The organism is Isoptericola sp. NPDC019482, assembly GCF_040632295.1.
GTDB lineage: Bacteria > Actinomycetota > Actinomycetes > Actinomycetales > Cellulomonadaceae > Isoptericola.
Genome location: NZ_JBEYBQ010000001.1, coordinates 339,018 through 396,097 on the forward strand (window position 1 = coordinate 339,018; position 57,080 = coordinate 396,097).

At 73.9% G+C, this 57,080-nt stretch carries 51 protein-coding genes (2 of these 51 cut by a window edge); 36 read left to right on the forward strand and 15 right to left on the reverse strand.

What is annotated here, in order from left to right:
• Positions 1-142, reverse strand: the beginning of a protein-coding gene (locus tag ABZ493_RS01500) for a helix-turn-helix domain-containing protein (RefSeq protein ID WP_430580403.1). It extends 1,049 nt beyond the left edge of the window; 142 of the gene's 1,191 nt are visible here — the first part of the coding sequence; its start codon is at positions 140-142; the stop codon falls past the left edge of the window.
• Positions 143-276: 134 nt separating this feature from the next.
• On the opposite strand from ABZ493_RS01500, the gene ABZ493_RS01505 reads away from it, so the two are divergent.
• The 8 genes from ABZ493_RS01505 (at position 277) to ABZ493_RS01540 (ending at position 11,727) form a co-directional block, all read left to right on the forward strand.
• The gene (locus ABZ493_RS01505; RefSeq protein WP_430580404.1) at positions 277-2,064 is read left to right on the forward strand and encodes an aldehyde dehydrogenase family protein; all 1,788 of its coding nucleotides are present in this window, start codon (positions 277-279) and stop codon (positions 2,062-2,064) included.
• 47 nt (positions 2,065-2,111) lie between these two features.
• A complete protein-coding gene (locus ABZ493_RS01510; RefSeq protein WP_430580405.1) occupies positions 2,112-3,698 on the forward strand; it encodes an AMP-binding protein in 1,587 nt (528 codons plus the stop codon).
• A complete protein-coding gene (locus ABZ493_RS01515; protein WP_430580406.1) occupies positions 3,695-5,341 on the forward strand; it encodes a GMC family oxidoreductase N-terminal domain-containing protein in 1,647 nt (548 codons plus the stop codon). Before ABZ493_RS01510 ends, ABZ493_RS01515 begins: the two co-directional genes overlap by 4 nt.
• A gap of 52 nt (positions 5,342-5,393) precedes the next feature.
• Positions 5,394-6,152, forward strand: coding sequence for a GH25 family lysozyme (locus tag ABZ493_RS01520; protein ID WP_430580407.1), 759 nt, complete (start codon positions 5,394-5,396; stop codon positions 6,150-6,152).
• A gap of 122 nt (positions 6,153-6,274) precedes the next feature.
• The gene (locus ABZ493_RS01525; protein ID WP_430580408.1) at positions 6,275-6,871 is read left to right on the forward strand and encodes a PadR family transcriptional regulator; all 597 of its coding nucleotides are present in this window, start codon (positions 6,275-6,277) and stop codon (positions 6,869-6,871) included.
• Positions 6,872-6,931: 60 nt separating this feature from the next.
• Entirely contained in the window at positions 6,932-8,713 is a 1,782-nt protein-coding gene (locus ABZ493_RS01530) for a sulfatase (RefSeq protein ID WP_430580409.1), read from the forward strand.
• A 45-nt stretch (positions 8,714-8,758) separates the two neighbouring features.
• Complete coding sequence (locus ABZ493_RS01535) at positions 8,759-10,105, forward strand: MFS transporter (RefSeq protein WP_430580410.1); 1,347 nt, start codon at positions 8,759-8,761, stop codon at positions 10,103-10,105.
• Between the two features lie 143 nt (positions 10,106-10,248).
• Positions 10,249-11,727: a mannitol dehydrogenase family protein gene (locus ABZ493_RS01540; protein ID WP_430580411.1), complete on the forward strand. Its 1,479-nt coding sequence runs from the start codon at positions 10,249-10,251 to the stop codon at positions 11,725-11,727.
• Positions 11,728-11,731: 4 nt separating this feature from the next.
• Here ABZ493_RS01540 and ABZ493_RS01545 read toward each other — a convergent pair whose 3' ends face one another.
• Both ABZ493_RS01545 and ABZ493_RS01550 read right to left on the reverse strand, forming a co-directional pair.
• Complete coding sequence (locus tag ABZ493_RS01545; RefSeq protein ID WP_430580412.1) at positions 11,732-12,805, reverse strand: YihY/virulence factor BrkB family protein; 1,074 nt, start codon at positions 12,803-12,805, stop codon at positions 11,732-11,734.
• A 93-nt stretch (positions 12,806-12,898) separates the two neighbouring features.
• A complete protein-coding gene (locus ABZ493_RS01550; RefSeq protein WP_430580413.1) occupies positions 12,899-13,846 on the reverse strand; it encodes a sugar-binding domain-containing protein in 948 nt (315 codons plus the stop codon).
• Between the two features lie 187 nt (positions 13,847-14,033).
• Between ABZ493_RS01550 and ABZ493_RS01555 the strand changes: the two genes are divergently transcribed.
• The 5 genes from ABZ493_RS01555 to ABZ493_RS01575 are packed head-to-tail and all read left to right on the forward strand — an operon-like array spanning position 14,034 to position 18,314.
• Positions 14,034-15,401 carry a sugar ABC transporter substrate-binding protein gene (locus tag ABZ493_RS01555; protein WP_430580414.1) on the forward strand — a complete coding sequence of 456 codons (1,368 nt, stop codon included), beginning with the start codon at positions 14,034-14,036 and terminating at the stop codon, positions 15,399-15,401.
• Positions 15,398-16,351 carry a sugar ABC transporter permease gene (locus ABZ493_RS01560; RefSeq protein ID WP_430580415.1) on the forward strand — a complete coding sequence of 318 codons (954 nt, stop codon included), beginning with the start codon at positions 15,398-15,400 and terminating at the stop codon, positions 16,349-16,351. Before ABZ493_RS01555 ends, ABZ493_RS01560 begins: the two co-directional genes overlap by 4 nt.
• Positions 16,352-16,353: 2 nt before the next feature.
• Positions 16,354-17,229, forward strand: coding sequence for a carbohydrate ABC transporter permease (locus ABZ493_RS01565; RefSeq protein ID WP_430580416.1), 876 nt, complete (start codon positions 16,354-16,356; stop codon positions 17,227-17,229).
• A 20-nt stretch (positions 17,230-17,249) separates the two neighbouring features.
• On the forward strand, positions 17,250-17,765 hold the full coding sequence (locus ABZ493_RS01570; RefSeq protein WP_430580417.1) for an LURP-one-related family protein: 516 nt from the start codon (positions 17,250-17,252) through the stop codon (positions 17,763-17,765).
• Between the two features lie 54 nt (positions 17,766-17,819).
• Positions 17,820-18,314 (forward strand): pyridoxamine 5'-phosphate oxidase family protein, encoded by a 495-nt coding sequence (locus tag ABZ493_RS01575; RefSeq protein ID WP_430580418.1) that lies wholly within the window; start codon positions 17,820-17,822, stop codon positions 18,312-18,314.
• Between the two features lie 7 nt (positions 18,315-18,321).
• Here the strand turns inward: ABZ493_RS01575 and ABZ493_RS01580 are convergent, their stop codons facing one another.
• On the reverse strand, positions 18,322-19,458 hold the full coding sequence (locus ABZ493_RS01580; RefSeq protein WP_430580419.1) for a PEP/pyruvate-binding domain-containing protein: 1,137 nt from the start codon (positions 19,456-19,458) through the stop codon (positions 18,322-18,324).
• A gap of 122 nt (positions 19,459-19,580) precedes the next feature.
• On the opposite strand from ABZ493_RS01580, the gene ABZ493_RS01585 reads away from it, so the two are divergent.
• A complete protein-coding gene (locus ABZ493_RS01585; protein ID WP_430580420.1) occupies positions 19,581-19,991 on the forward strand; it encodes a DNA-binding protein in 411 nt (136 codons plus the stop codon).
• Positions 19,988-20,620, forward strand: coding sequence for a transcriptional regulator (locus tag ABZ493_RS01590; RefSeq protein ID WP_430580421.1), 633 nt, complete (start codon positions 19,988-19,990; stop codon positions 20,618-20,620). Before ABZ493_RS01585 ends, ABZ493_RS01590 begins: the two co-directional genes overlap by 4 nt.
• Here the strand turns inward: ABZ493_RS01590 and ABZ493_RS01595 are convergent.
• A complete protein-coding gene (locus ABZ493_RS01595; RefSeq protein ID WP_430580422.1) occupies positions 20,617-21,063 on the reverse strand; it encodes a MarR family transcriptional regulator in 447 nt (148 codons plus the stop codon). The genes ABZ493_RS01590 and ABZ493_RS01595 overlap by 4 nt on opposite strands.
• A 178-nt stretch (positions 21,064-21,241) precedes the next feature.
• Here ABZ493_RS01595 and ABZ493_RS01600 point away from each other — a divergent pair, with 178 nt between their 5' ends.
• The 13 genes from ABZ493_RS01600 to ABZ493_RS01660 all read left to right on the forward strand — a co-directional run bounded on the left by ABZ493_RS01600 (position 21,242) and on the right by ABZ493_RS01660 (position 36,290).
• Positions 21,242-22,441, forward strand: a complete 1,200-nt coding sequence (locus tag ABZ493_RS01600; RefSeq protein WP_430580423.1) for an MFS transporter — start codon at positions 21,242-21,244, stop codon at positions 22,439-22,441.
• Positions 22,442-22,485: 44 nt separating this feature from the next.
• Positions 22,486-23,316, forward strand: a complete 831-nt coding sequence (locus tag ABZ493_RS01605; protein ID WP_430580424.1) for an aldo/keto reductase — start codon at positions 22,486-22,488, stop codon at positions 23,314-23,316.
• 200 nt (positions 23,317-23,516) lie between these two features.
• Positions 23,517-24,464, forward strand: a complete 948-nt coding sequence (locus ABZ493_RS01610; RefSeq protein WP_430580425.1) for an ABC transporter permease — start codon at positions 23,517-23,519, stop codon at positions 24,462-24,464.
• Position 24,465: 1 nt separating this feature from the next.
• Complete coding sequence (locus ABZ493_RS01615) at positions 24,466-25,425, forward strand: ABC transporter permease (RefSeq protein WP_430580426.1); 960 nt, start codon at positions 24,466-24,468, stop codon at positions 25,423-25,425.
• Positions 25,422-26,990 (forward strand): ABC transporter substrate-binding protein, encoded by a 1,569-nt coding sequence (locus ABZ493_RS01620; RefSeq protein WP_430580427.1) that lies wholly within the window; start codon positions 25,422-25,424, stop codon positions 26,988-26,990. Before ABZ493_RS01615 ends, ABZ493_RS01620 begins: the two co-directional genes overlap by 4 nt.
• Complete coding sequence (locus ABZ493_RS01625; RefSeq protein WP_430580428.1) at positions 26,987-28,015, forward strand: ABC transporter ATP-binding protein; 1,029 nt, start codon at positions 26,987-26,989, stop codon at positions 28,013-28,015. Before ABZ493_RS01620 ends, ABZ493_RS01625 begins: the two co-directional genes overlap by 4 nt.
• Positions 28,012-29,043 carry an oligopeptide/dipeptide ABC transporter ATP-binding protein gene (locus ABZ493_RS01630; protein WP_430580429.1) on the forward strand — a complete coding sequence of 344 codons (1,032 nt, stop codon included), beginning with the start codon at positions 28,012-28,014 and terminating at the stop codon, positions 29,041-29,043. The genes ABZ493_RS01625 and ABZ493_RS01630 overlap by 4 nt, the downstream gene beginning before the upstream one ends.
• Before the next feature lie 11 nt (positions 29,044-29,054).
• Complete coding sequence (locus tag ABZ493_RS01635; protein ID WP_430580430.1) at positions 29,055-30,779, forward strand: amidohydrolase; 1,725 nt, start codon at positions 29,055-29,057, stop codon at positions 30,777-30,779.
• A gap of 1 nt (position 30,780) precedes the next feature.
• The gene (locus ABZ493_RS01640; RefSeq protein WP_430580431.1) at positions 30,781-31,752 is read left to right on the forward strand and encodes a GTP-binding protein; all 972 of its coding nucleotides are present in this window, start codon (positions 30,781-30,783) and stop codon (positions 31,750-31,752) included.
• Between the two features lie 140 nt (positions 31,753-31,892).
• Positions 31,893-33,248 (forward strand): aspartate aminotransferase family protein, encoded by a 1,356-nt coding sequence (locus ABZ493_RS01645; protein WP_430580432.1) that lies wholly within the window; start codon positions 31,893-31,895, stop codon positions 33,246-33,248.
• 26 nt (positions 33,249-33,274) lie between these two features.
• A complete protein-coding gene (locus ABZ493_RS01650; protein ID WP_430580433.1) occupies positions 33,275-34,030 on the forward strand; it encodes an SDR family NAD(P)-dependent oxidoreductase in 756 nt (251 codons plus the stop codon).
• An 8-nt stretch (positions 34,031-34,038) separates the two neighbouring features.
• A complete protein-coding gene (locus ABZ493_RS01655) occupies positions 34,039-35,568 on the forward strand; it encodes a PLP-dependent aminotransferase family protein (protein ID WP_430580434.1) in 1,530 nt (509 codons plus the stop codon).
• Entirely contained in the window at positions 35,565-36,290 is a 726-nt protein-coding gene (locus tag ABZ493_RS01660; protein WP_430580435.1) for a sulfite exporter TauE/SafE family protein, read from the forward strand. Before ABZ493_RS01655 ends, ABZ493_RS01660 begins: the two co-directional genes overlap by 4 nt.
• Positions 36,291-36,300: 10 nt before the next feature.
• Here the strand turns inward: ABZ493_RS01660 and ABZ493_RS01665 are convergent, their stop codons facing one another.
• The gene (locus tag ABZ493_RS01665; RefSeq protein ID WP_430580436.1) at positions 36,301-36,684 is read right to left on the reverse strand and encodes a multidrug efflux SMR transporter; all 384 of its coding nucleotides are present in this window, start codon (positions 36,682-36,684) and stop codon (positions 36,301-36,303) included.
• Between the two features lies 1 nt (position 36,685).
• Positions 36,686-37,000 carry a multidrug efflux SMR transporter gene (locus ABZ493_RS01670; RefSeq protein WP_430580437.1) on the reverse strand — a complete coding sequence of 105 codons (315 nt, stop codon included), beginning with the start codon at positions 36,998-37,000 and terminating at the stop codon, positions 36,686-36,688.
• 110 nt (positions 37,001-37,110) lie between these two features.
• On the opposite strand from ABZ493_RS01670, the gene ABZ493_RS01675 reads away from it, so the two are divergent.
• On the forward strand, positions 37,111-37,677 hold the full coding sequence (locus ABZ493_RS01675) for a TetR family transcriptional regulator C-terminal domain-containing protein (protein ID WP_430580438.1): 567 nt from the start codon (positions 37,111-37,113) through the stop codon (positions 37,675-37,677).
• Positions 37,678-37,681: 4 nt separating this feature from the next.
• Here ABZ493_RS01675 and ABZ493_RS01680 read toward each other — a convergent pair whose 3' ends face one another.
• Positions 37,682-38,653, reverse strand: a complete 972-nt coding sequence (locus tag ABZ493_RS01680; RefSeq protein ID WP_430580439.1) for a DUF5937 family protein — start codon at positions 38,651-38,653, stop codon at positions 37,682-37,684.
• An 87-nt stretch (positions 38,654-38,740) separates the two neighbouring features.
• Between ABZ493_RS01680 and ABZ493_RS01685 the strand changes: the two genes are divergently transcribed.
• From ABZ493_RS01685 to ABZ493_RS01705, 5 genes are all read left to right on the forward strand, one after another.
• Complete coding sequence (locus ABZ493_RS01685; RefSeq protein WP_430580440.1) at positions 38,741-40,015, forward strand: MFS transporter; 1,275 nt, start codon at positions 38,741-38,743, stop codon at positions 40,013-40,015.
• A 129-nt stretch (positions 40,016-40,144) separates the two neighbouring features.
• Positions 40,145-41,116, forward strand: a complete 972-nt coding sequence (locus ABZ493_RS01690; RefSeq protein WP_430580441.1) for a CorA family divalent cation transporter — start codon at positions 40,145-40,147, stop codon at positions 41,114-41,116.
• A 60-nt stretch (positions 41,117-41,176) separates the two neighbouring features.
• On the forward strand, positions 41,177-41,923 hold the full coding sequence (locus ABZ493_RS01695) for a response regulator transcription factor (protein ID WP_430580442.1): 747 nt from the start codon (positions 41,177-41,179) through the stop codon (positions 41,921-41,923).
• Positions 41,924-41,929: 6 nt separating this feature from the next.
• The gene (locus tag ABZ493_RS01700) at positions 41,930-43,324 is read left to right on the forward strand and encodes a HAMP domain-containing sensor histidine kinase (RefSeq protein ID WP_430580443.1); all 1,395 of its coding nucleotides are present in this window, start codon (positions 41,930-41,932) and stop codon (positions 43,322-43,324) included.
• Positions 43,321-44,295 carry a TAXI family TRAP transporter solute-binding subunit gene (locus ABZ493_RS01705; protein ID WP_430580444.1) on the forward strand — a complete coding sequence of 325 codons (975 nt, stop codon included), beginning with the start codon at positions 43,321-43,323 and terminating at the stop codon, positions 44,293-44,295. Before ABZ493_RS01700 ends, ABZ493_RS01705 begins: the two co-directional genes overlap by 4 nt.
• Here ABZ493_RS01705 and ABZ493_RS01710 read toward each other — a convergent pair.
• Positions 44,234-44,734, reverse strand: a complete 501-nt coding sequence (locus tag ABZ493_RS01710; RefSeq protein ID WP_430580445.1) for a MarR family transcriptional regulator — start codon at positions 44,732-44,734, stop codon at positions 44,234-44,236. The genes ABZ493_RS01705 and ABZ493_RS01710 overlap by 62 nt on opposite strands.
• A 105-nt stretch (positions 44,735-44,839) precedes the next feature.
• On the opposite strand from ABZ493_RS01710, the gene ABZ493_RS01715 reads away from it, so the two are divergent.
• Entirely contained in the window at positions 44,840-45,772 is a 933-nt protein-coding gene (locus tag ABZ493_RS01715; protein WP_430580446.1) for an LLM class flavin-dependent oxidoreductase, read from the forward strand.
• 9 nt (positions 45,773-45,781) lie between these two features.
• Here the strand turns inward: ABZ493_RS01715 and galE are convergent, their stop codons facing one another.
• The 3 genes from galE to ABZ493_RS01730 form a co-directional block, all read right to left on the reverse strand.
• A complete protein-coding gene (gene galE, locus ABZ493_RS01720; protein ID WP_430580447.1) occupies positions 45,782-46,885 on the reverse strand; it encodes a UDP-glucose 4-epimerase GalE in 1,104 nt (367 codons plus the stop codon).
• 90 nt (positions 46,886-46,975) lie between these two features.
• Positions 46,976-49,174, reverse strand: coding sequence for a UvrD-helicase domain-containing protein (locus ABZ493_RS01725; RefSeq protein ID WP_430580448.1), 2,199 nt, complete (start codon positions 49,172-49,174; stop codon positions 46,976-46,978).
• Between the two features lie 171 nt (positions 49,175-49,345).
• Positions 49,346-50,341, reverse strand: coding sequence for an arabinan endo-1,5-alpha-L-arabinosidase (locus ABZ493_RS01730; protein ID WP_430580449.1), 996 nt, complete (start codon positions 50,339-50,341; stop codon positions 49,346-49,348).
• Positions 50,342-50,719: 378 nt separating this feature from the next.
• Between ABZ493_RS01730 and ABZ493_RS01735 the strand changes: the two genes are divergently transcribed.
• On the forward strand, positions 50,720-52,771 hold the full coding sequence (locus ABZ493_RS01735) for a heavy metal translocating P-type ATPase (protein WP_430580494.1): 2,052 nt from the start codon (positions 50,720-50,722) through the stop codon (positions 52,769-52,771).
• A 71-nt stretch (positions 52,772-52,842) separates the two neighbouring features.
• On the opposite strand, the gene ABZ493_RS01740 is transcribed toward ABZ493_RS01735, so the two are convergent.
• The 3 genes from ABZ493_RS01740 to ABZ493_RS01750 all read right to left on the reverse strand — a co-directional run.
• Entirely contained in the window at positions 52,843-55,467 is a 2,625-nt protein-coding gene (locus ABZ493_RS01740) for a polysaccharide lyase family protein (RefSeq protein ID WP_430580450.1), read from the reverse strand.
• 67 nt (positions 55,468-55,534) lie between these two features.
• Positions 55,535-55,945, reverse strand: coding sequence for a RidA family protein (locus tag ABZ493_RS01745; RefSeq protein WP_430580451.1), 411 nt, complete (start codon positions 55,943-55,945; stop codon positions 55,535-55,537).
• On the reverse strand, positions 55,942-57,080 hold the 3' portion of the coding sequence (locus ABZ493_RS01750; protein WP_430580452.1) for an MFS transporter. The gene runs 133 nt beyond the window's last position; only the last 1,139 of its 1,272 coding nucleotides appear in the window; the start codon falls outside the window, past its right edge — the gene reads right to left on this strand; its stop codon occupies positions 55,942-55,944. Before ABZ493_RS01750 ends, ABZ493_RS01745 begins: the two co-directional genes overlap by 4 nt.

Genomic DNA, 57,080 nt, shown 5'->3' on the forward strand with positions numbered 1-57,080 from the left:
ACTCCGCGTAGGCGTGCTCGCCCGCCAGGATCTGCGCGACGACGCGGTCGGTGACCGTCGGCACCGACCCCAACAGCTCGCGGAACAGGTCGCCGGCGGGCGGGAGCGGCGCGGTCCCGGCCACGCCCTCGTGGATCGTCATGCGGACCAGGCTACCGGCCGCGGCCGGGCGTTTCTTGTGCCGCTGCACAAACTTCCCCAGCCAACAGGGGGCAGCCGCCCATGGAGTCCACACCGGTGCCGAGGTCACACTCGAGGCACGATCGAAGGAGATCCATGACCACCACCGAGAGCGCATCGCCGTCGGCCGCCGCCGACCGCACCACCCTGGACGACACGGAGCGCGCCGCCCTCGACGCGGCGATCGACGAGCTCGCGGCCGGCGAGCGCCGCTGGGCCGACACCTCCCTCGCGGCACGCGCCGCCCTCCTCGCCCGCACGCACGCGACGATCGCCGCGAACGCTGAACGCTGGGCCACGACCGCCGGCCGCATCAAGGGGCTGGCCCCCGACTCGCCCCTCATGGGCGAGGAGTGGATCTCCGGCCCCTACCCGGCGCTGACCGGCTTCGCTCAGCTCTCCCGCTCGCTCCAGGCGCTGGCCGAGCGGCGCAGCCCGCTCGCAGGGGCCCGGTTCGGCACGGCGCCCGGCGGCCGCACCACGGTGCGCGTGCTGCCGCACAGCGCCCACGAGGCGATCCTGCTGCACGGGTTCCGCGCGGAGGTCTGGCTGCGGCCGGGCGTCGCGGCGTCCACCGCGCGGTCGCACGCCGGGCTCGCGCAGCACCACCCGAGCCGCACCGGGGGTGTGGGCCTCGTGCTCGGCGCGGGCAACATCACCTCGATCGCGCCGCTCGACGTCGCGTCCGAGCTGGTCGCGCACAACCGGGTCGCGCTGCTCAAGCTCAACCCCACGCTCGACGACCTCGAGCCGGTGCTCCGCGCCGCCCTGGCGCCCCTGGTCGAGGCCGGTGTGCTGCGTATCGTGCGCGGCGGAGCCGACGCGGGCGCCTACCTGACCGGGCACCCGGGCATCGCGCACGTCCACATCACCGGCAGCTCCGTCACGCACGACGCCATCGTGTGGGGTCCCGGCGACGAGGGCCGCGCGCGCAAGGCGGCGGGAACGCCGGTCCTCGACAAGGACATCACCAGCGAGCTCGGCGGCGTGGCGCCGGTCGTCGTCGTCCCCGGCGACTGGTCCGCCGACGACCTGCGCTACCAGGCCGAGCACGTCGCGACCATGCGGCTGCACAACGGCGGCTACAACTGCATCGCCGGGCAGGTCGTCATCGTCAGCCGGGACTGGCCGCTCAAGGATGCGTTCCTCGCCGCGCTGCGGGACGCGCTCGACCGGGCCCCCGCCCGCCCGGCCTGGTACCCGGGCAGCGCCGCGCGCCTCGCGTCCGCCGCGGCGTCCTACCCGGGCGCGACCCGCCTCGGCCCGGACGGCGGTCGCCTGCTCGTCGACCTCACCGGGAACGCCGGCGGCCACGGCCCTGACGCGGCAGCCCCGGAGCGCGCGGCGGTGGAGCGGACCGAGTACTTCGCCCCCGTGCTCGGCGTCGTCGAGCTGCCCGGCACGGGGCAGCGGTTCCTCGACGCCGCCGTCGCGCACGCCAACGACGAGCTCGCCGGGACGCTCGGCGCCAACGTCGTCGTCGCGCCGAACGACCGCAGGGCCCTCGGGGCCGGCTTCGACCGGGCGATCGCCGACCTGCGCTACGGCACGATCGGCGTCAACGCGTGGACCGGCGTCGGCTACCTCACGGCGACCGCGCCCTGGGGTGCGTACCCCGGGCACACGCTCGCGGACATCCAGAGCGGCCGCGGCGTCGTCCACAACGCCCTGCTCCTCGACGCCACGGAACGCACCGTCGTCACCGGCCCGTTCCGGCCGTTCCCGCGCTCCGTCGCCCGGGGCGAGCTCGCGCTCTTCCCCAAGCCGCCGTGGTTCGTGACGGCGCGCAGCGCAGCCACGACCGGCCGTCGGCTCACCGCCTTCGCGGCTCGGCCCGGCTGGCTCGCGATGCCGTCCGTCTTCGCCGCCGCGTTCCGCGCCTGACCCCGCCCCTCCCCGCACTCCCTCCCTGGCCCGTCAAAGGAGACGCCATGCCCTTCCGCAGCCCGCTGCCCGACGTCGACATCCCCGACGTCACCCTGTACGACCTGCTGTTCGCCGACCTCGCCGACGCCGACCTCGAGCGCCCGGCGATCATCGACGGCCCGTCCGGGGCCATCACCACCTACGGCGCGTTGCGCGACCAGGTCGACGCCGTCGCCGGGGCGCTCGCCGCCCGGGGGATCCGGCCGGGCGACGTCGTCGCGCTGCTGTCGCCCAACGTGCCCGCGTTCGTGCCGGTGTTCCACGGCGCGCTGCGCGCCGGCGCCACGGTCACGACGATCAACGCGCTCGCGACCGGCGGCGACGTCGCCTCCCAGCTCACCGACTCGGGCGCGACGCTGCTGCTCACGGTGTCCCCGCTGCTGCCCGCCGCGGCCGTCGGCGCCGAGCGCGCCGGACTCCCCGCGGGCCGCGTCGTCGTGCTCGACGGCGCGGACGGGCACGAGTCGCTGGCCGACCTGCTCGCCGAGGCCCGGCCCGCGCCCGACGTCGCCGTCGACCCGGCCACGCACCTCGCGGTGCTGCCGTACTCGTCGGGCACCACCGGGCGGCCCAAGGGCGTCATGCTCACGCACCGCAACCTCGTGGCCAACGTGCTCCAGACCGCCGCCATGATCGACGTGACCCCCGCCGACCGCGTGCTCGCGGTGCTGCCGTTCTTCCACATCTACGGCATGACCGTGCTGCTCAACCTCGCGATGCGTGCCCGGGCGTCGCTCGTCACGATGCCCCGCTTCGACCTGCCGGAGTTCCTGCGCATCACGCAGGAGGAGCGCTGCTCGTTCCTGTTCGTCGCGCCGCCCGTCGCCGTCGCGCTCGCGAAGCACCCGCTCGTCGACCGGTACGACCTGTCGGTCGTGCGTGAGGTCATCTCCGGCGCCGCGCCGCTCGACGGGGAGCTCGGCGGCGCCGTCGCCCGCCGCCTCGGGTGCGTGGTGCGGCAGGGCTACGGGATGACGGAGACGAGCCCGGTGGCGCTGCTCCTGCCCGCCGCCGGCGACCTGCCGCTGTCGAGCATCGGCATCCCCGTCCCCAACGTGGAGTGCCGGATCGTGGACCCTGCGACGGGGGAGGAGATCCCGCTCCCGACGTCGGGCGTCAGCGCGCCCGGCGAGCTGCAGGTGCGGGGTCCGAACATCATGGTCGGCTACCTCGGCAACCCGCAGGCCACCGCCGACACTCTCGACGCCGACGGCTGGCTGCACACCGGCGACGTCGTCACCGCGACGCCCGACGGCGTCGTCACCGTCGTCGACCGCCTCAAGGAGCTCATCAAGTACAAGGGGTACCAGGTGGCTCCCGCGGAGCTCGAGGCGCTGCTCCTCACCCACCCGGGCATCGCGGACGCGGCCGTCGTCGCCGCGCGCGACGCCGAGGGCGAGGAGGTGCCGAAGGCGTTCGTCGTGCTCCAGGACGGCGCGGACCTCTCCGCCGATGACGTCACGGCCTTCGTCGCCGAGCGTGTCGCCCCGTACAAGAAGGTGCGCGAGGTCGTGTTCATCGACGTCGTCCCCAAGTCGGCGTCCGGCAAGATCCTGCGCAAGGACCTGCGCGCGTCGGAGGTGACCGCATGAGCCGGGACCAGCGGGCCACGCCGCCCCACGACTACGTCGTCGTCGGCGCCGGCTCCGCCGGGGCGGCGCTCGCGGGCCGGCTCAGCGCCGACCCCGCGGTGAGCGTCCTCCTGCTGGAGGCCGGCCCGAAGGACACCAAGACGGAGATCCACATCCCGGCCGCGTTCTCCAAGCTGTTCCGCTCCGAGGTCGACTGGGACTACGACACCGAACCGCAGGAGCACCTCGGCGGACGGCGCGTCTTCTGGCCGCGCGGCAAGGTTCTCGGCGGGTGCTCGTCGATCAACGCGATGATGTGGGTCCGCGGGTTCCCCGAGGACTACGACGCGTGGGGCGAGGCGGCCGGCCCCGGCTGGTCGTGGAAGGGCCTGCGGCCCTACTTCGACCGGGTCGAGCGCGTGGCCCCCGGCGTCGAGCGCGACAACGACGACGAGACCGGCCGCGCCGGGGCCGTGCACGTGGAGGACCAGCGCAGCCCCAGCGCGCACACGAGCGCCTACCTGCGGGCCGCCGAGCAGGCCGGGCTGCGCGTCGTGCCGGGGAACGGCCGCGACCAGCGGGGGGTGAGCCGCACCCAGGTCAGCCAGCACCGCGGGTCCCGGTTCAGCACCGCCGACGCGTACCTCAGGCCCGCCCGCAAGAGGCCCAACCTCACCGTCGTGACGGACGCGCAGGCCACCCGCGTCGTCTTCGACGGCACGCGGGCCGTGGGCGTCGAGTACGTGCAGGGCGGGGCGACCCGGGTGGCGCAGGCGCGCCGCGAGGTCGTGCTGTCCGGCGGCGCGGTCAACACGCCGCAGCTGCTCATGCTGTCGGGGGTCGGCGACCGGGACGAGCTCGCCGCCCTCGGGATCCCCGTCGTCGCGCACAGCCCGGAGGTGGGCAAGAACCTGCGCGACCACCTCATGGCGGTGCTGGCGGTCGAGGCGCGCGAGGACACGCTGTTCCTCGCGGAGAAGCCGCGGGAGCTCGTGCAGTACCTGGCGCGCCGACGCGGGATGCTGACGTCGAACGTCGGCGAGGCGTACGGGTTCGTGTCGACCGACCCGGCGGACGAGCTGCCCGACGTCGAGCTGATCTTCGCCCCGGTGGGGTTCGTCGGCGAAGGGCTGGTCGCCTGCGACAGGCATGCCGTGACGCTCGGCGCGATCCTCGTGCAGCCGGAGAGCACCGGCACGATCTCCCTGGCGAGCAGCGACCCGTTCGAGAAGCCGCTCATCGACCCGGGGTACCTCAGCGACCCGGAGGGCCGGGACCGCCGGGCGCTCCTGGCCGGTCTCGGCCTGTGCGAGGAGCTGCTCGTCACGCCCGCCCTGCGCGACGTCACGACCGGTGCGTTCGTGCAGCCGGCGGGCGGGGAGGAGCTGACGCGCGCGGAGCGGGACGAGGTCGCGCTCGCCGACCACGCGCACACGCTGTACCACCCCGTCGGGACGGCGCGCATGGGGTCCGACGACGGCGCGGTGGTCGACGAGGAGCTGCGGGTGCGCGGCGTCACCGGGCTGCGCGTGGCCGACGCGTCGATCATGCCGACGATCATCCGCGGCCACACGAACGCCCCGGCGATCGTCATCGGGGAGAAGGCCGCGGACCTGCTGCTCGGCGTCGAGGCCGCTGCCCGTCGCGTCGTGGCCCAGCGGTAACGGGACCGGCGGCGGCTGGCCTCCGGTCGCCGCCGTCGGGCAGGATCGACGGGTGAGCGAGAGCCGGCCCGGACGACGTCGGACCTGGCGGGTCCTCGGGATCACCGCCGGGGCCGTCGTCGTGCTGCTGGCCGTGCTGGCCCTGCTCGTGTGGAACGGGGTGCTCTGGCCCAACCGTCTGGCCGCCGACAGGTACGCCGTGCGCGGCGTCGACGTGTCCGCCTATCAGGGCGAGATCGACTGGCCGGTCCTCGCGGCGCAGGACCTGGACTTCGCGTTCATCAAGGCGACGGAGGGCTCCTCGCACGTGGACGAGCGGTTCGCGGCGAACTGGGCGGGCGCCGGTGACACCGACCTGCTCGTCGGCGCCTACCACTTCCTCAGCTTCGAGAGCCCCGGCGCGGACCAGGCGGCGCACATGATCGACGTCGTGCCCGCCGAGAGCGGCACGCTGCCGCCCGTCGTCGACGTCGAGTACTACGGCGAGTTCGCCGCCGACCCGCCGACGGTCGACGAGCTGCGCGGCATCCTCGACCCGATGCTCGACGCGCTCGAGGAGCACTACGGCGTGCCGCCGATCCTCTACACGACCCAGCAGATCCGGGCGGACTACCTGGGCGACGACTACGACCGCTACCCGCTGTGGATCCGGTCCGTCGCCTCCACCCCCGACCTGCCGCGCCGCGACTGGGAGTTCTGGCAGTACTCCGACCGCGACACCCTCCCCGGCTACGAGGGCGCGGAGGACCACATCGACATGAACGTGTTCGACGGGACGCTCGAGCACCTGCGCGCGCTGACGCAGCCGTAGGCGGACGACCCCTTCGCGGCGTCCTGTTGACAGGCTATTCCACTCGTGGAATGGTCTCGACCATTCCACTTGTCGCATGGTCGGACGGGGCGTCACATCGCGGTGGCGCGAAGGGAACGGCGATGAAGCTCGAGAACATCCTCCTCGGGGTCCTGCTGCGCAGGCCGTCGACGGGCTACGACCTGAAGAAGTTCATGGACACCTCCGGGCGCTTCATGCGGTCGAACACCCAGATGAGCCAGGTCTACCGCTGCCTGGGGTCGATGGAGGACCGCGGCTGGGTGCGGCACGACGTCGAGGAGCGGCCCGGCGCCCGGGACGCCAAGACGTACCGGGTGACCGCCGAGGGGGAGACGGTCTTCCTCGACTGGCTCACCGGCCCGTACCTGCCGCCGTCGCGCCACGACGACCCGGACCTCGGGGTCCGGCTCACGTTCGCCGGCTTCATGGGCAGGGACGACCTGCTCCGGCTGCTCGACACCGAGATCGAGGCGCGGCAGGCGCAGGTCGCTCGGTACCGGAACCGGGACCGCAGCACCGTCGTCGAGACCTCGCTCCCGTACGACGCCGCGCTCGCGGCGACCGTGGCGGAGTGGTCGCACGTGAAGGGCGCGTCGACCGTCGACGCGCACATCGAGGCCTGCATCGCGCTGCGGGCCAGGCTCGCCGCCGGGGACGTCGAGCCGGCGGAGCCCGCCCCTCCCGCCCGCCTGGGCTGATCCCCGGGGCGGGCGCGACCCGACGCCTGACCGCACCCCAACCACCTCGCAGGAGACTCCGTGCGCGCCATCATCGTCATGTTCGACAGCCTCAACCGGCACATGCTCGGCCCCTACGCCGACACGTTCGTGGACGCCCCGAACTTCGCGCGCCTGGCGCGGAAGGCGGTCACGTTCGACAACTTCTACGCGGGCTCGATGCCGTGCATGCCGGCACGTCGGGAGATGCACACGGGCCGGTACAACTTCCTGCACCGGTCGTGGGGGCCGCTCGAGCCGTTCGACGACTCGATGCCGCAGATGCTCCGGGACTCCGGAGTCCACACGCACCTCACGTCTGACCACCCCCACTACTGGGAGGACGGCGGGGCGACCTACCACACCCGGTACACCACGTGGGAGTTCTTCCGCGGGCAGGAGGGCGACCCGTGGAAGGGCGTGGTCGACGGCAGCGGCCGCACGGCGCCCGAGTCGCGGATGCGGAGCCAGGACGAGGTGAACCGCGGCTACATGCCCACCGAGGCCGAGCACTCGCAGACCCGCACCTTCGACGCCGGCCTGCACTTCCTCGAGACCAACGCCGACGCCGACCGGTGGCTGCTGCAGATCGAGACGTTCGACCCGCACGAGCCGTTCTTCACGCACCAGAAGTACAAGGACCTGTACCCGCACCGCTACGAGGGCCCGCGCTTCGACTGGCCGGAGTACAAGAAGGTCACGGAGCCGGCAGGTCAGGTGGACCACGCGCGCCGCGAGTACGCGGCCCTGGTGTCGATGTGCGACCGCTCCCTGGGCCGGGTCCTCGACGCGATGGACGCGCACGAGCTGTGGGACGACACCATGCTCGTCGTCAACACGGACCACGGTTTCCTGCTCGGCGAGCACGGGTGGTGGGCCAAGTCGGAGCAGCCGTGGTTCAACGAGCTGGTGCACCTGCCGATGTACCTGTGGGACCCGCGCACCGGTGGCCGGGACACGCGCCGCGGCGCGCTCGCGCAGACCATCGACATCGCGCCGACGGTGCTGCGCTACTTCGGCGTCGAGCCGACGGCCGACATGCAGGGCAGCGACCTGTCGGTGGTCCTCGAGGACGACCGCGAGGTCCGTGACGCCGCCCTCTTCGGCATCCACGGGCGGCACGTCAACGTGACCGATGGCCGCTACGTCTACATGCGGGCCGCGGAGACCGAGGCCAACGCGCCGCTCGAGGACTACACCCTCATGCCCACCCACATGCGCTCGCGGTTCTCCGTGGACGAGCTGACCGGCTGGGAGCAGGCGCCGCCGTTCTCGTTCACCAAGGGCCTGTCGACGATGCGCGTACCCGTGGCCGGTCGCGGCCTGCGGCCGTTCGCGCACGGCACGCTGCTGTTCGACCTGGAGGCGGACCCGGCCCAGGAGCACCTGCTGGTCGACGACGACGTCGAGCTGCGCATGGCGCGGCTGCTCGTGGACCGCATGCGGGCGAGTGACGCGCCGGCGAGCCAGTACGCACGCCTCGGCCTGCCGGCCGCCGGAGCGGTCGGGCCCGAGCATCTGCACGTGCGCCTCCACGCCGACCGTGCGCGCGCCCTGGCCGAGCCCCTGCCGTCCGTGGACGAGCTCGCGCGCCCCGACCTGCTCGGCCGGCCGCTGCCGGAGCTGCTCCAGTCGCCGACCCTCCGTGCCGCCGTCGAACGGCACGCGCCGGAGCTGACCACCACGGAGACGATCGCGCTCCCCGCCTCGACGAGCCTGCTCGACCTCGCCGCGCACGCCCGGATGCCGGCGGCGACGCTGCGCGCCCTCGACGCCGAGCTCGCGCGCGCGACGCACGACGCCACGGCGGCCTCGCGCGACTGACCCAGGGCCGCCCCCCGCGGCGGCCCGCGACCCCCAGGACGGACGATGACGACCTCCTCGAGCACGGTGAGCTCCGGCACGGACTCCCAGCCCGCCCCGCCGACGCGGGTACCCCACCGATGGCGCAACCTCTTCACCCTGACCGGGGCGACCGTGGTCGACTCCACCGAGGGCGGGATGCTCAGCACGTTGTTCCCGAGCATCGCCGCGTCCCTCGCCCTGGACAGCAGCCACCTCGGCCGGCTGTCCGCCGTCGCCAAGCTCGCGTCCGCGCCGGCCGGCCCGGCGTGGGCCTGGCTGGCGGGACGGACGTCGCGCAAGTTCGTGCTCGTGACGACGTCGGTCCTGGGAGGGGTCTTCGGCATCGCCGCGGGGTTCGCCGACGGCTACCTGCAGCTGCTCGTCCTGAACACGCTCATGAGCGCGTCGATCATCGGCGGCGCCCCCATCGCCAACGCCGTGATCATGGACAGCTTCGAGGACCGCCGGCGCGCGCAGGCGACGGCGTTCTTCTACGGGATCGTCAACGCCACGGGCAACCTGCTGGGTCCCGTGCTGGCGCTGTACACCCGCAGCCCCGACGGCTGGCGCTACGGGCTGGTCACGATGGGCGCGATCTGCATCGTCGCCGGCGTCGCGCAGGCCGTCTTCTTCAAGGACCCGGGCGTGGGAGCGTCCGACAGCACGCCGGCGGAGCCCACGGGCGGCCGCGTGCGCCGGGCGCAGAACCTCCGGGCCTCGCTGGCCCTGTTCCGGATCCGCAGCTACACGATCATGATGATCTCCCGGCTCATGTCCGGGCACCTGCTCTTCATGGTCTTCGGGGTCCAGTTCCTCGTGACCGACCGCGGCTTCGACAACGCCACCTCGGCCATCGTGCTCGTCCCGGCGGGCGTCGGGTACCTCGTGGGGATCTTCGGATCCGGGTGGGCGCTCCCGATCATCGACGACCGGTTCCCTGCCGTCGGCCGCGTCGCCTTCCTGCAGGCCGCCCAGGTGGTCTTCGCCGTCGTGGCGTTCTTCGGCACCCAGTTCGGCTACACCAGCATCGTGGTGTACGGCGTCTTCTGGTTCCTCATGTCCGTCGCGCAGGGGATGAACGCGCCGGTCAACCGCCCGATCATCGCGTCGGTGGTGCTGCCGGAGTCGCGGGGCCAGGCGTTCGCGATCTTCATCACGGTGTTCGAGACGCTGGGCTGGGCGTTCTTCACCTTCGTCGGCGGGGAGCTGGCGGTCGCCATCGGGATGCAGGGCGCCTTCCTGTGGTTCCTCGTGGTGCTCATGCTGGTCAACGCGGCGTTCCTGTCGCTGCTCTACCGCACCTACCCGCGGGACGCGCGCCACGTGCACGAGATCCTGGCAGCCCGGCGCGCGGTGGCGCTGAAGGGCTGACCCCGCGAAAGGGGCGGAGCCACGAGCTCTCCGCCCTCCGCTCGGACCGCCGGGGCACCACCTGCGCTGTTGCTCGTTTGTGACGGAACGTGTGCTCATTTGCTACGTTGGTGACTCCCGCACCCGAGGAGCAAGGACGCACCATGACCGCACTCAGCGCCGAGACCGTGGCGTCGCTCGCGGGCGACGACCTGGCTGTCCCGCAGTACGACCGCAGCCGCCTGCGCGCCGGGATCGTGCACCTCGGTGTGGGCGGGTTCCACCGCGCGCACCAGGCGATGTACCTGGACCGGCTGATGAACGCCGGCGAGGCGCTCGACTGGGCGATCTGCGGCGTCGGCGTGCTGCCCCACGACGCCCGCATGCGCGACGCGCTCACCGCGCAGGACGGCCTGTACACGCTGGTGCTCAAGCACCCCGACGGCACGCTCGAGGGCCGGGTCATCGGCTCGATCGTGGAGTTCCTGCTCGCGCCGGACGACCCGGAGGCGGTGCTGGAGAAGATGGCCTCCCCGGAGATCCGCATCGTGTCGCTGACCGTCACGGAGGGCGGCTACAACGTCCACCCGGTGACGGGCGAGTTCGACGCCGACGACCCGGCCGTGCGCGCCGACCTGGAGCCCGGCGCCGTGTCCGCCACGACGTTCGGCCTGGTCACCGAGGCGCTGCGCCGCCGCCGGGACCGCGGCGTCCCGCCGTTCACGGTGCAGAGCTGCGACAACATCCAGGGCAACGGCGACGTCGCGCACCGGATGTTCGCCGCGTTCGCCCGCCTCAAGGACCCGGAGCTGGCGGCCTGGATCGAGGAGCACGTGCCGTTCCCCAACTCGATGGTCGACCGCATCACGCCCGTCACCACGGATGACGACCGCGCCATGGTGGCCGAGCGGTTCGGGGTCGACGACGCGTGGCCGGTCGTCGCCGAGCCGTTCACGCAGTGGGTGGTGGAGGACCGGTTCGCCGCGGGCCGCCCGGCGTGGGAGAAGGTCGGCGCGCAGCTCGTCGACGACGTCGAGCCGTACGAGCTGATGAAGCTGCGCCTCCTCAACGCCAGCCACCAGGCCCTGTGCTACCTCGGCTACCTGGCCGGGTACCGGTACGCGCACGAGGTCTGCGCGGACGAGACGTTCGTGCGCTTCCTGCGCGACTACATGGCCCGCGAGGGCGCCCCGACGCTGCTGCCCGTGCCGGGCGTGCACCTCGAGGAGTACGAGGCCACGCTGATCGAACGCTTCGCCAACCCGCACGTGCGCGACACCCTCGCCCGCCTGTGCGCCGAGTCGTCCGACCGCATCCCGAAGTGGCTCGTCCCGGTGATCCGGGCGAACCTCGCCTCCGGCGGCGACGTGCACCGGTCCGCGGCCGTCGTCGCCGCCTGGGCGCGGTACGACGAGGCCGTCGACGAGCAGGGCGAGCCCATCGAGATCGTGGACCGTCTCGCCGACCGGCTCAAGGCCGCGGCGGTGCGGAACCGCGAGGACCCGCTCGTGTTCGTCCGCGACGAGGAGCTGTTCGGCGATCTGGCGTCGGAGCCGCGGTTCGTGGAGGCGTACGTCGCCGCTCTGGACTCGCTGCACACGCTGGGCGCGAGGGCGACCGTGGAGTCGCTGGTCGCCGACTGAGCCCTCACGCGTCGTCGCGGGCCGCGGCCTCCCGGACCTTGCGGGCTTCCGCGACGGCGTCGCGCCGCTTGCCGGCCTTCTTGTCGCTGGCCCTGGTGTCGCGGGGCGGGAGCTGGATGTCCTCCTCGGCGGCGATGCCGTCGTTGAGCTCGCGGCTGCGCTCCACCTCGGCGTCGAGCTCGGCGCCGAACAGCAGCACGAGGTTGACGATCCACAGCCACAGCAGCAGCACGATGACCGTGGCGAGGATCCCGTAGGAGCCGTAGTTCGAGAAGCTGCTGCCGACGTACCACCCGAACGCGGCGGAGGCGATGCCCGTCGCCACGATGGCGACGACGGCGCCCACGCTGAGCCAGCGGAAGCGCGGCCGCTTCACGTTGGGGGTGAAGTGGTACAGCATCGCCACGGCGACGACGACGAGCAGCAGCGCCACGGGCCACTTCGCGATGCCCCACACGGTGAGGGCGACGTCGCCCAGGCCGATCGCCTCGCCCACGGACCGGGCGATCGGCCCGGAGAGCACCAGGCTCGCGACGACGACGGCCGCGATGATCAGGACCACCAGGGCCACGGCGAACATCGCGGGGCGCAGCTTCCAGACCGGGCGGCCCTCCTCGACGTCGTAGATGCGGTTCATCGCGCGGCCGAACGCCCCCACGTACCCGGACGCCGACCACAGGGCCAGCACGAGTCCGACGACGAGGGCGATCCCTGCGCCCGTGTTGCCGACGGCGTTCTCGACGAGCGGCTCGACCATGCCGACGATGTCCTCCGGGAGGAACTCCGAGATGGTGTTCAGCACGGAGTCCAGGGCCTTCTCGGCGTCCCCGACGAACCCCAGCAGCGACACCAGCGCCAGCAGCGCGGGCGCGGACGCCAGGACGGCGTAGTACGTCAGCCCGGCGGCGAGGTCGGTGCACTGGTCGGCCCCGAACTCGCGGACCGTGCCCTTGAGCGCCCGCCCCCAGGAGGGCTTCGGGGCGTCGGACGGGGCGCGCGGGGTGTCGGGGACGTGGTGCGTGGCGTCGTCGTCCGTCTGTCCCTGACGTCCGGGCTGCTGCTCGCCGGTCTCGGTCATGGTGGCCTCCTCGGTCACCCCCAGGCTCGGCGCCGCAGGTCATGCCCGCAATTCAGGCCGGTGGCGCGGACGCGGCCGGGCCCGCCGCCGAGCTCACGCGGGCGCGGAGTCCAGGAGGTGCTCGAGGGCGTCCGCGGCGGCGTCGTCGCACACCACGGTCGTGGCGATGCCGCCCGCGACGGCGGCGCGCAGCCCGGGGGCGGCCTCGCGGCCGTAGCCGGCGGTGACGACCTCGGGCGTGCGGACGAGCTGGTCGTAGGTCACGCCGACCACCCGGGAGTCGAGCGGCGTGACGACGCGGCGGCCGTCGGCGTCGAACAGCCGGCCCGAGCACTCGGCGACGGTCCCCGCGGCGGTGGCCGCACGGCGCTCCTCGCCCGTGACCTGCGGGAACACGGTGGACCCGGCGGCCGTCCAGGCGCCGACGGCGACGACGGCGAGGTCGAGGTCGTCGGCACGGTCGAGGGCAGCGGCGATCTCGGGCTGGCGGCGCATGCCGGCGGCGGTGCCCGGGTCGGCGACGAGCAGTGGCGACCAGACCGGCCAGGTGCGCACGCCGGGCATGCGCCGGAACGCCTGGATCATGTCGAGGGAGTCGCCGGACCCGTCCACGGGCAGCGCGCCGACGAGCTGCACGACGTCGCACGCGGGCAGGGGGTCGAGGTGTCGCACGGCGAGCTCGATGGTGCGCGACCAGGAGACGCCGAGCGTGGCGCCCTCGCGCACGTGGGCGGCCACGACGCCGGCGAGGGCGCGGGCCACGGACTCACGGGTCGCGGCGGGGGAGCCTCCCGCGCCCGCGATCACCACCTCGCGGGCGCCGAGGCGGTCGGCCAAGCGGTGTGCGCGGTCGGTGTCGAGGTGGGCGGGCGGGGAGATCTCGATCCGCACGACCCCGGCCTCGCGCGCCTCGGCGAGGAGCCGGGCCACCTGGAAGCGGGAGATGCCGCGGGCGGACGCGATGTCCACCTTGGAGCGGTTGTCGAGGTAGTAGTCGCGGCTGACCTCCACGAGGAGCCGGGCGTGATCGGCGTCGGTCACGGAACCACCCTTGCTGGTCGAGTCTGTCGAAACGCTGGGCAGCGCCACTCTGAGCGGGTGGCCCTTGCTCACCTGAGCATAACGAACTAGGGTCCAGACAGATGAGCGCAGTGCCGCATCTCATCTGTGCGCGCTGGTGCTTGTCGAGGGACCACCGATCGAACCGACCACCGACGTGAGGACAGCGATGTTCCGACCACGAACCCGGAGGCTCGCCGCGGCGGGCGGCGCCGCCGTCCTCGGGCTCTCCCTGGCCGCGTGCGCCGGGGCGGGCGCCGTCGGCGGGGGAGACGGCGAGCAGATCGTCGTCGCGATCGTCTCGAACCCGCAGATGCAGGACGCGATCTCGCTCCAGGACGAGTTCCGCAAGGAGCACCCCGGCATCGACGTGCGCTTCGTGTCCCTGCCGGAGAACGAGGCCCGCGCCAAGATCACCGCGTCCGTCGCCACCGGCGGCGGGGAGTTCGACGTCGTGATGATCTCCAACTACGAGACGCCGATGTGGGCCGAGAACGGCTGGATCGAGAACCTGCAGCCGTACGCCGACGAGACCGAGGGCTACGACCCCGACGACTTCGTGCCCAGCGTGCGCGAGGCGCTGTCGGTGGACGGCGACCTCTACTCCGTGCCGTTCTACGGCGAGTCCTCGTTCCTGGCCTACCGCAAGGACGTCTTCCAGCAGGCCGGCCTCACGATGCCCGACCGGCCCACCTGGGACGACGTCCGCGAGCTGGCCGCGGAGCTGAACGACCCGGCCGACGACTTCGCGGGCATCTGCCTGCGCGGCCTGGCCGGCTGGGGTGAGGTCATGGCGCCGATGTCCACCGTGATGAACACGTACGGCGGGCAGTGGTTCGACGAGGACTGGAACGCCCGCCTCGACTCGCCCGAGGTGCGCGAGGCCGTCGAGACGTACGTCGACACCGTGCAGCAGTACGGGCAGCCCGGCGCCGCGACGTCCGGCTTCGGTGACTGCCTCACCCGGTTCGCGCAGGGCCAGGCGGCCATGTGGTACGACGCGACGTCGATGGTCTCGTCGATCGAGGACCCGGCGTCGTCGACCGTGGCGGGCAAGACGGGCTACGTGCCCGCGCCGGTGAGCGAGACCGACGCGGCGGGCTGGCTGTACTCGTGGTCGCTGGCGATCCCGTCCACGAGCGAGCACAAGGACGCCGCCTGGGACTTCGTCTCCTGGATGACGGACAAGGACTACATCGAGCTCGTCGGCGACACGCTCTCGTGGGAGCGGGTGCCGCCCGGGAGCCGGCTCTCCACGTACGAGATCCCGGAGTACGCCGAGGTCTCCGAGGCGTACGCCGACGCGACCCTCACCGCGATGAGCGAGGCCACCCAGGAGAAGACGATGGTGGCCCCCGTGCCGTACCCGGGCATCCAGTTCGTCGGCATCCCCGAGTTCCAGGACCTCGGCACCCGCGTGGGCCAGCAGATGTCCGCCGCGATCGCGGGCCAGAAGTCCGTGGCGGACGCGCTCAAGCAGTCGCAGCAGTACGCCGAGACCGTGGCCGAGACCTACCGCGAGGAGAGCGAGCGATGACCGCCGTCACCACGCAGGCCGGGAACCTGCGGCGCGCGCAGGCCCAGCGCGCCGCCCGCGCGGACAAGCACCAGTACTCCCGCGCCGAGCGGTGGCGCCGCCGCGGGCCGCTGCTGCCCGCGCTGGTCTTCACGATCGTCGTCACGCAGATCCCGTTCCTCGTGACGATCTGGTACTCGCTGCACTCGCGGAACCTGCTCCGTCCGGACTCGGACCTCTTCGTGGGCCTGTCGAACTACCTGGACATCGCGCGCGACTCGGTGTTCCGCCAGACGGCGCTCAACTCGGTGATCATCACGCTCGGCTGCGTGCTGGTCGCGATGGTGCTGGGCATCGTGCTCGCCATCCTGCTCGACCGGCCGTTCCGCGGCCGCGGCGTGGCCCGCACGCTGCTCATCACGCCGTTCCTCATCATGCCGGTGGCCAGCTCGGTGCTGTGGTCGATGGCGATGCTCAACCCCACGTACGGGCTGTTCAACTGGACGCTCGGGCTGGTGGGCATCGACCCCGTCGACTGGACCTCGACCTACCCGATCGTCGCGATCCTCATGGCCCTGGTGTGGCAGTGGACGCCGTTCATGATGCTGCTGGTGCTCGCCGGGCTGCAGGCCCAGCCCAAGGACGTGCTCGAGGCCGCCGCGATGGACGGCGCCGGCTGGTGGCGCACCTTCGCCTCGATCACGCTGCCGCAGCTGCGCCGGTACATCGAGCTGGGCGTGCTGCTCGGGATCATCTACGTGGTCAACACGTTCGACCAGATCTACCTCATGACCGCCGGCGGCCCCGGGACGGCGAGCGCGAACCTGCCGTTCTACATCTACCAGCGCGCCTTCCTCGGCTTCGACGTCGGGCAGGCCGCCGCGATGGGCGTCGTCGTCGTCATCGCCACGATCATCGTCGCCTCCGCCGCGCTGCGGCTCATCTTCCGCAGCTTCGACGTCAAGGAGTGAGCATGACCGCCACCGAAACGGCCCCGCGCACGCCTGTCGCCCCGTCCGCGGCCGCGCGTCGCTCAGGCCGGAGCAGCGTGACCGGGGGGCTGCTCACCACGCTCACCTGGATCCTCGCGCTGGGCTTCTTCTTCCCCGTCCTGTGGATGGCGATGACGGCGTTCAAGCAGGAGAACCAGGCGTCGTCCGACCCGCCCACGTGGTTCTTCACGCCGACGCTCGACCAGTTCCAGGCCGTGATCGGGGAGTCGGGGACGTACGTCGCGAACTCGGCCATCGCGACCGGCGTCTCGACCGTCCTCGTGCTGCTGCTCGGCATCCCCGCCGCGTACGCGCTGTCGATCCGGCCGGTGGAGAAGGTCAGCGACGTGCTGTTCTTCTTCATCTCCACCAAGATGCTGCCGGTCGTGGCCGTCATTGTGCCGATCTACGTCATCGCCGGGCAGCTCAAGGTGCTCGACAACATCTGGACCCTCGTCGTGCTGTACACGGCGATGAACCTGCCGATCGCGGTGTGGATGATGCGGTCGTTCTTCCAGGAGATCCCGGCCGAGGTGCTGGAGGCCGCCGCCGTCGACGGCGCGGGCCTGATGAAGACGCTGCGCTCCGTGCTCATCCCCATGGTGGCGCCGGGCATCGCGGCGACGGCGCTCATCTGCGTGATCTTCGCGTGGAACGAGTTCTTCTTCGCGCTCAACCTCACGGCGTCGCGCGCCGCCACGGTGCCGATCTTCATCGTCTCGACGATGACGAGCGAGGGCCTGTTCCTCGCCCGGCTGTGCGCGGCGGCGCTGCTCGCGTCGCTGCCGGTGATCCTCGCCGGGTGGATCGCCCAGAAGCAGCTGGTGCGCGGCCTGTCGATGGGCGCCATCAAGTAGGGGCGGGCATCCTGGGGCGCATGGCTCTCCCTCCGCCCCCGTCCGGCTGGTCGCGCTACGTCGTGAAGGCGAAGCTCGTCTCGATGGGGCGCGACTTCACGGTCACCGACCTCGCGGGCGCCGACGCCTTCGTCGTCGACGGCAAGGTCGGCCCGCGCGAGCGCGCCGACGTGCTCGACGCCACGGGCACCGTCGTCTACCGGGTCACCGGCCGCGTCATCAACCTCCCGAAGCGGATGACCATCACCGACGCCGCGGGCGCCGAGGTCGCGGAGCTCAACGGCAAGCTGTTCTCGCCGATCCGCTCGAAGATGACGCTCACCGTGCCCGGTGGGCCCGCGTGGGAGCTGCAGGGCAACCTCATCGAGAAGGAGTACACCGTCACCGCGGGCGGCGCCCCGGTCGCCGTGATCACGCAGAAGTGGGTGACCGTCCGCGACTCCTACACGCTCGACGTCGCCGAGGGCACCGACCCCGGGCTCGCGCTCGCCGTGCTGTGGGCCGTGGACCGGTGGGTGGAGCGCGACCCGGGCTGACCAACCACCCTGGCCCGCCGACGAGTTCCGTCGGCCCGGCGGGTCTGTCCTGTCATGACCACCACCGGCATTCTCGACGCCCGCTTCAGCGAGGCCACCGCACCCACGCCCTGGGAGGAGGTGGACGCCGCGCTCACGGCGGCCACCGGCTACCAGCTCGTCACCGTGCGGGCGGACGGCCGCCCGCACGTCACGCCGCTCGTCGGGCTGTGGACCGACGGCGGCTTCGTCTTCTGCACCGGACCGGACGAGCAGAAGGCCCGCAACCTCGCGCACGGCCCGCACGTGGCCGTGACGATCGGCTCCCCGCGGTGGGACGCGGGCCTCGACGTCGTCGTGGAGGGCGTCGTCGTGCGCGCCACCGGCGAGCCGGAGCTGCGGCGCCTCGCCGACGGCTTCCGAGCCAAGTACGGCGACGCCTGGGACTTCGAGAACGACGACGAGTCGTTCGACCCGCAAGGCCAGCGCGCGCTGGTCTACCGCGTCGTCGCCGACAAGGTGCTCGCCTTCGCCAAGGCGCCGCACGGGCAGACGAGGTTCCGGCTCTGACGTCGCGTCAGGGGGTGGGGTCTCGCGGGTGCCTGCGCACGGTGCCGGCGTCGCCGTCGACGGTGACCGAGCCGCGCAGGGTGTCGGTCGCGCCGGCCACGCCGAGCACGGCGGGCAGGCGCAGCTCGCGCGCGACGATCGCCGCGTGGGACAGCAGCCCTCCCGTCTCCGTGACGACGGCGGCGACGACGCCGAACAGCGGCGTCCACGCCGGGTCCGTCTCGCGGCACACGAGCACGTCACCGGGCCGGACGGCGCCGAAGTCGCCGGGCCCGCGCACCACTCGCGCCGGCCCGCTGGCCCGGCCGCCGCTCGCCCCCGTGCCCCGCAGCACCCCGCGCTCACAACGTTCCGCGGGAGTGTCGGGGAGGGCGGCGGTGACCGGTCGGGCCTGGAGCAGCCAGATCGTGCCGGCGTCGTCCACCGCCCACTCCACGTCCTGCGGCCCGCCGCGCAGGTCGGCCACCCGCGCACCGAGCGCGGCGAGGCGAAGCACGGTCTGATCGTCGAGGCAGGGGCGGTCGCGGGCCGCCGCCGGGACGTCGCGGGTGGTCGTGCCGCCGGGGGAGCGGTCGACGCGGGTGCGCTTGGACCCGGTCGTCCGCTCGACGACGCGGCTGTCGGCGACGGTCCAGCGGTCGGGGTCCACGGCGCCCTGCACCACGCTCTCGCCCAGCCCCCACGAGGCCTCGACGACGGTGCGCCCGTCGCCCGTGAACAGGACGCCCGCAGCGCGCGCCGGGACCAGGCGCTGCACGATGACGGCGACCTCGGCGGCCCGGGCGCCGCTCGTCGCCGCGCGGTAGGCGGTGACCCGTGGCCCGGCGGCCGACGCCCGGCAGGCGAGCACCGCCGCGACGACGTCCTGGGCGCCGGCGACGCCGAGCACCGTCTCGTACTGGCCCGCCGCCGAGGCCCCTGGCACGTCCTCGTCCGTCGCGGACGACCGTACGGCCACGGGCGCGTGCGGCCCGAGCGCGTCGAGCGCGCCGTCGACGGCGGCGCGGAGGTCGACCTGGTCGAGGGAGGCCGGGACGACGAATCCGTCCGGCACGGGCAGCCCGGCACGGCGGAGCTCGCCGAGGCCTGCCGCCTTGGCCCCGTGCCCCGCCGTCGCGCCGTCGAGCGACACGACTGCGTCCACGCCGCACCTCCGTCCCTGGATGTCGTTCTCGGATCCGCCGACAGCGGCAAGCAGGGACGCATGTCGGTCGCGAAGTCAACATGTCGTTGACAACAGTTCGTTGATCGTGCACGGTCGGCGGCATGGACCGCAACCCCCACGCCACCGACGACCGCGCCGCCGCGGACGAGGCGCGCGCCCGCCGCGTGCTGCTCGGCCTGGGCGCCGACGCGCTCGCGCCGCGCCCGTGGCAGCCCGCGTCGGTGCCGCCGTCCGCGACCGACCTCGTACGCCACTACCTGTGGCGGTCCGCGCGCGGGGAGCTCACGCCCGAGCAGGACGCCGCGGGGGCGCTCGCGGCGCTCGCGCTCGTGCCGGCTGCGCGCGCCGAGGCGGAGCAGCTCGAGACCGCGGCGCTCTTCTCCGCGCGCGCCGCCGGGCACACGTGGGGGCGCATGGCCGGCGCGATGGGCCTGGGATCGCCGCAGGCCGTGCAGCAGCGGCTCGACCGGCTCGTCGCGCGGTCCGCCGGCGGGGCGGGGGAGGCGCCGTGAGCCGCGCGTCGGAGCCCGAGCTGCTCGTGCTGCACGCCGTCCGCGTGCGCGGCACGGGAGACGACGTCGCCGTCGCCGAGCGGTCCCGGCTCGCCGTCGACGTCGCGCACGAGCTCCTGCTCGACCTCGAGGCCTACGGGCACGTGACGTGGGCGGAGTTCGCCGGCACCGGCGGCTGGTCCCTCACCGAGCGGGGCCGGGCGGAGGGCGAGCGCCGCCTCGCCGCCGAGCTGGCCGCCGACCCGACCGGTCGCGCCGCCGCCGTCGTGCGCGACGCCGTCGCCGCGTTCGGCCCCCTGAACGCCCGGCTGCTGCGGGCGTGCACCGACTGGCAGCTGCGGCCCGGCGACGGCGGCCGGCTCGACGTCAACGACCACCGGGACGCGTCGTGGGACGGCCGCGTCCTCGACGAGCTGGCCGACGTCGTCGACGGGGTGCGGCCGATGCTCGCCGCCCTGGTGGGCGAGCTGGCCCGGTTCGAGGGCTACGACGTGCGGCTCGACGACGCACTGGCGGCGGCGCAGGGCGGCGACGGCGCGCGCGTGGCCGGGATCGGCGCGGCCTCCGTCCACGGGGTGTGGATGGAGCTGCACGAGGACCTGCTCGCGACGGCGGGAGTACGCCGCTAGACCGCGACGGGAGTGTGCAGCGCCGCCGCGAGGGGGGCGATCTCCGGGATGTCCTCGGCGCGCGTGAGGGCGTCCTCGAGGGCGCGGTCGTGCGTGGGCCGGGCCTTCTTCAGCAGGGTGCGGCCGGCGGGCGTGAGCTCGGTGTAGATGCCGCGGCGGTCGTCGGCGCACAGGATGCGCGTGAGCAGGCCGCGGTCCTCGAGGCGGGTGACGAGGCGGGTGGTGGCGCTGCTGGAGAGGGCGGCGGCGCGCGCGAGCTGCTGCATGCGCATGTGCCAGCCGTCCTGGCGGCTCAGCGCGTCGAGCACGGTGAACTCCACGACGGAGAGCTGGTGCTCCTTCTGCAGCGCACGCTCCAGGTCCGTCTCGATCAGCCCGTGCAGCGCGGCGAGCGTGCGCCAGCCGCGCGCGCGGATCTCGACGGCGTCGTCGGCGATTCCCATGTCAGCGCCTCCTCGCAGGCCTCGTCGCCGGGCCTCGTCATCGGGCCACGTGGCGGCCCGTCGTCCAGGGCCCAGCATAGCGCCTTGCGCCGATATAGCGCGTGTGCAACTATCTAGAACGTTGCGCGTGCAACTACTGCAGGCGCAACGTTCCCTTCTCCCGACCCTGGAGGCCTCGATGCCTGCCGCGCTGTACGCCCTCGCCCTCGGGGGCTTCGGCATCGGACTCACCGAGTTCGTCATCATGGGCCTGCTGCCGGAGGTGTCCGCCGACTTCGGCGTCACCGAGCCGGTGGCCGGCTACCTCATCTCCGGTTACGCGCTGTCCGTCGCCGTCGGAGCCATCGCCATGACGGCGGCGCTGTCCCGCATGCCGCGCAAGCGGGCGCTCCTGCTGCTCATGGTCCTGTTCATCGTCGGCAACCTGCTGTGCGCCGTCGCGCCCACCTACGGCATGACGATGGTCGGCCGGGTCGTGGCGGCGCTGTGCCACGGCGCGTTCTTCGGGATCGGCGCGGTCGTCGCGGCCGACCTCGTCCCCGCGAACCGTCGCGCGGCCGCCATCTCGATCATGTTCGCCGGCCTCACCGTCGCGAACGTGGCCGGGGTGCCGCTCGGCACGTTCCTCGGCCAGGCGGCGGGCTGGCGCGCCACGTTCTGGGCCGTCACCGCCGTGGGCGTGCTCGGCCTGGTCGGCATCGCCGTGCTCGTGCCGCGCACCGAGCACCGCTCCGCCGGTTCCGTGCTGTCGGAGTTCCGCATCTTCCGTGGCCGCCAGGTCTGGCTGTCGATGGCGGTCACCGTGCTCGGCTACGGCGGCATGTTCGGCGCCTTCAGCTACATCGCGTTCACGCTCACCGGCGTGAGCGGGTTCAGCAGCGCCGCCGTCCCGTGGCTGCTCGTCGTGTTCGGCGTCGGCACCGTCACGGGCAACGTGCTGGGCGGCCGCGCCGCCGACCGGAACCTCGTGAAGTCGCTCGTCACCGTCATCGCGGTGCTCGCCGTCGTCCTCGTCCTCTTCGCCCTCACCGCGCAGAGCAAGGTCGCGACCGTCGTCGGCCTGCTGCTCATGGGCGGCTTCGGCTTCGCGACCGTGCCCGCGCTGCAGACCCGCATCATGCGGTACACGGACGCCGCGCCGACGCTCGGCTCCGGCGCCAACATCGCCGCGTTCAACGTCGGCAACGCGTTCGGCGCCTGGGCGGCCGGCCTCGCCCTCGCCGCAGGCCTGGGCTACACCTCGCCCCTGTGGGTCGGCGCGGCCGTCACGGTCGCCGGGCTCGGCGTCCTGCTGGTCGCCGTCCGCACCCGTGGCGGCGAGCTCGCTCGCCCCCGCGCCGCCGAGCGTGAGCGCGAGCTCGCGCAGACCGCCGTCTGACCTCCCCAGAACCTCAGCACCGCACCACTGGAAGGACCCTCCTCATGACCGCGAACGTCCCCACCGTCTCCCTCGCCGACGGCCACGCCATGCCCCAGCTCGGCTTCGGCGTCTTCCAGGTGCCCGACGCCGAGACCACGGCGGCGGTGAGCGCCGCGCTCGACGCGGGCTACCGCAGCATCGACACCGCCGCCGTCTACGGCAACGAGCGCGGCGTGGGCCGCGCCCTGGCCGAGTCGGGCGTCGCCCGCGACGAGCTGTTCGTCACCACCAAGCTGTGGGTGGACCGGCTGGGCCGCGCCGCCGCCCGCGAAGGCCTCGAGCAGAGCCTCGACAAGCTCGGCCTCGACCGCGTGGACCTGTACCTCATCCACTGGCCGACCCCCGCCACCGACGACTACCTCGACGCCTGGCAGGGCCTGGAGGACCTGCGCGACGCCGGCCTCGCGACGTCGATCGGCGTCTCGAACTTCCTGCCCGAGCACCTCGACCGTGTCGCCGCCCTCGGCGGCAGCACCCCGGTCGTCAACCAGGTGGAGCTGCACCCGGCGCTGCAGAACCGCGAGACCGTCGCGGCGAACGCCCGCCACCGCGCGGTGACCGAGGCGTGGAGCCCGCTGGCGCAGGGCGCCGTCCTGGGCGACGCGCCCGTCGTCGACGCCGCCCGCGCGCACGGCGTCACGCCGGCCCAGGTGGTGCTGCGCTGGCACCTGCAGCAGGGCCGCGTCGTCATCCCCAAGTCGGTGACGCCCGCGCGCATCGCGGCGAACCTCGACGTCTTCGGCTTCGACCTCACCGACGCCGAGCTCGCCGCCATCGACGGGCTCGAGCGCGACGGCCGCACCGGACCGCACCCGGCGGTCTTCCAGGGCTGACGCCTGTACCGCCGTCACGACGGCCCCGGGACGCACCCGTCCCGGGGCCGTCGGCGTCGGCACCGCGTAACGGCGTCGTCACGCCCGGGTTTCGCAGGTTACGTCTGGGACGACCGGGAGCCGCAGGCTCTGGCCCTGTGCGCGGGGAGCCGTTCGGGGGACGGTCGTACCAGCTCGACCACCGCCCCCCGAGGAGCACCATGACGACGTTCCTGGCCCGAAGACTCGGCACCGCCGTGCTCGTCCTGTTCCTGCTGTCCCTGCTCGTGTTCGGGATGGTCAGGCTCATGCCCGGCGACCCGGCCGCCCAGTACCTGGACACCACCAACCCCGACCCCGCCCAGCTGGAGGCGATCCGTGCTCAGCTCGGGCTCGACGTCCCCTGGTACCAGCAGTACCTCGACTGGATCGGCGGGGTGCTGCACGGCAGCTTCGGCACGTCGCTGACCCGGCCGTTCGAGATCGGCGCGCAGATCGCCGACCGGCTCCCGGCGAGCCTGCAGCTCGCGGTCGTCGCCTCCGTGCTGGCGGTCGCGGTCGGGGTCCCGGCAGGTGTGCTGGCTGCCGTCCGGACCGGTCGGCCCTCCGACACGACCGTCCGAGCGGTCTCGTTCCTCGCCCTCTCCGTCCCGGCCTTCGTCATCGGGACGATCGTCGTGATGGTCAACTCCCGCACGCTGCGGCTCGACCTCATCGGGTACACCCCGTTCTCCGAGGACCCGGCGGCCTCCCTGGCGCACATGCTGGTGCCCGCCCTGGTGCTGTCGCTCCCGATGGCGGGGACGCTGAGCCGCTACACCCGCAACATGGTGATCGACGTGCTCTCGCAGGACTTCGTGCGCACCGGCCGTGCGAAGGGCGCCCCCACCGGCTACCTCGTGCGGCGCCACGCGGTCCGTTCCGCGCTCGTGCCCGTGACCACGGTCATCGGTATCCAGCTCGGCACGCTCGTCGGCGGCACGATCATCGTCGAGAACATCTTCGCGATCCCGGGCATGGGGTCGCTGCTCATCGAGGCGCTGAACTCCTCCGACTACCCCACGATCCAGGCCTGCGTCCTGGTGCTCGGCGCGGTGTACATCGCGATCAACCTCGTCGTGGACCTGCTGTACCCGGTCATCGACCCCCGGATCAGGACGGTGAGCTGACATGGTCAGCACTGCGACCCTCGACCCCCGCGCCCTGCGGCGGCCGTTCGCCCTCCGCCTCCCGGGGCTGCGCCGCCTGGGCGGGAGCTCCGCCCTCACGGCAGGGGCGGCGATCCTGCTCGGGCTGCTCCTCCTGGCGGTGCTCGTGCCGCTCGTCAGCCCGTGGACGATCACCCAGATCGGCGACGACCCGTTCGCCGGCCCGGGGAACGGCCACCTGCTCGGCACGGACAACCTCGCCCGCGACAACCTCACGCGCCTCGCCGCGGCGGCGGGCACGGGCCTGCTGATCTCGACGGCGGCGACGGTGCTCGCCGCGGCGGCCGGGTCGGCGGCCGGTATCGTCGCCGGCTACCTCGGCGGGGCCGTGGACACCGTGATCATGCGCGTCGTCGACGTCCTGCTGTCGATGCCGGCGATCCTGCTGGCCCTGGTCATCGGGGTGATCGTCGGGGACGGCACCGCGCCCCTCGTCCTCTCGCTCGCCGTCATCTGCGCGCCCGGGTTCGCCCGCGTGATGCGGGCGCCGGTGATCGCGATGCGGGAGCGTGACTTCGTCGTCGCGGCGGAGATCGCGGGCGTCCGGCGCGGGCCGGTCGCCCTGCACCACCTCCTGCCCAACGTCCTGACGCCCCTGTTCGTGCAGTTTGCCGCCACGGCGTCGATGGTCGTGCTGCTCGAGTCGATCCTGTCGTTCCTCGGCCAGGGGGTCGTGCCGCCCGACCCCTCGGCCGGCCGGATGATCTCCGACGCGACCCGCTTCATGGCACGCGACCCGTGGCTGGTGGTCCTGCCCTCGGCGCTCATCGTGCTGCTGACGATCGGCTGGAACCTCGTCGCCGACGGGCTCCAGCAGGTGCTCTCCCCGCGCCGGGGCGACACCCATGTCGCCGTCGACCAGTCGCGCCCGCTCGTCGTGCGCGCCGACGGCCCCTCCGACGAGAGCGAGGTGGCCCGATGAGGCGCAGCACCCGCGGACCCGGCCTGCTGGCCGGCCTGGTGACGGTCGCGCTCCTGCTCACGGGCTGCGCCGGCGCGGACGCCGTGGACGACGTCCCCGACGAGCCGGTGGCCGGCGGCGTGCTGCAGTACGGCACGGACGTGCAGCCGGTCGCCGGCGGCATCGACCCGTACGTCGCCGCGTCGTTCGCCGCGCAGAACGTCTACGTGCAGATCTACGAGTCGCTGCTCACCAAGGACGACGACGGGACGATCCAGCCGGGCCTGGCGCAGAGCTGGGACGAGGTCGACCCGACCACCTACCGGTTCACGCTGCGCGACGACGCGACCTTCTCGGACGGCACCCCGCTCACGGTCGAGGACGTGATCTTCTCGTTCGACACGATGAAGGAGTCGGGCGCGGCGCAGGCCAGCATGCTCACCGCGCTGGAGTCGGTCGAGGCCGTCGACGACCGGACGGTCGAGTTCCGGCTGTCGACGCCGAGCGGCGCCTTCCTCAACCTCGTCGCCGGCGAGGGGACGGGCGTCATCGTCAGCAAGGACTGGTACACCTCCACGCCGCCTGAGGAGCGGCAGCGCACCGCGCTGGGCACCGGGCCGTTCCGGCTCACCGCCTGGCAGGACAACGTGGTGCTCTCCCTGCGCCGCAACCCGCACTACTGGGACGCCCCGCACCCGTACCTGGACGGGATCGACTTCCGGATCATCCCCGACGACCAGGCACGCCTGGCGGCCCTGCGGCAGGGCACGGTCGACGCGATCTGGATCGGCGACCAGCAGCTCTCCGAGCAGGTGGAGCAGGAAGGGTTCCAGGTCGGGCAGAACGCCAAGACCCGCGACCTCACCATCTACGTGGACACGACGAGCGGCCCCCTGGCCAGCACCGAGGTCCGGCAGGCCCTGTCCACCGGGCTGGACCGCGACCAGCTCGCGAAGCTGGCGTCGTACGGGTACGGGGAGCCGTCGCTCGTGGTCCCCGTCGGCGACCCGGCGTCGGTCGGCCCCGACGCCGACACCCCGCACTACACGCACGACCTCGCGACGGCGCGCGAGCTGCTCGCCGCGAGCGGTGTCGAGGACCCGACCGTCACCCTCACGTACCCGAGCGACGCCGCGTTCGCCCGCGACGTCGCCCTGTACGAGGTGATGCAGGAGCAGCTCAAGGACGTGGGCATCACCCTGCGGCTGAACCCCACCCCGTGGGCCGACATCCTCGCGAGCTACGTCTCCGGCTCGTACACCGGCCTCACCGTCGTGCCCGGCACCGCCCAGCCCGATCCGTCGGGGTACTTCGCCCCGTTCCTCGCCCCCACCCCCATGAACAAGACCGGTGGGGCCGGAGAGTCGGCGTCGGCCCTCTTCGGGCAGTACGTCGCCACCGCAGACCCCGACGCCCGCTCCGCGGTCCTCGAGCAGCTCGAGGACGAGGTCGCGGACCAGGTCCTCGTGCTCGTCCCCTACGTCGTGGCCCAGCGGCAGGAGATCTGGTCGCCCCGCCTCCAGGACTACGACGTCGACCCCTACTCGTTCCGCAAGCATCTCGAGGAAGCGTGGTTGGTCCCATGACGACGACCCTGACCGAGTCCCCGACGGCCCCCGCCACGACGCTCGCGCTCGACGTCGACGGACTGTCCATCGGCTACGCGAACGGCCCCGACGCCGTCTCGGACGTCTCCCTGTCCGTCGGACCGGGGGAGATCCTCGGCATCATCGGGGAGTCCGGGTGCGGCAAGTCGAGCGTCGGTCTCTCGTTGCTCGGCCTCCTGCCGTCGTCGGCGTCCGTGCGGGCCCGGCGCATGGCGGTGGCGGGGCACGATCTCGTCGGCCGCAGCGACCGGGACCTGCATGCGGTGCGCGGCAACGACGTGTCGATGATCTTCCAGGAGCCGATGAACGCCCTGAACCCGGTCATGCGGATCGGGGACCAGATCGTGGAGGTGCTCCGCCTGCACGGCCGTTCGGCCGGCCGGCGCGCCGACCGGGCGGGCGAGCGGGCGCGCGCCCTCGAGCTGCTGCGCCTCGTGCAGGTGCCGGAGCCGGAGCTGCGCCTCCGGCAGTTCCCGCACCAGCTGTCGGGCGGCATGCGCCAGCGCGTGATGATCGCCGTCGCGATGGCCGCCGAGCCCCGGCTGCTCGTGGCGGACGAGCCGACCACGGCGCTCGACGTCACCGTGCAGGCGCAGATCCTCGACCTGCTGCGCGACCTGCGCGACCGCACCGGCACCGCCGTGGTGCTCGTCTCGCACGACCTCGGCGTCATCGCCGAGACGTGCGACCGCGTCGTCGTGATGTACGCGGGCCAGGTGATCGAGGAGGGCACGCCGGCCGAGGTGCTTTCGGCGCCCGGCCACCCGTACACGGCCGGGCTGCTCGCGAGCGTCCCGACGGCCGACCACGAGCCCGGCACGGACCTGCCGACGATCCGCGGCGGGATCACGGCGGACGACCGCGCCCGGGCGGGCTGCCGCTTCGCGCCGCGGTGCCCCGCCGCGCGGACCGAGTGCGGGCAGCCCCAGGCCCTGCGGCCCGTCCCCGGCGACGGTCGCCGGGTGCGCTGCGTGCTCGCCGACATCACGGAGGAGGACCGATGAACGACCCGCACGACTACCTGGTCTACGTCGAGGGGCTGCAGCAGGACTTCCCCGCCCGGGGCGGTGAGCCGGTCCGCGCGCTGGACGACGTGACGTTCTACGTGCGCCGGGGCGAGACCCTCGGGCTCGTCGGCGAGTCCGGCTGCGGCAAGTCCACGCTCGCCCGGGCCGCCCTGCTGCTGCGCGAGCCCACCCAGGGGCGCGTGATCTTCGACGACACGGACACCTCGTCCCTCCGGCGCGGCGCCCTGCGCGCGACCCGGCGGCGCATGCAGATGGTCTTCCAGGACCCCAACGACTCGCTGGACCCGCGGTTCACCGTGCTGCGCTCGGTCGCGGAGCCGCTGGTCGCCGCCGGGTCGGGACGGGCCGAGGCGCGCCGCCGCGCCGCCGAGACCCTCGAGCGCGTGGGCGTGCCCGCCGACCAGCACCAGCGCCGACCGCACGAGTTCTCCGGCGGGCAGCGGCAGCGCATCGCGATCGCCCGCGCGCTGGCCGGCGACCCGGACTTCCTCGTCCTCGACGAGCCGACGTCGGCGCTGGACGTGTCGATCCAGGCGCAGATCCTCAACCTGCTCCAGGAGCTGCAGCGCGAGCGGGACCTCACCTACCTGTTCATCTCGCACAACCTGGGGGTCGTGCGGCACCTCGCGACGCGGGTCGCGGTCATGTACCTCGGCCGGGTGGTGGAGATCGGCCCGACGGAGCAGATCTTCCGCGACCCGCAGCACCCGTACACGCGGGCGCTGCTGTCGGCCGTCCCGGACCCGCGCGGTGCCGCCCGCGAGCGCATCGTCCTGAGCGGAGACCTGCCCAGCCCGCGCCACCGCTACCCGGGGTGCGCGTTCGCCTCCCGCTGCTGGCTCGCGACCGACGAGTGCCGCACCGAGCGGCCGCCGCTGCGCGACCACGTCGACTCGGCCGGCGAGCACGTCGCTGCCTGCCACCACGCCGGCTCGACGACGCTGCCCGCCGACCTCCCTGTCGGTCCCGCGGCCACCGCCTCGACCGACCCCGTCACCGCCTGAAGGAGCCCGCGATGCCCGAGATCCCCGCCGCCGGACCGATCACCGCCGAGACCGTCGTCTACCCCGCCCGACTCGTGCGGACCATGGACCCCGCCCGGCCCACCGCCGACGCCGTCGCCGTGCGCGGCGACCGCATCCTCGCCGTCGGCACGCTCGAGGAGCTGGCCGCGTACCGTCCCGACCGTGTCGACGACCGGTACGCGGACGCGGTGCTCCTCCCCGGGTTCGTGGAGGCGCACAGCCACGCGTCGTCCGGCGGGTCGTGGCGCGACGTGTACGTGGGGCGGTTCGAGCGGACGGCCCCCGACGGCCGGGTGTGGCCGGGCTGCGACTCGGTCGACGCCGTGATCGAGCGCCTGCGCGAGGCGGAGGCGCTCCTCGAGGACCCCGACCAGCCGCTGCGCGCCTGGGGGTTCGACCCGCTGTTCTTCCCGGGCGAGCCGTTCGGCGCCGCCGAGCTCGACCGGGTCAGCACCACCCGTCCTGTGCACCTGCAGCACGCCAGCGGCCACATCTGCGTCGCGGGCTCACGGCTGCTCCAGCTCGCCGGCATCACCCGGGACACCCACGTGGAGGGTGTCGTCATGGGGCCGGACGGCGAGCCGACGGGCGAGCTGCAGGAGTTCGCGGCGATGGGCCTCGTGTGGGCGGTGATCGGGGGCAACCTCATGGAGCTGTCCGCCGACTCGTTGCGGGCCTTCGCACAGGACGCGGTGAACCAGGGCGCGACCACCCTGACCGACCTCGGCTCGGTATCGCTGGCGCGGCCGGGCGGGGAGCGCGTCTACCTGGACACCGCGACCGGCGACTTCCCCGCCCGCATCAGCGCCTTCCACTTCGGGTCGGCGGGGGCGTCGTCGGTGCGGGCCGAGGAGGCGGTGGCACGGATCGTCGCCCTCGCCGAGGAGAGCACCGACCTGGTGCGGTTCGGCCACGTCAAGCTCATGCTCGACGGCTCCATCCAGGGGTTCACCGCCCGCCTGCTCGAACCGGGCTACCTGGGCGGGCGGCCGAACGGCATCTGGGGCATGACGCCGGAGGAGTTCGAGGAGTCGCTGACGATCTTCCACCGCGCGGGGCTGCTGGTCCACGTGCACTGCAACGGCGACCAGGCCACCCAGCTGTTCATCGAGGTGATGGAGCGCGTCCTCACCGCGTTCCCGCGCCCGGACCACCGGCACACCGTCACGCACTCGCAGATGACCACGCCGGCCCAGTACCGGCGGATGGCGGCGCTCGGCATGGGCGCCAATCTCTTCGCCAACCACATCTGGGCGTGGGGCGACCAGCACATGGACGTCACCGTGGGGCCCGACCGGGCCGCGCGCATGAACGCGGCGCGGTCCGCTCTCGATGCCGGGGTGCCCATCTCGCTGCACTGCGACACCCCCGTCACCCCGCTCGGGCCGCTGAGGACGGTGCAGCACGCCGTCACCCGGCGCACGCCGTCCGGCCGCGTGATGGGCGCCGGGGAGCGGATCACCGTGGAGGAGGCGTTGAAGGCGGTCACGCTCGGCGGCGCGTACCTGCTGAAGATGGATCACGAGGTCGGGTCGATCGAGCCCGGCAAGCTCGCCGACCTCGCCGTGCTGGCCGACGACCCCTGCGCGGTGGCCGAGGACGAGATCGGCGCGATCCGCGTGCTCGGTACGGTCGTCGGGGGTCGGCACCATGCCTCACGGGTCGGCACGCCCGCCGCGGCCGTCGCCCCCGAGCCCGTCTCCGTCGGGGCCTGAGGTGGGCACCCCCGTCACCGTCCTGGGCGGCTACCTCGGAGCGGGCAAGACGACGCTGCTCAACGGCCTGCTCGACACCGCGGACGGGCGCAGGATCGGCGTCGTCGTCAACGACTTCGGCACCGTGAACGTCGATCGCCGGCTCGTGCGGAGCGCCACGGCGGACACGATCGAGCTCGCCGACGGCTGCGTCTGCTGCTCGCTGCGCGGCGAGGTCGGGGAGGTCATGCGCCGGCTGGCCGCGCGGGACGACCTCGACCACGTCGTCGTCGAGGCCAGCGGGATCGCCGACCCGACAGGCCTGTCGACCTGGGGTGCGTTCCCCGGCCTCGCGCCGGGCGGCACGGTCGTGTGCGCCGACGTGACGACCGTGGGGCGCAAGGCCCGTGACCGGTACGTGGGCGACGTCGTGCGCACCCAGCTCTCCCGTGCCGACGTGCTCGTCCTCACCCGGTGCGACCTCGCGACGCCGGAGGCGGTCGCGGCCGCGGAGTCGGTCGCGCACCGTCATGCCCCCGGCGCGCGGCTGCTGCGCTCGCGCGGCGGGGACGTGCGCGCGGCGGACCTCCTCGGGGGCGCGCCCACCGTCGAGACCCCGGCGACGGGCCCCGTCCCGACCGGCCCGACGCCGCCCGGCGACGGCCACGGGCACGTGACGCGGTTCGTGCCACTGGCCGGGCCGGTCGACACCACCGCGCTGGCCGGCACGTTGCGCTCGCTGCCGTCCGCCGTCGTGCGGGCGAAGGGCGTGGTCCGCACGACGGCCGGCGGCAGCGTGGTCGTCCAGGCGGCCGCCGGGCAGGTGGAGATCGCGAGCCGGGGACCGGACGACGGCGCCGACGACGCCCACGACCCGCCCGGCGTGGTCCTCGTGGCCGCCGGCAGGGGGGCGGCCGAGGCCCTCGCCGCCGCCGCGTGCCGTCTGACCGGGCTCCTCGGCGCCCGGGGACGGGACGACGTTTCCGCGGCGTAACGCGTGGACCCCGCCGGTGCCACGGGTCTGGCGCTGTCGCGGAGCGGTCCCGCGACGCACAGTGGAGGCAGCCGCGACACGCCGCTCACCAGGACCGACGCACCCCACCCAGCATCCCCATCGACATCGAGGAGGCAGCTGTGCCTGCACCCCAGGACGCCGCCGGGCGTCTCACCTACGAGCTCGACCGTGCCCACGTCTTCCACTCCTGGTCGGCGCAGAAGGAGCTCGATCCGATGGTCGTGACCCGCTCCGAGGGGTCCTACCTGTGGGACGCCGACGGTCAGCGCTACCTCGACTTCTCCGGCCAGCTCGTCTACACCAACGTCGGCCACCAGCACCCCCGGGTCGTCGCCGCGATCCAGGAGCAGGCCGCCACCCTGTGCACGATCGCCCCGGCGCACGCCAACGACAAGCGCGCGCTGGCCGCGAAGCTCATCACCGACCGGGCCCCCGACGGGCTGAACATGGTGTTCTTCACCAACGGGGGAGCGGACGCCGTCGAGCACGCCGTGCGCATGGCGCGGCTGCACACCGGCCGCCGCAAGATCCTCACGCAGTACCGCGGCTACCACGGCGGCACGGACCTCACGATCAACATGTCGGGAGACCACCGCCGCTGGCCCAACGACGACGGCCGCTCCGGCGTCGTGCACTTTTGGGGCCCGTTCCTCTACCGGTCGGCGTTCCACGCGACCACCGAGGAGGAGGAGTGCGCCCGCGCGCTGGCCCACCTCGAGGAGACCATCCGCTTCGAGGGGCCCGACTCCTTCGCGGCCCTCGTGCTGGAGACCGTCGCCGGCACGTCCGGCGTCATGCCGCCGCCGCCGGGATACCTGGCCGGGGTGCGGGAGATCTGCGACCGGTACGGGATCGTGTACGTCGCGGACGAGGTGATGGTGGGGTTCGGTCGCACGGGCAGGTGGTTCGCCGTCGAGCACTTCGACGTCACGCCCGACCTCATCACCTTCGCCAAGGGCGTCAACTCCGGCTACGTGCCGATGGGCGGTGTCGTCGTCTCCGACGCCATCGCGGAGACCTTCGCCCACCGCGTCTACCCGGGCGGCCTCACGTACTCCGGGCACCCGCTCGCGGCGGCCGCGGCCGTCGCCACGATCGAGGCGATGACCGACGAGCGCATGGTGGAGAACGCGGCCGAGATCGGCCGCACCCTCCTGGGCCCCGGGCTGCACGACCTGGCCGAGCGGCACCCGAGCATCGGCGAGGTCCGCGGCCTGGGCGCGTTCTGGGCCCTGGACCTCGTCACCGACCGGGCGACGAAGGAGCCGCTGGCGCCGTACGGCGGCACGAGCCCGGCGGTCAAGGCCGTCCTGTCCACCGCGAAGCAGCACGGGCTGCTCGTCTTCAACAACTACCATCGGGTGCACCTGGCACCCCCGCTCAACGTCACGGAGCCGGAGGTCAAGGAGGCGCTGGGCGCCCTCGACGTCGCCCTCGGCGCGGCCGACGACGCCTACACCGGCGCCTCGCTCTGACGTCCGGAACGCAAGGAGGATCCCCCATGTCGATCACCCATCCCGCTGACGCCCCCGTCGCCGTCGTCACGGGCGCCAGCAGCGGCATCGGCGCCGCGACCGCCAAGGCTCTGGCCGCCGTCGGCTACGACGTCGTGCTCGGGGCCCGCCGGGTCGAGCGGCTCGAAAAGGTCGCCGCGGAGTGCGGCGGCAGGGCCGTCGCGCTCGACGTCACCGACGACGACTCGGTCGAGGCGTTCGCCGCGCAGGTCGACCGGTGCGACCTGCTGGTCAACAACGCCGGCGGTGCGCTGGGCAGCGACTCGCTCGCCGACGCGAACCTCGACGACTGGAAGTGGATGTACGACGTCAACGTGCTCGGCACGGTGCGGGTCACGAAGGCGCTGCTGCCCAAGCTCGTCGCCTCCGGGGACGGCCAGGTCATCACCATCGGGTCCATCGCGGCGCGCGAGCCCTACAAGGGTGGCGCCGGGTACAACGCCGCCAAGCACGCCGAGGCGGCGCTGACCCGGGTGCTGCGGCTGGAGCTGCTCGGCCAGCCCGTGCGGGTGTGCGAGATCGACCCCGGGATGGTGCACACCGACTTCTCCCTCGTGCGGTTCAAGGGCGACCAGGCGAAGGCCGACGCGGTGTACGCCGGGGTGGAGCCGCTCACGGCCGAGGACGTCGCGGACACGGTGAGCTGGGTGGCGACCCGGCCGGCCCACGTGAACATCGACCAGATCCTCATGCTCGCGCGCGACCAGACCTCGGCCCAGGTCGTGCACCGGCGCGAGTCCTGACGGCCCGGGTGACGGACGACGGCCCGCGGGCGTCCGGGCGGGGGTGGATCGACCGGCGCTCGGGCGAGCCGCTCTACCTGCAGGTGCGGGCCTACGTGGAGCGGGGCCTCGCCGGGGGCGCGTTCCCGGCCCGCCGGGCGCTGCCGTCGTCGCGGCACCTGGCCGCCGAGCTGGGCGTCTCGCGCAACACCATCAACGCCGCGTACGCGGAGCTCGTGAGCCTCGGTCTGCTCGAGGCCCGGCCGCGGTCCGGGCTCTACCCCACCGCGACGGCCACGGCCGCCGTCCCGCCGACGGCGCCCGGGCCGGCGCCGCGCCCTGCGGCGCCGGCGTCCTCCGCCGAGCCCGACTGGTCCGACCACGTGGTGCCCGTGCGCGACCCGTTCCCGCGCGACCGGGTCGTCGAGCCCGACTACCGGGACTTCCAGTACCCGTTCCTGCCGGGGCAGGTCGAGGAGCGGGCGTTCCCGTCGCGGGCCTGGCTGCGCGCGGTGACGACGGCGCTCGACGGGCCGCACCGCCGCTACACCCTGCGGGACTCGGCGGACCGCGACGACCCGCTCCTCGTCGAGGCGATCCGCACCATGCTGCTCCCCGCCAAGGGCATCGATGCCGCGCCGGACGAGATCCTCGTGACCAGCGGGTCGCAGCAGGCGCTGAGCGTCCTCGCCTCGGCGCTGCTCGACCCCGGCCGGTCGGTCGGGGTCGAGAACCCCGGCTACGTGGACGCGGCCCGGATCTTCCACCGGTCCGGCGCGCGGGTCGTGCCGTTCCCGACGGACCGGGACGGGGTGGTGCTCCCGCCTGACCCCGACGTCGACCTCCTGTACGTCACACCGAGCCACCACCACCCGACGAACGTCACGCTGAGCGCGTCCCGGCGCGACGCGCTGCTGCGGGCCGCGGCCGCCCAGGACATGCTCGTGGTGGAGGACGACTTCGACTCCGAGGTGCGGTACGTAGGGTCGCCGACGCCGACCATCAAGTCCGGGGACGCGCACGGCCGGGTGGTGTACCTCGGCACGTTCTCCAAGTTCCTCGCGCCCGGGCTCCGGGTCGGGTTCGTCGTGGCCGACCCCGCGCTGATCCGCGCGCTCCGGGACCGGCGGTACTACCAGACCAAGCATCCCGGCGGCCACGTGCAGCGTGCGCTGGCGGTCTTCCTCACCTCCGGCGACTACCACCGGCAGCTGCGCCGCCACCGCGTCGACCTGCGGGCCAAGTGGCAGACCCTCGGCGACGCCCTCGCGGACGAGGTGCCGTGGGCGTTGCCCGAGCGGCCGACGGGCGGCCTCTCCTACTGGCTGACCGGTCCGCCCGGCTTCGACGGCACGCGGGCCGCGGCGCTCGCCCGTGAGCGTGGCGTGCTGGTGAGCCCGGGCGAGCTGTACCACCTCACGCCGGACCCGCCGCGGCGGCACCTGCGGGTCGGGTTCAACGCCATCCCGCACGCCCGGATCGTGCCCGGTGTCCACCGGCTGGCGCAGGCCATGCGGGCCGCCGTCGAACCGGCCGTGACCTCGGGCGCGGACCGGTGACGGTCGACGCGGGGTCCCTCGTGCTCGCCCTCGCCGCCGTCCTGGTCTCGACGTTCGTCCAGTTCGCGACCGGCTCGGGCTTCGGCGTGCTCGGCGGGCCCCTGCTCCTGCTGATCGACCCCCGGCTCGTCCCGGGGCCGTTGCTGCTGCTCACGCTCGTCGTGATGCTCGCCGTGGTGTGGACGGAGCGGCGCGGCCTGCGCCACCTCGACCTCGGGTGGGCGGCGGTGGGTGCGGTCCCCGCGGCCGTGGGCGCGCTCTGGCTCGCTCGCCTCATGGACCAGCGGGTGACCGAGGTGGTGGTCGGCCTGGTCATCGCGGCGGGTGCCGTCGCCGGGCTCGCCGGCTGGAGGGTGCCGCAGGGGCGGACCACCCTGATCGGCGCCGGAGTCCTCGGCGGGGCGCTGAGCACGATCGCCGCCACCCCCGGCCCGCCCGTCGTGGTCGTGTACCGCGCGGAGGAGCTCGCGCGCTACCGCGCGAACCTCTCGCTGTTCTTCGTGGCCACCACGGTCGTCTCCCTCGGCGTCTACGTCGCCTCGGGCGACCTGGGGCAGCAGGACCTCGTGGTGGCGGGCTGGCTCGCCCCCGGGGTGGCGCTGGGCTGGGCCGTCGCGCGGCTGCTCGTGCGCCGCGTCCCTCCCGGGGTGGTCCGCCCGGCAGCACTGGCGCTGTGCGTCGTGTCGGCCGGGAGCCTCGTCGCCTCGGCGGTGGTGGGCTGAGCGGTGCGGCTCAGTCCGTCGGCTCGTCCGGCGCCGGGCGCCCGCCGTCGTCGTGCCCGACCAGCTTGAGGCCGATGGCGCAGCCGATGATGCCGACGAGGAACAGCGCCTTGAGGAGCGACGCCGACTCCGTGCCGGTGAGCATCGCCCAAGCGACGGTGAGCGCGGCGCCGACGCCGGTCCAGATGGCGTACGCCGTGCCGATCGGGATGTGCTTCGCGGCGTAGCCCAGCCCGAGCATGCTCAGCGACAGGGCGACGACGAACACGATCGTGTCGGCCAGCACCGTGAACCCGTGGCTGGCGTCCAGGGCCGTGGCCCACACGGCCTCCAGCACCGCGCTGGCGAGCAGCACGCCCCAGGCGACGGTGACGGTCTTCGTGGTCGCGCTCATGTCAGCTCACCACCTTGAGTCCGACGACCGACCCGACGAGGCCGACCAGCAGCAGCGCGCGGGGGACGGTCAGCCGCTCGTCGCCGCGCACGATGGCGACGCCCACGGTGAGCACCGCCCCGATGCCCACCCACACGGCGTAGGCGGTGCCCACCGGGATGGTGAGCATCGCGTGCGCCAGGCCCCACATGCTCAGGGCCAGGCCGACGACGAACACCACGGTCGGCACCGGCCGCTTGAAGCCGCGCGACGCGGCCAGCGCGGTCGCCCACACGGCCTCCATCACGCCGGCGGCGATGAGGATCAGCCAGTCCACGGCTGTCACTTCCCCTCTGTCGTGCACTGTCGGGATCTGCTGGGATGTCTTCGCACGATCGTGCGAAGACAGTTCTAGCACACTTCGCACGACTGTGCGAACATGGGCGCGTGCCCCAGAAGCTCGACCGTGACGAACGCCGCCGCCAGGTGTCCGAGGCCGCGTGGCGCGTCCTCGTGCGCGACGGCCTCGAGGCCCTGTCCGTCCGCAACGTGGCCGCCGAGGCGGGCCTGCCGCAGAGCTCCCTGCGCTACACGTTCCCCACCGTGGCCAGCGTGCGCGAGCGGGCCGTCGCCCTCGTCCTCGAGCGGCTCCAGGAGCGCGTCGCCGCCGTCGACGTCGACGACGCGGACTGGTCGCGGGCCGTGCTCGCCCAGCTCCTGCCGCTCGACGCCGAGCGGCGCACCGAGATGGAGGTGTACCTCGCGCTCGGCACCGCCGCTATGACCGACCCCGCCCTGCGCGACGGGCACCGCGCGGCGCAGGACGCCATCCGCGACGTGTGCGCCCGCGCGCTCGCCGCCCTGACCGGGCGCGCGCCGTTCGACATCGAGGTGCGCGAGCTGCACGCCCTCGTCGACGGCCTCGCGCTGCATGTCGTGCGGCAGGAGCCGGACGACGACGCCGCGTGGGCGCTCGACGTGCTCGACGCGCACCTGGCGCGCGTCGCGGGCTGACCGCTCAGCGGACCGGGCCCACCAGCGCGTCGCCCACCTCCGAGCGCAGGTACAGCACGGACCGGCCGGCGCGGGCGGAGGTCAGCAGGCCGGCGTCGCGCAGCACGCGCAGGTGCTGGTTGACGGCGCTGGTCGTGACGTCGAGGCGGCGGGCGAGCTCGGTGGAGGACGCCGGCTGCTCCAGGGCCGTGAGGAGCCCGGCCCGCGCGCGGCCCAGGACCGCGACGAGGGCGTCGCCCGCCACGTGCCGCTCGGCCTGCCACAGCGTGCCCGTGCCGCGCGCGCCGTACATGATCATGGGCGGCTCCTCCGGCGAGATCGGGGCCGACGCCGCGCGGGTGAACAGGGTGGGCACGAGCGTGAGCCCCGCGCCGGTGGTGGAGCGGCGGAACTCCCCGCTGAGCGTCCCGAGGCGGACGCTCACCACGCCGTCGGCGAACGAGACCCGCGGGGAGAGGTCGGCGAACATCGCGCCCGCGCCGCGCGCCGAGATCACGGTGCCGCGGTGCACGACGTCGGCCTGCAGCACGGCGCGCATCCGCGGCCAGACGGGCGCGAAGCAGGCGTCCCAGTAGCCGGTGAGCGCGTCGAGCATCCGGCGCCGCACGCGGGGGAGCGGGCCGCGCAGCGGGGCCGGCAGGCCGCCCGGGTGCACCGCGGCGAGGTCGTGCGCCACGACCGCGTCGTCGACGGCGGCCACGCCGGCGAGCTCGTCGTCGAGGCGCGTGAGCGGGCTGCCGGGGCGCGGCGTGAGGAAGTCCGGCGTCCACATCACCTCGTTGGTCAGCGCGAGCAGCATCTCGCCGTCGAGGGTCGGCCGGGCCTCCTGCACGCGACGCAGCCACGGCAGGTGCACGGGGAAGCGGCCGGGGTCGCGCCACGCGCGCAGCGACAGCACCAGCTCGTTCAGCGGGGAGACGGCGAAGCGGACGTCGGCGAGGTCCATGCCGGCGAGCTCGTAGTGCATCCACCCCATCAGCGTCTCCGTCCCATCGTGTGAGCATAGATGTAGTGCAGCGCTACATCCGTTCCGGGTGCGGACCCACGGGTACCTACTGGTGCCGTGATCCAGACCCTCCTGCCGCGGGACCCCGTGGCGCGCGCCCTCACCGTCTCGACCATGGCGTTCGCCGCGTCGACGGGGATCTTCTACACCGTCTCCGTCCTGTACTTCACGCGCGTGGTCGGGCTGCCCGCGACCACCGTCGGCCTCGGCCTGGGGATCGCGGGCGGCGCGGGCGTGCTCGGGTCCTACCTCGCCGGGCGCTGGTCGGACCGGCGCGGCGCGCACCGGGTGCAGGTGTGGGGCCTGCTCGCGCAGGCGCTGGCGCTGGCGGCGTACTCGTTCACCTCCGACGCGGTGAGCTTCACCGCCGTCGCCGTCGTCGTCAGCGCGGGGCGCGGGGTGCAGTCCACCGCGCGGCAGGCGCTGCTGGCCCGGTGGTTCACCGGTCCCGAGCGCGTCGATGTCCGCGCCCGGCTGCGCGTCGTGACGAACGTGCTCATCGGGCTCGGCACGCTGGCCGCCGCCGTCGCGCTGCTGGTGGACACCGCGGCGGCCTACCGCACCGCGATGGTCGCGACGGCGGTGCTGCTGTTCGGCGCCGTCGTGCCGCTGGTCCGGCTGCCGCGCCGCGTTCCGGAGCTTCCCGCGCGGATGCTGGCCGACGCGCCGGCCCCGGCCGCGGACGGGGGCGCGCCCACGGACGGCGCCCGGCCGCCGCACCCCCTGCGCGACCGCACCTACGTGGCGAGCGTCGCGCTCAACGCCGTCGTGGCGATGCAGTTCGGCGTCATGACCGTGGGCGTGCCGCTGTGGGTGGCGACCACCAATGCGCCCACCGCCGTCGTCTCCGCGCTGCTCGTGGTCAACACGGTGATGGTGGCCCTGCTCCAGGTCCGGGCGTCCCGGGGCACGCACGACGTGCGAGGAGCGGGGAGGGCCGTGCGCCGGGGCGCGGTCCTGCTGGCCGGCGCCTGCGTCCTGTACGCGGCGGCCGGGTACGGCAGCCTCGTCGCCGCGACCGCGCTGCTGGTGCTCGCCGCCGCCGCGCACTCCCTCGGAGAGGTGCTGTCGGAGGCCGGCGGCTGGGGCATGGCTTTCGAGCTCGCGGACCCGCGCCAGGCCGGCGCCTACCAGGGCCTGTCGCAGACGGGCTACGCGCTCGCGGGCATGGCCGCGCCCGTCGTCGTCACGGCCCTGCCCATCCGGTTCGGTACGCCCGGCTGGCTCGCGCTCGGCGCGATCTTCGTCGTCGCCGGCGTCGGCGCGGCATGGGTCGCACGGCGCGCGGCGGACGCTCGGCCCGTCGACGACGTCGTCCCCGCGGCCGTCTGACTCTCGCGGCGGCACTTCGCGCTCGCGGCGGCAGTTCGAACTGCCGCCGTGCGCCCGAACTGCCGCGTCGACGCATCCCGGCACGGCACCCGGCGCGCCGTTCGGCCCGGTTCGTCCGAGAATGCGGGAGTGACGGAGGAGAGGACGACGGCGGACGAGTGGTTCGTCGGCACGCGCGGCGCTCCGGCGACGACGGCGGACGACGACCACCCGGCGCGCTGGCTGCACGTCACGGACAAGGAGTCGTTCCTCGCCGCGGCGGGGGAGATCGACCCGGCGCTGCGGCAGCGGCTGGCGCACGTGCCCGTCGAGGCGAAGGACGTGCCGAGGCGCCCGGTCGCCGCCGTGCGCTGGCTCGACGACGACTGGGTGGCGGTGCTCACCCCCACGGTCTGGTTCACGGAGGACGACCGGCAGGTGCACACCGGCGAGCTGGGGATCCTCGCCGGCCCGGACGCGGTGCTCACGTTCGAGGTGGGCCGGGCGGGGGTCCGCGACCACGCGCTGGACCGGCTGCGCGGCCCCGCGGCGGGGCACGGCTCGGGGGCCCAGCGGGTGGCGCTCGCCGTCGTGCTGGGCCTGGTGGGCGTGGCGTCGGAGGTGGAGGTGGCGCTCGGGGACGCCGTCGCCGACACCGAGCGCGTCGTCTTCGACCGCACGACGGGCGACCCGGTGCAGCGCCTCTACGACCTCAAGCGGGAGATCACGGAGGCGCGGCGGGCGCTGCTGCCGGTGTCCGCGGAGCTGCCCGAGCTCACCGCCGACGAGCGGCGCGTCGTCGCCGACCGGCGCACGCTGGAGCGGGTGGTGTCGACGGTCGAGCGCATCGACCGGCACCTCGACGCCCACGACGACCTGCTCTCCGACATGCTCCAGGTGCACCTGTCCCAGGTGTCGGTGCGGCAGAACGAGGACATGCGCAAGATCTCGGCGTGGGCGGCGATCCTCGTGTACCCCACGGTGGTCGCGGGGATCTACGGCATGAACTTCAGCCACATGCCCGAGCTGCACTGGCTGCTCGGCTACCCGTTCGCGCTGCTCCTCATGGCGGTCGGCTGCGTGGTGCTCTACCGCGTCTTCCGTCGTGTGGGCTGGCTCTGACCCCGGAGCGACGCTCCGCTACCCTGGCGCCCTCGAAGCGCCCGACGGAGGGACGGTCCCGTGCAGCTGCTCGTGGTCGAGGACGACGACCATGTCGCCGGCGCGCTCGTGTCCGTGCTCGGACGGCACGGGTACGAGGTGGTCCGCGCGCGCGACGGCGCGTCCGCGCTGCGCGAGCTGAGCCCGCGCACCGACATGGTGCTGCTCGACCTGTCCCTGCCCGACATCGACGGGTTCGAGGTCTGCCGCCGCATCCGTCGCGTCTCGGACACGCCGATCATCATGGTCACGGCACGCACGCGGCTCGACGCGCGCATCCGTGGCCTGGAGCTCGGCGCCGACGACTACGTGACCAAGCCGTACGACGTGCGCGAGGTGCTCGCGCGCATCGACGCCGTCATGCGACGCGGCCGCGGCCGCGAGTGGGACGGCGCCCGCGCGGAGGCCGCCGACGCCCGCGTGCGCGTCCGCGGGCTGGTGGTGGACCTCGCGCGGCGCGAGGTGCGCCGCACGAGCGACCTGGTGGGGGACACCGTGGACGCCGTCGTCGAGCTGACCCGCAAGGAGTTCGACCTCCTCGCGCTGCTGGTGCGCCAGCGGGGCTCGGTGCTCACGCGCGAGCGGATCCTGCGCGACGTGTGGGGCTCCAGCTGGAAGGGCCTGGGCCGCACGCTCGAGGTGCACGTCGCGTCGCTGCGCCGCAAGCTCGGCGAGCCCGACGTCGTCGAGACGGTGCGCGGCGTCGGCTACCGGGTCGCGGTGCCCGACGGCGGCGAGGCGATGGCGCCGAGCGGCGCGGGGGCCTAGACGTCGATGCGGACCCGCCTGGCCATCATCCTGTTCGTGCCCTGCCTGCTGGTGCTGGCGCTGCTCGGCGCCGCGTACGCGGGCAACGTCGCGCGCGCGAACCAGCAGGAGGTCTACCTCGACCGGCTCGCCGACGCCGGCTACCTCGTGATCACGGCCCGGCAGTCGCTGACGGTCGACGACCCGACCATCGTGCAGGGCGACCTGGACCGCTATCGCGAGGTGTACGGGGTGGCGGCGGCCGTCGTCGACCAGTCGGGCGCCACGTGGGCCACGAACGGGCTCGACCCGGAGGCGGTGGACGAGCGGCAGGCGGCGCTCGCGGGCCGCCGCGGCGAGGCGGACCTCAGCACGCTGCCGTGGGAGGCCGACCGGGTGGTCGTGGCCGAGCCGGTGTACGACGGTGGCGACCTCGTGGGCGCCGTCGTCACCGTGTCCGACGCGGAGGAGATCTCCCGCAGCATCTGGTCGAGCTGGGGCATCCTCGTCGCCGCGGGCCTGGCGATGTGCGTGCTGGCCGTCGTCATCGCGCACCGCACCGCGGGCTGGGTGCTGCGGCCGGTGCGCGCCGTCGACACCGCGATGGTCGAGATCGGGCGCGGCCGGCTCGACGCCCGCATCCCGCCGTCGACCGGCCCGCCCGAGCTGCGCGAGGTGATCACCCGGTTCAACGCGATGGCCGCCCAGGTGGAGCACTCCATGCACCGGCAGCAGGAGTTCGTCTCGAACGCGTCGCACGAGCTGCGCAACCCCCTCAACGCGCTGATGCTGCGGGTCGAGGACCTGGCGCTGTCGACGCCGCCCGAGCACGCCACCGAGGTGGCCCACGTCCGCGCCGAGGCGGTGCGCATGGCGCACATCCTCGACGCCCTGCTGCTCCTGGCCGACGACGCGAACCTGGCCGCGGGCGCGCACCCGCTGGACGTCGCCGACCTGGTCGCCCGGCGCGTGGACAGCTGGCGCCTCCTCGCCGTCGGGCGGGAGCTCACCTTCACCGCCCCCGACGACGCCGCGTGGGCCGAGCTGAACCCGATCGCGCTCGAGTGCGCGGTCGACGCCGTCCTCGACAACGCGGTGAAGTTCTCGCCCGACGGCGGCCGCGTCGACGTGACGGTCGCCGCCCGCCCCGGCGGCGACATCGACGTGATGGTGCGCGACCACGGCGCGGGCGTGCCGCCCGAGGAGCTGGACCGCCTCGCCGAGAGGTTCTGGCGCTCGCCCGGCCACAGCACGGTCCGCGGCTCCGGGCTGGGCCTCGCCATCGCGTCCGAGCTGCTCGCCACGGGCGGCGGGGGGCTGCGCCTCGGCCTGCCCGACGGCGGCGGCCTGGAGGTGCGGCTGCGGGTGCCCGCGGTCGCGGTGGGCGTGCCCGTCGCCGGACCGGCGGAGGTGGTCTCGTGAGGGCCGGCCGCCTGACGGCCGGGCTGGCCGCAGTGCTGCTGGCTCTGCCGGCGCTCGCCGGGTGCGTGGGCGACGACGCCGCCGGGGACCCGTGGGACGGGCAGCGGCCAGCCGCGCTCACCGTGGCCACCGGAGGCTCGACCGGCATCTACCACGCGTACGGGACGGCGCTGGCGCAGGTGATCGAGGACCGCTACGACCTGCCTGTCGACGTCGCCGAGTCCGGCGGGTCGGTGGAGAACCTGGAGAGCCTCGACGCGGGGGCGGCGCAGGTGGCGTTCAGCGCCGCGGACGCCGCCCGGGACGCCGTGGCGGGGGACGGCGAGTTCGACGAGCCGCTCCAGGTGCGTGCGCTGGCCCGCGTGTACGACGACTTCCTGCACCTCGTGGTCCCGGCCGACTCCGACGTGCGCACCATCGACGACCTCCGGGGCAAGGACGTCTCCCTCGGGGCGCCGCAGTCCGGCACGGCCCTCATCGCCCACCGGCTGCTCGCGGCGGCCGACGTCCCCGCCGCCGACCTCACCGACGCCCGCCTCGGCCTCGACGACTCGCTCGAGGCGCTGCGCGCGGGTGAGATCGACGCGTTCTTCTGGTCCGGCGGTCTGCGCACCCCGGGCCTGACGGCGCTCGCCGACGAGGTGCCCGTGCGCCTGGTGCCCCTGGGGGACTTGGTCGAGGAGGTGCGCTCCCGGTACGGCTCCGGCTACCGGCACGGCATCGTGCCCGAGGGGATGTACGGGTCGTCGCAGGTGGTCGAGACGCTCGCGGTGCCGAACTTCCTCATGGTGCGCGCCGACATGCCCGAGGCCGAGGCCCGCACGCTGGTGTCCACCCTGTTCGACGCGCGGGCGCAGATCGCCGCCCAGGTGCCGTCGGCGGCGAACCTCGACCGGGTGCGGGCGATCTTCACCGACCCGGTCGAGCTGCACCCGGGCGCGCTGCGGTACTACCGCGAGACGAAGGACTGACGTCCGCGGGCGCCGTCACGAGGGACTGCAGGGCTTGGACCCATCGCGCAGCCTCCGGTCCGAGCGGAGCGAGGAAACGTCGTTCCAGCTCATGGCGGGCGGCTTCCGCGTTCTGGAGGCGCGTCCGCCCGGACGGCGTCAGATGCACGATGTTCTTGCGGCGATCCTGAGCGCTGCGCCGCCTCTCCACGAGTCCCTTGCCCTCCAGCACATCGACGAGCGCCACCATGGTCGTGCGGTCGACCCCCAGCAGGCCGGCGACCTCGAGCTGGGACAGCGCGTCGTGCGCGTCGACGAGAGCGAGCACGGCGAGCTCGCGCCCGTCGATCTCGAACGGTGCCAAGGCCTCCGCGGACTCCTCGCCGAGCCGGAGGTAGGCGTGCTTGAGCAGATATCCGAGGCGCGACGAGAGCGCCTCGGGTGGCGCAGGAACGGTCATGCCCCCAGGGTAGAAGAGCGGATCATCAGGCAGCCTGACGATCCGGTACGATGACGATCGATCGATCAGGGTGACCGACGTCGAGACCCGAGAGGCGTGTGAGCCATGTCCGACCAGCCCCGCTCTGCCGTCACGTTCGGCATCAAGACCACACCGATGCGCGTGACCTACGACGACGTCCTCCGCGTCTGGCTCGAGGCCGACGAGCTGACCGAGATCTCGGACGCCTGGCTGTGGGACCACCTTCTGCCGCTCGGCGGCCCGAGCGACGGCGTGGTCCTCGAGGGGTGGACGCTGCTGAGCGCCCTCGCCGCGAGGACGCAGCGGCTGCGGCTCGGCCTGCTCGTCACGAGCAACCGGATCCGGCCGCCCGCGGTTCTCGGCAAGATCGCCACGACGGTCGACGTGATCTCCCGTGGGCGCCTGGTCATGGGCCTTGGCGTGGGTGGCACGGTGCAGCCACCTGGCGCCGGCGGTGTCGTCGGCGAGAATCCCGCGGTGGCGGAGTTCGCGGCCTACGGGCTGCCGCTCGTGTCGCCGACGGAAGGCGTGGCGCGCCTCGAGGAGACGATCTCCATCCTCAAGCGCATGTGGACGGAGGACACCTTCGACTTCCACGGGCGTTACACGACCTTGATCGGGAACCGCAACGAGCCGAAGCCCGTCCAGCGGCCGGGGCCTCCCCTGTTGATCGGAGGATGGGGGCCGAGGGTGCTCCGGCTGGTCGCCCAGGAGGCCGACATCTGGAACGTCCCGGGACCGCCGCACCGTTCGGCGGAGTTCGTCGCCGAGCGCAACCACCTGCTGGACGAGTACTGCGCCGCGATCGGTCGCGACCCGGGGACGCTCGTCCGCTCCGTCCAGTACATCGTCTCCTACGACGACCCGGCGGGAGACCGCGCGGCCGTCCTGGAGCTCGTCGCCGCCGGGGTGACCCACGTGGTGCTGAGCCTCCGGAGCCCGTATCCGGAGGGCGTGGCGAGTCGCATGGTCCGGGACGTCATCACCCCCGTGCTCACGGAGATCGGAGCGTCGTGACGCCGCGTCCTACCAGGTCGAGGCGGCAGGGACGGCGGAGACGAGCCGCAGCCGGTGGCCCACGCCGCCGCGCCACGGGGCGGACGGCGCGAGGGACGTCGGGTACCCGGTGGGGTTGCGCTGGTGCCAGCGCCACAGGTCGAGGCAGATGTCCTCGATGCCGCGGGACGCGACCCAGCCGAGCTCGGCCTCGGCGCGGGCCGGGTCGGCGTACGACACGGCGACGTCCCCCTCCCGGCGCGCCGCCACGCGGTACGGCACGGTGCGGCCGGTGGCGGCCTCGAACGCGTGGACCAGCTCGAGGACGCTGGTGGGGCGGCCGCTGCCGAGGTTCCAGGTGGACAGCTGCTCCTCGGCGTCGCCGAGCGCCGCCAGCGCCGCGACGTGCCCGGCCGCGAGGTCGTCCACGTGCACGTAGTCGCGCATGGCCGTGCCGTCGGGGGTCGGGTGGTCGACGCCGTGCACCTCGAGGCCGTCGCGCAGCCCGGCGGCGGCCTCCGCCACGGCGGTGAGCAGGCTCGCCGACGCCCCGGTGCGGTCGGGCCCGAGGGAGCCCGAGGGGTGCGCGCCCGCCGCGGAGAAGTGCCGCACGACGCCCACCCGCAGGGCGGGGCCGGCGTCGGCCACGACGTCGCGCAGGATCTGCTCGTTCATCGCGTGGCTGCGGCCGACCGGGCCGGTGGGCGCGAGCGGCGCGTCCTCCGCGTGGGGCAGGTCGCGGCCCTCGCCGTACACGGCGGCCGACGACGACACGACCAGGCGGTCGACGCCGTACCAGGCCATGCAGCGCAGCAGGGTGAAGGTTGTGCCGAGGTTGGTCTCGTAGCTGTCGAGGGGGCGCACGCCGCGGGCGCTCGGGCTCTTGATGCCGGCGAGGTGCAGCACGGCGTCGAAGCCCTCGGTGTCGAAGAGGCGCTCGAGGGAGTCGATGTCGGCACCGTCGAAGACGTGCACCGGCACGGGCCGGCCCGCCAGGATCTCGACCCGCTCCAGCGCAGCGGGGGCGCCGCGGGAGAAGTCGTCCACCACCACGACGTGGTGCCCGGCCTCCAGCAGCCGGAGCACCGTGTGGGACCCGACGTACCCGGCGCCTCCGGTCACCAGGACGCGCATGGGAATTCCTCGCTTCACAGCTCACGGCGGTTGATCTCGCACGTCATCCTGGTGGCCGGCCCCGGCGCCCCGCAGGCGATTTGAGGAAGGTCAGAGGGTGCGGACCGTCGTCCCACCGGCCCGAACGACCACCTGGGCGAGCTCCTGGGTGCACCGGGTGAGGGCCACGTAGAGCCCGTTCCAGCCGCGCGGCTCGGCGGCGATGCCGTCGGGGTCGACGACGACGGCGGCGTCCCACTCGAGGCCCTTCGCGTCGGTCGCGGTGAGCGCGGGCACGTCGTCGGGCAGGGCGCGGCGCAGCGCGGCGAGCCGGGCCGCGGGGGCGACGACGCCGACCGTGCCGCCGTCGTACCGCCCGGCCATCCCGGCGACGGCGTCGGCGGCGACGCCCGGCCAGGTGGCGTCGTCGGCCTCGGCACGCCACGGCGCGATCGGTGCGGACCGGACGGCGCGCGGCGGGGCGTTGCGGCTGCCCGCGCGGCGCAGCACGGGGACGGTGAGCTCCATGACCTCCCGCGGCGTGCGGTAGCAGATCGTCAGGTCGGCGCGCCGCCAGCGGTCGCCGAGCGCGTCGCCCACGGCCTCGCTCCAGTCGGTCTGGCGGTGCGCGGACGACGCCTGGTCGATGTCGCCGACGGCGGTCACCGACCGGGTGGGGCAGCGGCGCACCACCATGTGCCACTGCATGCCGGACAGCTCCTGCGCCTCGTCCACCACCACGTGCCCGTACGTCCAGTCCCGGCGGGCGGCGGCCCGCGCGGCGACGAAGGCGCCGTCGTGGGCGTCGTCGTCGGGCCCGGACGTGTCGTCCAGGGGGTCCCCGAGCAGGTCGGCGAGGGCGTCGAGGAGCGGGACGTCGCTGCTCGCCCAGCCGTCCGCGCCGCCCGCCGGCTCGGCGACGACGCGCGCGATCTCCGCGGCGGTGAGGTCGGGGGCGTGCGCGGCCAGGAGGCCCCGGTCGTGCAGCAGGCGTGCGAGCTCGGCGGCCGGGTCGCGCCGCGGCCACCACGCCTCGAGGGTCGCGGCGACCCCGCGGTCGGCGGCGACCCGCGCGCGCAGCGCCTCGAGGTCGGCCTCGGAGAGCATCCCGTCGACGTCGGAGCCCGTCGCGCCGGTGGGCAGGGCGCGGTCGTCGTCGGCGGCGAGCCGGGCGTCGAGCTGGCCCAGCACGTCCTCGAACCCCTCCTCGGCGCGGGCGAGCAGCTCCGCCTGGCGGTCGGCGACGGCGTCGACGAGGAGGTCGTGCACGCGCTCGGTCACGCGGTCGCGGGCCCGGTGGTACGCACCGGCCCCGGCGGCGGCGCGGCGGGCCGCGGCGACCTGGGCCGCGGGCAGCACGTACTCCTCGCCGTCGAGCACGAGGGCGAGCGGGCCGTCGTCGGGCTCGAGCGACGTGACGAACCGGCGCAGCGCCGGGAGCCACGACGACCGGCCCTTGACCTCCGCGACGTCGCGCCCCTCGGCGCGCGCGGGGAGCACGCCCGGCACGAGCGAGTCGCAGGTGGCGGAGACGACCGCCGTCTCCCCGAGCGCCGGGAGCACCTGGGCGATGTAGTCGAGGAAGCGCGTCGACGGCCCCAGCACGAGCACGCCCCGCTCCGCCAGGTGCGGCTGCGCGAACAGCAGGTACGCGACGCGGTGCAGCGCCACCACGGTCTTGCCGGTGCCCGGCCCGCCCTGCACCACCAGGGGCGTGCGGGCGTCGGCGCGCACGACGTCGTCCTGCTCGCGCTGCAGGGTCGCGACGGCGGTGCCCATCCGCCCGGTGCGCCGCTCGTCGAGCGCGGCGAGCAGCGCCCCCTCGCCGACGAGGCCCGAGTCGTCGAGGCCGCCGTCGAGCGGCTCGTCGTCGACGCCGACGACCTCCGGCCCGCGGGTGCGCACGTGCCGCCGGCGGCGCACTCCCTGCGGGTCCACCGGCGTCGCCGTGTAGAACGGCCGCGCGGCGGCGGCGCGCCAGTCCACGACGAGCGGCTCGTCGTCCTCGGTGGCGCCGGGCAGCCCGACGCGGCCGAGCCGCCGCACCGAGCCGTCGTCGCCGTCGAGCCGGCCGAAGACCAGGCCGTGGTCCGCGGCCCGCAGCTCCGCGCGCCGGGCCCGCAGCCGCGCGATCCGCGCGCGGGCGGCGGCGTCCTCCGGGCGGGCCGCGGCCAGCGTGCCCTCCAGGTCCTCGAGCACCGCCGTGCGTCGCGACCATGCCGCGTCGAGGGCGGCCTGCTCCTCCTCGACCGCGCTGGTGACGACGACGGCGGTGCGGGCGGGGGAGACCTGCGGGGAGGGCTGGGGCACGGGACCTCGATTCGTACGGCGTACGGGCCCTGCCCCAACGCGCCGCCTCCCGCGATTGTTCCCGCCCGACCGTCCCTCCGTGTGCCGAACAGGCGGTTGACACCGTTACGAGGCCGTTCTTCGTCCCATAACGGTGTCAACCGCCTGTTCGGCGTCACGGTGGGGGCGGGGTCAGTAGACGTACGGCCAGCCGGCGTCGTCGTAGCCGAGCAGGTTGATGCCGAGGAACGACGCGCCCGAGTCGGCGTAGTAGTGGTACATCAGCACGTCGGCGTCGACGTCGGAGAAGACGGTCTGGTGGCCGGGCCCGTGGATCGACCCGTGCCCGGCGAGGACCTGCGTGCCGCCGCCCTGGGTCATGGGGACGCCGGCGCGGTCGACGTAGGGGCCGGTGACCGACGTCGAGCGGCCGACCATGACCCGGTAGGTGGAGTCGGCGCCCTGGCAGCAGGCGTCGAACGAGACGTACAGGTAGTAGTAGGCGCCGCGGCGGTGGATCGTGGGCGCCTCGATCGCGCCGCCCCCGCGCCCGGCGATGGAGTGGAACGCGGTGCCCGAGCGCAGGCCCGACGTCGGGTCGAGGCGGATCATCTTGATGCCCGACCAGAACGAGCCGAAGCTCAGCCACCACCGGCCGTCGTCGTCGACGACGAGCGCGGGGTCGATGGCGTTGAAGTCGTCGGAGGTGCTCGACTCCACGACCTTGCCGCGGTCCGTCCAGGTGCCCGGGTCGCCGGTCGGGCTGGTGGCCAGGAAGATCGCCGACCGGTTCACGCCGAACGACGACGCCGAGTACCAGAGGTAGTACTGGCCGTTCGCGTAGTGGATCTCCGGCGCCCACAGGTGCGTGCTGCCGCCGGTGTACGCGTCGGCCCACGGGGTGCCGCCCGGGAACGCGGCGCCCACCTCCGTCCAGCGCGTGCGGTCGGTGGACGTCTTGAGGCGGATGCCCTCGCCGGTGCTGGCGACGAGGTACGAGCCGTCGGGTCTCTTCACGACCTCGGGGTCGTGCACCCCGGTGTCGCCGGTGACGACGCCGGGCCCGGGGTAGTCGGCGGCTCCGGCGGGTGCGGTCGCGACGACGGCGGAGCCGGCCACCAGGGCGGCGGCGGTCAGGGCGGTGGTGGCGCCGGCGACGAGTCTGGTCCAGGCGGTGCGGGCGTTCATGGTGCTCCTCTTCGTCGAGGTCTCTCAGTGAGCGTTCGCGTGCCCGGGGAATCTTTCCATCGTTGTAGAGGGGTCGCAAGGGTGTGGTCGCAGGTACCCGTCGCGACGGCAGCTCGACGGGGGTCGCGGAATACCAGGGAGGGGTATATGTTTAGAGGAACCAGATACCCCATAGGGGTATACGTCGAGATCGCGAACCCGTCCGTCCGAGGCAAGGATCGAGCTGTGGACCACTCCTCTCACGACCAGCACACGGGGCATCGCCGCCCCGACCCTGCGCGCGTCCTGGAGCACGACCACGACGCGCACGCCGGCCACGACTTGACCGGCCACGACATGACGACCCACGCCGGGCACGACGCGCACGCGGGCCAGGACATGGCCGGTCACGGAGGCCATGGAGACCACGGAGGTCACGCCGGCCACGGCGATCATGTGGGCCAGTTCCGGCGGCTGTTCTGGATCATGCTGGCGCTGGCGGTGCCGACGGTCGCGCTGTCGCCGATGTTCGCGATGGTGCTCGGCTACGAGCTGCCCGACGCGGCGTGGGTCGGCTGGGTCTCCCCGGTGCTCGGCACGGTGATCTACGTGTGGGGCGGCCGGCCGTTCCTCACGGGGGCGGTGTCGGAGCTCCGAGCGCGCAAGCCCGGGATGATGCTGCTCATCGGCCTGGCGATCACGGTGGCGTTCCTCGCGTCGCTGGGCGCGAGCCTCGGCCTGCTCGACCACCAGCTCGACTTCTGGTGGGAGCTCGCGCTGCTGGTCGTCATCATGCTGCTGGGCCACTGGATCGAGATGCGCTCGCTGGCGCAGACCACCTCGGCGCTCGACTCGCTGGCGGCGCTGCTGCCGGACGAGGCGGAGCGCGTCGAGCAGGGCACGGGGGGCGAGCAGGTCGTCCCGGTGTCGCCGTCGGACCTCCGCGTGGGCGACGTGGTCCTGGTGCGCCCCGGCGGGAGCGTCCCCGCCGACGGCCGCGTGGTCGACGGCCGCGCGGAGATGGACGAGTCGATGGTCACCGGCGAGTCGCGCACGGTGGGCCGCACCGTCGGCGACGCCGTCACCGCCGGCACGGTCGCGACCGACTCGGGCCTGCGCGTCGAGGTCACCGCGACCGGCGACGACACGGCGCTCGCGGGCATCCAGCGCCTGGTCGCCGAGGCGCAGGCCTCGTCGTCGCGGGCCCAGCGCCTCGCGGACCGCGCGGCAGGCTGGCTGTTCTGGTTCGCGCTGGGCGCGGCCATCGTGACGGCGATCGCGTGGACGGCCGTCGGGATGCCCGACGACGCCGTCGTGCGGACGATCACCGTCCTCGTCATCGCCTGCCCCCACGCGCTGGGCCTGGCCATCCCGCTGGTGGTCTCCATCGCGACCGAGCGCGCGGCCCGCGGCGGCGTGCTCATCAAGGACCGGCTGGCGCTCGAGAGCATGCGCACCGTGGGCGCCGTCCTCTTCGACAAGACCGGCACGCTCACCAAGGGCGAGCCGACCGTGGCCGAGGTGGCCGTCACCGCCGACCTGGACGCCGGGCTGGATGAGAACGCCGTCCTGAGGCTGGCGGCGGCAGCCGAGGCGGACAGCGAGCACCCGCTCGCGAAGGCGATCGTCCGGGCGGCCGAGGCCCGCGGCCTCGACGTCCCGCGCGCGACGGACTTCTCGTCGTCGCCCGCCGTCGGCGTGGTCGCGACGGTCGACGGGCACGAGGTGCGCGTCGGCGGCCCGCGGCTGCTCGAGGAGCAGCGGGCCGACGAGGTCGCGGAGGCCGAGGCGTGGCGCGGCGACGGCGCGATCATCCTGCACGTGCTGCGGGACGGCGCCGTCGTCGGCGGGCTGAAGCTCGCGGACGAGGTGCGGCCCCAGGCCGCGGAGGCGGTCGAGGCGCTGCACCGGCTGGGCGTGCAGGTCGTGATGATCACGGGCGACGCCGAGGCCGTGGCCCGGTCCGTGGCGGACGAGCTCGGGATCGACCGGTACTTCGCCGGCGTGCGGCCGGAGGACAAGTCGGCGCGCGTCGCGGGGCTGCAGGCCGAGGGCAAGCGGGTCGCGATGGTCGGCGACGGCGTCAACGACGCCCCGGCGCTCGCGCAGGCCGACGTCGGCATCGCCATCGGCGCGGGCACGGACGTCGCCATCGCGTCGGCGGGCGTCGTCCTCGCCAGCGACGACCCGCGGTCGGTGCTGTCCGTGATCGAGCTCTCGCGGGCCGGCTACCGCAAGATGAAGCAGAACCTGTGGTGGGCGGCCGGCTACAACCTGCTGTCCGTGCCGCTGGCGGCGGGCGTCCTCGCGGGCGTCGGGTTCGTGCTGCCGATGTCCGTCGGGGCGCTGCTGATGTCGCTGTCCACGGTGGTGGTGGCGCTCAACGCGCAGCTGCTGCGGCGGCTGGACCTGCGGCCCGACGTCGTGTCCCGCGATGGCCTTGGCCGCTAGGACGGCGCCGAACATGCAGTTGCGCACGCTCTGGGACTCCAGAACGTGCGCAACTGCATGTTCGGCGTCGGTCAGGCGATCTCGAGCCGGACGGCGTCGTAGGCCGCCTCGTTCCACAGGTGCTCGGCGCCGGCGTTGATCTGCAGCGTGATCTCGTTGCCGGCCGGCTTGAGCAGCCCGGCGTCGAAGGCGATCTCGCGGGTGTAGTTCCGCCCGCTGCGGGCGCTGCGGTAGGTGGCGCCCTTCGCGTCCTCGGGCCCGAAGGTCCAGACGAACGGCTCCCCGTTGACCGTGATCGTGAGGTTGCTGTTCTCGGGCGGCACGGGCAGCGCGGAGCCCATGGCCCACGCCGCCAGCGCGATCGTCAGGGTGGCCTGCGCGCCCGCCGCCGGCGCGCGGTCGAGGTCGAACAGGATGCGCCACGGGCTCTCCTGCCGGGTGACGTGCAGCCGGTACGTCGTCGGCGTCGTCGACCCGCCGTCGCCGCTCACCACGAGCTCGAGGACGGTGCGCTGCGCGGACAGGGGCACGGCGAGCCCCGCCTCGGGCACGACGTCGCCCCCGATCGTCACCTGCGCGCTCCCGCGGCCCGTGGCCCGGACGACGACGGACGCCTGGTCCCACGGCAGGTCCACGGCGAAGTCGGACCGGAAGGTGCTGAAGCCGGGCACCAGGTCCGCGCCGTCGACCTCGAGACCCTCGAGCACCGGGAGTGCCGCCTCCGCGGCGAGGATCTCCACGGCGTTGATCCGGCCGTCGCCGCCGGCCAGCAGGTCGAGCCGGCCGCCGGTGACGGTCACCGTCGCGGTGTGCACGGCGTACTCGCCGCGCGCCGCGTCGAGCGCCACGGGCTCCCCGCCGGCGAACGAGATCGTCGACTTGTTCGCCGCGATGTCGTCGCCGGAGAGCACGGTGACCTCGTACTCGCCGTCGGGCAGGTCCACCGCGAAGGTGTAGCCGGACCCGACGACGAAGTCGCGCTGCAGGTCGCCGTCGGACCCGCGGTCCCGGGAGGCGACGGCGCGGTCGAGGCCGAACCCGCCGCCCGCGGCGTAGAGGGTGTTCTGCGCGACCCGCTGGTAGCCCTCGGCGACCGGGCTGGACGCGGTGCCGAAGTCGAACAGCCAGACGCCGTCGGCGTCCTCGGGCAGCACCGTGCCCTCCGGCGCCTGCACCGGGTACGACCGCTGGTACTGGATGTAGTTCCAGTCCTGCGGGCTGCTCTTCCCGACCGTGTACGTGACGCCGTCGGGGAAGTCGTCGTGGAACGACTCGAACAGGCCGTAGCGCCGGAACTCGCGGCCGTGGCGGAACTCCCGGGAGTCCCGCGTGGGCGTGCCGAGCTGGAACACCGTGCGCCCGTGGCTCGTGGGCTCCCACAGCATGCGGCCCAGCGTGACCTCCTGCGCGGCCCCGACCGCGACGTCGTCGATCACGTACTCGCCCCAGAGGCCGCCGCCGTAGACGGTGAGGCGGTAGGTGCCGGGCCGCACGTGGTCGATCGTGAACCGGCCGCCCTCCTCGACGTCGGCCCAGTAGTTGTACCCGAGCACCGAGTCCTGCATGGGGGTGGCGTTGTCGGAGAGCACGACGACGGCGCCCTCGAGGTTCGGCACGCCGGGGACGCGGACCGTGCCGCGCACGCGGGACCGCTCCGTGGAGGGCGACCAGCCCTCGATCGCGAGCCGGTCGTAGAACTCCGCGTGCCGCTCGAACCGCGCCTGGCGGGCGGCGTCGCGGCGCATCGCCCGCGGGTCGTCGCCCTTGTTGACGTAGACGAAGTACGGGCCGTACGTCTTCTGCCACGCCTGCCCGGCGGCGACACGCACCGGCGGGGCGCCGTAGTGGGTGGCCTGCGGCTCGACGAGCAGCACCGGTGTGTCGCCGGTCTGGTGCAGGATCAGGTCCTGGCGCACCGGGCCGCCGCTGAACCCCTCCAGGTTCGGCAGCGCCGCCCACATGCCGAAGCCGCCGCCGTACAGCCCGTGCAGGCTGTGGTCCTTCATGGACACGGCCCAGTCGTACTTCGTGTAGTAGCGGCGCGGGTAGGCGGAGCCGGTGCCCTCGAGGTCGTAGGTCGCGTCCATGACCATCTCGGCGCGCGAGATCTCGCCGCCCGTGGGCATGCGCGCCGCGGACTCGCGCCACCGGACGGCGTCGGCGTCGTCCTCCACCGACGCGTGCGTGAAGACGCCGCCGGCCGTGTAGAAGACGTAGCGGTGCTGGTCGGTGCGGAAGCCGTGCAGCGCGGCGGGGTGGTCGTAGCTGTAGGCGAGGTGGATCCCCGCCTCGCCGGAGCGCACGACGTGGTGCCGCACCAGCCAGCACGGCATGTCGCCGGACGGGCTGTGGTGGTACGCGACGTCGACGAAGTCCTGCTCGACCCGGACGGTGAGGTGGTTGTCCGCCGGCGGGAGCGGCAGGCCGCCGCCCTCGCGGACGGTGTTCATGTCGTAGTTGCCGCGGCCGACCAGGTTCACGCCGTCGTGGACGAGCGAGGTGGTCCGACCATTCGACTTGTCGACGGTGAGGCGGACGAGGCCGTTGTCCACGACGACGTGCGTGTCCGTCTCGACGACCTCAGGCGGACCCGAGGCGGCGGCGCGTGGGGCCGGGACCCACGGCAGCAGGGCTGTTGCAGTGATCCCGGCCAGCTTCCCGAACGTGCGCCGCGTCATTGCGGCCGATGTGGTCATGCCACGGGAAATTAGCACGATTCAATCGTCGATTGGAAGGATTCATCGGACGACTGGCGTGGCGATCTCAGGCGGAGGGCGGGAGCGCGGCGGTCAGGTCCACCTCGACGAGCTGCCCGGGGAACCCCAGCTGGGCCACCCCGAGCAGCGTGCTGGCGCTGGTGAACGCGGCGGCCAGGGGCGAGTCGAGCAGGCGCTGCCAGACCGCGGCGAGGTCGCCGCGGTCGTCACTGCGGACGTAGACGACGGACCGCACGACGTCGCCGGGCGCGGCGCCCGCGCCGTCGAGCGCCAGGAACGCGTTGGCGACGACCTGGTCGACCTGCGACGCGAGGTCGCCGGGCCCGACCAGCGTGCCCGCGGCGTCGAGCGGGCACTGCCCCGCCAGGTACGCCGTCCGTCCCGCCTCCACGACCGTGACGTGGTGGTAGCCCGGCGTCGGGTGCAGGCCGGCGGGGTCGAGGCGCGTGATCGTCATGCTCGGAGTGTCGTGGGCTCCGGCGCGTCGGTCGACGGAATTCCGTGCCGGCTCCGGCGCAGGACCACCAGGTTGAGCGCCGCCGCGGCGAGCAGCACGACGGCGGTGGCGACGAAGACGGCGCGCAGGCCGGCCTGCGCGGCGACCAGGCCGCCGAGCACGGGCCCGGCGACCTGCCCCACGTACTGCGCGGACACGCCCAGCCCCAGCACCCGGCCGACGGCGTCCGGCGGGGCGAGGTGGCGCACGGCCGCGGTGATCGACGGCAGCAGGCCCCCGAGGCTCAGGCCGAGCAGCACGCGCAGCACGCCGAGCTGCCAGACGTTCGACACGAGAGCCTGCGCCAAGGCCAGCACGCCCGCCGCCGCGAGGCAGGCGACGACCACGCGCGTGTGCCCGACCCGGTCCGCGAGCCGGCCCACCCGCGGCGCCGCGACGACGCTCCCCACGGCGGTCAGCGCGACGAGGATCCCCGCGACGCCGGCGGCGTGCGAGAGCTGGCCCAGGTCCTCGACGTAGACGGTGACGATCGGCTCGATCGACATCGTCGAGAACAGCAGCAGGCTCGACGTCGCCAGGAGCGCGACGACCGCGCCCGGGCGCTGCACCTGCGCCCACACGCCGCGGCGTGGGGCTGCCTCCGCACGGGGTGTGCGCAGGGCGGTGCGGGGCTCGCGGAGCAGGAACGTCGTGGCGAGGAACGCCAGGAAGATCACCGCGCCGCACACGACGAACGTCGGCCGGATGCCCACCCACGCGGGCACGAAGCCGCCGACCAGCGGCCCGACGACGTTGCCCGCGAGGATGCCCGACGACACCACGCCGAGCGCCCAGGCGCTGCGGTCCTTCGGCGTCTGCGCGGCGACGAGGATGGTGGCGCCGGAGGAGTAGCCGCCGAGCAGACCGACCAGCAGCCGGACCGCGACGAGCTGCTCGACGCTCTGCACGAACCCGAGCAGGGTCATCGCGACCGCCATGCCCAGGCTGGCGCGCACCAGCATGGACTTGCGGCCGAACCGGTCGCCGAGGGCGCCCCACAGCGGTGCGGTGAGCGCTGCCGTGAGGAACGTGGCCCCGTACGCGATCCCCGACCAGCGCACCACGGCGCCCGGGTCGTCCACGCCGAGCTGCCGCA

Bases quoted from the DNA above. Each gene is read 5' to 3' on its own strand.
- ABZ493_RS01505 (WP_430580404.1), top strand. From the start codon at position 277: ATGACCACCACCGAGAGCGCATCGCCGTCGGCCGCCGCCGACCGCACC.
- ABZ493_RS01510 (WP_430580405.1), top strand. From the start codon at position 2,112: ATGCCCTTCCGCAGCCCGCTGCCCGACGTCGACATCCCCGACGTCACC.
- ABZ493_RS01515 (WP_430580406.1), top strand. From the start codon at position 3,695: ATGAGCCGGGACCAGCGGGCCACGCCGCCCCACGACTACGTCGTCGTC.
- ABZ493_RS01525 (WP_430580408.1), top strand. From the start codon at position 6,275: ATGAAGCTCGAGAACATCCTCCTCGGGGTCCTGCTGCGCAGGCCGTCG.
- ABZ493_RS01535 (WP_430580410.1), top strand. From the start codon at position 8,759: ATGACGACCTCCTCGAGCACGGTGAGCTCCGGCACGGACTCCCAGCCC.
- ABZ493_RS01540 (WP_430580411.1), top strand. From the start codon at position 10,249: ATGACCGCACTCAGCGCCGAGACCGTGGCGTCGCTCGCGGGCGACGAC.
- ABZ493_RS01545 (WP_430580412.1), bottom strand. From the start codon at position 12,805: ATGACCGAGACCGGCGAGCAGCAGCCCGGACGTCAGGGACAGACGGAC.
- ABZ493_RS01555 (WP_430580414.1), top strand. From the start codon at position 14,034: ATGTTCCGACCACGAACCCGGAGGCTCGCCGCGGCGGGCGGCGCCGCC.
- ABZ493_RS01560 (WP_430580415.1), top strand. From the start codon at position 15,398: ATGACCGCCGTCACCACGCAGGCCGGGAACCTGCGGCGCGCGCAGGCC.
- ABZ493_RS01565 (WP_430580416.1), top strand. From the start codon at position 16,354: ATGACCGCCACCGAAACGGCCCCGCGCACGCCTGTCGCCCCGTCCGCG.
- ABZ493_RS01570 (WP_430580417.1), top strand. From the start codon at position 17,250: ATGGCTCTCCCTCCGCCCCCGTCCGGCTGGTCGCGCTACGTCGTGAAG.
- ABZ493_RS01575 (WP_430580418.1), top strand. From the start codon at position 17,820: ATGACCACCACCGGCATTCTCGACGCCCGCTTCAGCGAGGCCACCGCA.
- ABZ493_RS01585 (WP_430580420.1), top strand. From the start codon at position 19,581: ATGGACCGCAACCCCCACGCCACCGACGACCGCGCCGCCGCGGACGAG.
- ABZ493_RS01595 (WP_430580422.1), bottom strand. From the start codon at position 21,063: ATGGGAATCGCCGACGACGCCGTCGAGATCCGCGCGCGCGGCTGGCGC.
- ABZ493_RS01600 (WP_430580423.1), top strand. From the start codon at position 21,242: ATGCCTGCCGCGCTGTACGCCCTCGCCCTCGGGGGCTTCGGCATCGGA.
- ABZ493_RS01605 (WP_430580424.1), top strand. From the start codon at position 22,486: ATGACCGCGAACGTCCCCACCGTCTCCCTCGCCGACGGCCACGCCATG.
- ABZ493_RS01610 (WP_430580425.1), top strand. From the start codon at position 23,517: ATGACGACGTTCCTGGCCCGAAGACTCGGCACCGCCGTGCTCGTCCTG.
- ABZ493_RS01615 (WP_430580426.1), top strand. From the start codon at position 24,466: ATGGTCAGCACTGCGACCCTCGACCCCCGCGCCCTGCGGCGGCCGTTC.
- ABZ493_RS01620 (WP_430580427.1), top strand. From the start codon at position 25,422: ATGAGGCGCAGCACCCGCGGACCCGGCCTGCTGGCCGGCCTGGTGACG.
- ABZ493_RS01625 (WP_430580428.1), top strand. From the start codon at position 26,987: ATGACGACGACCCTGACCGAGTCCCCGACGGCCCCCGCCACGACGCTC.
- ABZ493_RS01630 (WP_430580429.1), top strand. From the start codon at position 28,012: ATGAACGACCCGCACGACTACCTGGTCTACGTCGAGGGGCTGCAGCAG.
- ABZ493_RS01635 (WP_430580430.1), top strand. From the start codon at position 29,055: ATGCCCGAGATCCCCGCCGCCGGACCGATCACCGCCGAGACCGTCGTC.
- ABZ493_RS01650 (WP_430580433.1), top strand. From the start codon at position 33,275: ATGTCGATCACCCATCCCGCTGACGCCCCCGTCGCCGTCGTCACGGGC.
- ABZ493_RS01665 (WP_430580436.1), bottom strand. From the start codon at position 36,684: ATGAGCGCGACCACGAAGACCGTCACCGTCGCCTGGGGCGTGCTGCTC.
- ABZ493_RS01680 (WP_430580439.1), bottom strand. From the start codon at position 38,653: ATGGGGTGGATGCACTACGAGCTCGCCGGCATGGACCTCGCCGACGTC.
- ABZ493_RS01700 (WP_430580443.1), top strand. From the start codon at position 41,930: ATGCGGACCCGCCTGGCCATCATCCTGTTCGTGCCCTGCCTGCTGGTG.
- ABZ493_RS01710 (WP_430580445.1), bottom strand. From the start codon at position 44,734: ATGACCGTTCCTGCGCCACCCGAGGCGCTCTCGTCGCGCCTCGGATAT.
- ABZ493_RS01715 (WP_430580446.1), top strand. From the start codon at position 44,840: ATGTCCGACCAGCCCCGCTCTGCCGTCACGTTCGGCATCAAGACCACA.
- galE (WP_430580447.1), bottom strand. From the start codon at position 46,885: ATGCGCGTCCTGGTGACCGGAGGCGCCGGGTACGTCGGGTCCCACACG.
- ABZ493_RS01730 (WP_430580449.1), bottom strand. From the start codon at position 50,341: ATGAACGCCCGCACCGCCTGGACCAGACTCGTCGCCGGCGCCACCACC.
- ABZ493_RS01735 (WP_430580494.1), top strand. From the start codon at position 50,720: ATGGCCGGTCACGGAGGCCATGGAGACCACGGAGGTCACGCCGGCCAC.
- ABZ493_RS01740 (WP_430580450.1), bottom strand. From the start codon at position 55,467: ATGACCACATCGGCCGCAATGACGCGGCGCACGTTCGGGAAGCTGGCC.
- ABZ493_RS01745 (WP_430580451.1), bottom strand. From the start codon at position 55,945: ATGACGATCACGCGCCTCGACCCCGCCGGCCTGCACCCGACGCCGGGC.